Consider the following 57,671-nt stretch of genomic DNA (forward strand, 5'->3'; position numbering starts at 1 on the left):
CATATTCAACGGGCTTATTCAGAAAGCGAGAGAACCATAAAAAACGTTATCCTTTCAAGTATTTTACTGAAAGAATAACGTTTTTTTCATTTTGGGGTAGTTGCTTTTCTTAGCTTGATTGTGATGGGGTACCGCCAGCATTTTGGAAAAATACCACGCTAAGCAAAAAATACTATAAGCTGCCCATATGGACAGCTCATTTACATAATTATCGTTAGCGGAATTCATTTTAAAATTCTATTTGTGGACCTTTTCTTTGTTCTTGCGAATAAACCACCATACCAAAGCTAGAAGTAGTATGATAAGCGGTATTCCCTGAATAAAGAGAAATCCTTTCCAAAAATCAAGTCTAGTACTGTCTGGAGAAGCTGTTGCCATCACACCTATAAAAAGTGCCAATGGACTTGCAAGTATATTTATCCCTAAACCGACCATTACGAATGATAGATTTTTATCCCTAATTTTTCGTGACCCAGCCATAATAAACATAAATATTGCAATACCTAGTATAAGAAACAGTATCCCATAATAAAACACCATATATAACATATTATCCCTCCATGATTTTAATTGTACCATCAGCAAGGACAATTTTATGCAAATTTGGATGAATAGGATATTCATGTAAATTTAACATAACGTTCCATTATAGGTAGTATCTAAAAAAATCTCACTTCTTATCTTTTTTCAGATAAGAAGTGAGATTTTTTGTTTTGGGAGTGTTTACTTTTCTTAAGTTGATGGGCATGGTGCTACCCTATAAAAGAATAATTCAGTAGAATATATGTAGAGCGTATTTTGATCAAACTTTTTTTCAAAGCAACATTTACTACTACAAGCAAATACATTGTAGTAGTAAATGAGGTCATTTGTAGTACAACAAAAGGATAGAACAAGCAGAATTCCTCTGTTTGTATCTATCCTCTTCTTTTTGTCTATATAATGTTGCACATTATATAATTATTCTTAGTATACCTATCCCAAGCACCTATCTCTTGATTCTAAATAAAATAATATGCCAAGTTCTTTTTTTGTACATGAATTAGATTTATAACATTTGCTGTGCTAACTCAATTAGTTGTTTTCTTGACTTGATGATCTTTTCCCCATTCACACATTTCATTCATAATTTGTATTAAAGATTTTCCGTATTCACTTATTGTGTACTCGACCCTTGGTGGAACTTCTTGATATACAGTTCGATGGATAATCCCATCAGCTTCAAGCTGCCGTAATTGTTGCGTCAACACTTTTTGTGTAATGTCAGGGATGGCACGTTTCAGTTCGTGAGTCCGTTTCTTATCCTCCATAAGAATGCATAAAATACTACTCTTCCATTTTCCACCGATGACTTCAAGGGTAGTAGTGATAGGGAAGTTATGATTCTGATTCATCTTCATATTACACCTCCATAGGTACTTTGAGGTTCCTATAGTACCTGAAAGTACGTACTTTTCAATTATATGTAACTAATACATACTAATACTAAAGGATTTCATTTTTTATAAGGGGGAAAAAATTTATGAAAACACTTGTAATTGTAGCACATCCAAATATTGACGAGTCACGGATTAATAAAAGATGGAAAGAAGAATTAGAGAAATATTCGAATGAGATAACAGTACATGAATTGTATAAAGTAGCTCCTAATTGGGAGTTCGATGTTGAGCATGAACAAAGGCTATTATTAGAACACGATCGTTACATATTTCAATTTCCGTTCTATTGGTATAGTTCACCACCATTATTAAAAAAGTGGTTTGATGATGTGTTAACGTACGGTTTTGCGTATGGTTCTACAGGAGATAAAGTACGTAATAAAGAATTTGGTTTGGCGATTTCTATAGGTGGATTAGAAACTCAGTATAAAGATGGGTTTACAATGAAAGAATTAACAAAGCCATTCCAAGCGACTTGTCTATATACGGGGATGAAATTCATACAAACATTTATGTTGTATGGAGCAGAGTACGAACTAAAAGATGAAGATATCGAAAGAAGTGCAGCTGATTATGTTAAATATATTATGAATAAAAGTAATCTTTATATATGATTTAAAAATATCCCGATCTTAATTCAATAAAGTTTCTATTTTGGGGTCAATGCGGATTTAAAAAGTTAAGAAAATAAGCATAGAAAAAACCTAATTTCACGCTACAATGACGGGAAATTAGGTTTTTTTGTTGGGATTATATTGATTTACTAAATTTTGTAATTCTATTAAAATGATAAAGAAAATTCTAGTGATACATAATATTTCTTCGGAAATAGAATGTAGAGAATTGAATATAAAGGAAGAGATAAAAAATGACATGCCCATTGTTACAAGTAGAGACGGAAAGACTTATCGTACGTCCTTTTCAGGAAGCCGATTATGCAAGTTGGTATGAAGGATTTAATAATCGCTTACCATCTCAGTATAAATACGATGATGGTTATCAAGATATAGCGTATTCAACAAAAGAATGGTTTGCTAAATGGATACGTGGCTTTGATGAATCAGCAAAACGGGATGAAATGTATGTGTTAGGAGTGTTTCGTAAAGAAGATGGTGCGAATGTTGGTAAAGTTGAGCTTATTACAATTTTACGCATGGACTATCAATGGGCGATGATGGGATATTCGATTCATAATCAGTATTGGAAAATGGGCTATGGCGTAGAAAGTGTACGGGCCACTATGGATTTATTCTTTGAGCGTCTTAATTTCCACCGCATTGAGCTGCATATAAATGTTGATAATGAGCCATCGATTCGTCTCGCTGAAAGAGTAGGGTTTGATTTTGAATGCACGAGAAAAGCATTTTCTTTTGAAAATGATGAGTGGACTGATTTTCTTATTTATTATAAAAATCAGATGGGTGAATAAAGGAATTTGTAAAGTCATATAGAATGGAGGGATAAATTTGGAAGAACAATTTATAGAGACAAGTGGGGGCCACTTATGGACAGCGAAGCAAGGACAAGGAATTCCTGTCTTACTCGTAAGTGGTGGGCCAGGCTGTTCTGATTATTTAGAACCAGTCGCAAGTTTAATAGACGACATATGCGAAGTGATTCGATTCGACCCTAGAGGATGTGGGCGTTCTGAATTTGGTGGTATAGGATACGGTGTGAAAAAATGTATAGAAGATATGGAAAGAATACGAGAACATTACAAAATTGAGAAGTGGATCGTTATGGGGCATTCGTGGGGAGCTGATTTAGCTCTTGCGTATGCAATATTACAGCCCAATTCATTGTTAGGACTTGTCTCCATTTCAGGAACCGGTATTCAAAATGATCGAGATTGGAAACGTGCATATGAAGAGGGGGTGAAAGGAAAACGGGAGACTTGTCCAGATTCGGTGTATTCTTACAATAAGGAAGTGCACCGTTCTTTAATGAGTTCTTGGCGACATTTTATTAAACAACCAAATGTATTAAAAGAGATTTCACAAATTCACATACCAACTCTATTTATATATGGGCAGAAGGATATACGACCATCTTGGCCTATTTTACAAATAGCATCTCTTATAAATGGAGCTAAAGCTACTGAAATAGTAGAAGCTGAACACTATATTTGGATGCAAAATGAAAGTAGACTTAGAGAAGAGTTGCGAAAGTATGTAAGCGAATCCTTTTAGGAGTGAATGAAATGTACAATCTTACAACTGTTCAAAACATATTTGGTCCTTCGAAAAAAATATTAAATGGTTTACCACATGCAATGACGATTGAAGAAACGGAAGAAGATTCGCTGTATGATCCTCAAAATTATAAAGAACAGATAAAAAGATTTGTAGAGGTTTGTTTAAGTTGGAATGTAAAGAGAGCGAGCATTTTACTAGATAAAAGTTTCAACAGTTATACTACCAGTGCAAAAGTGTTATGTGAATTTAACTTTCAACTTTACGCAGCAAAAATCGAGGTATTTCGTAACCTTTCGGACACCGTAACGCCAGAAAAACAGTATAGTTTTCGCTCTATAGACGAAGGGGGATTGTCTGAAGATGAATTTAAATCACTTTGGGAGCGATGTATGTCAGGTTCAGATAATCAATCATCCATTCTTAATATAAATGAACATTTTTACGCGATACAAGCAGAATTAGGCGAGGGATGGGAAAAATCATGTATTGCTTTTTATGAAAGAAATCAACCAGTCGGAATATCCATTCCTCATATTGAACCAGGTACGAAGGAGGAAGGACGATTATTTTATTTCGGCCTCTTGCCGAAGGAACGCGGGAAAGGAATGAGTACTCATATTCACCGTCAATCTTTACATATATTAAGGGGAATGGGAGCTACTTATTATATAGGAAGTACCCATGCAGCAAATAAAAAAATGCAAAAAGTGTTTTTGAAAAATGGTTGTTCTATAAGGACTGAAACGGAATTATATTGTAAAATTTTTGAATGAATGTAGGGGATGGGAAAATGAAGGGAATAAAGGTTTTTCATTATGATGCATTTAGTAATAAACCGGATATGGGAAATCCAGCTGGACTTGTAATAGATGCAGAAGGATTGACAGATTATGAAATGCAGCTTATTGCAGAAAAAGTAGGGTTTAACGAAACTTCTTTTGTGCTTCCTTCTACTGTAGCTGATGTAAGGATTCGTTATTTTACACCAGGGCAAGAAATGAATCTTTGTGGACATGCGACAGTGGGGACTATATTTGCACTTCATGAAAAGGGGTTATTAAAGGGGAAAGAAAATCTTACAATAGAAACGAAAGTAGGGGGTTTACCAGTACATATCGATATGGATGAAAATGGAGAAGTGTTTATTAGAATGAGACAAACAGCTCCACAGTTTCAAAAGTTTGATGGTTCTACTGAAGAATTAGCTCATAGCATTGGACTTCATGAAAATGATTTAGATGAAACGTTGCCAATTGTGTATGGGAGTACGGGGATTTGGACTCTACTTGTTCCAGTTAAAACATTGGATGCTTGTCAACGAATGAAATCAAATAATAAAGAGTTTCCATCTATTCTAAAAGAGATACCAAAGGCGTCTATCCATCCTCTTTGTTTAGAAACGTATGATGAAGCAGCGCATATGCATGGTCGACATTTTTCATCACCTTATTCTGGAACAATTGAAGATCCAGTGACGGGAACAGCTTCTGGTGTAATGGGGGCGTATTATGCTAAGTTTTTGAGGAAAGATTTTGATAGTGAAATGAAATTAATTGTTGAACAAGGACAAGAAATGAATAGGGATGGTCGTGTGGCTGTTTCTGTAACAAAGAATCAGGAAGAACATTCACTGCAAATTGAGGTTTCGGGAACTGCGGTGTATGTAAAAGAGTTTCAAATTTCGATTTGAAAAAAGTTCGGTATATAACCGAACTTTTTATCTATTTACAACTTCAATAAAAGATGTATCTCCATTTTGCCTCATTACGGAATGGAAATTGTGATTTTCTAACGTTTCTGCAACATGCTTCAATTGCTGGGCATCATCATGATGAATTAGCAGACTATCTGCACCACTTTCTTCAATGTGGATATGTGCAACATTACCGATAGCTTGGTTTATAGCTTGTAAAAAATCGGGTTTCATATATGTCCTCCTAATATGTATAAGTATTTTTTCTAGCATGCCCAGTATTTAGCAAAATTACAAGTTAGACTTCATGTTTCATACTTTTAATTTGCAGTAGGTTTTCATGAACTGCAAATAAAATATGTATAAGAAAAAGGATATTAAAGGTTTTTTTCTGTAGTTGTCAAATAATAATAAAGTTGCTACATATATAGAATAAGGGGAATAAAAATGGATATTGCCAAAGTGATTGAGCAATTAGTTGTAAATAAAGTGATTGCCGATTCTCCTACAACATACAAGAAATTAACGGGCGGTACGATGAGTAAGTTATATTTGATAGAAGGTAATGAACCGTATGTTATAAAGTTGAATGAACCAAAAGTTATCGAAGAAGAAGCATATTTTCTCGCCTTTTATGAACATGAAAGTATATTTCCTAAGCTTTTGTATGTTGACCCATTATATAGATAGATGGTGTATTCATTTATTCCTGGTTCCATAAGTTGTGATGCGGGGAATAAGACGGATATTCTTTTTACACTTGTCCAAAAAGTGATTCATACATATAAACCAGCTATGAAAATGGATCAGTGGGGATGGAAAGAAGAACCGGTAGCCTCTTGGCAGGACTTTCTTTTAGAAAGGATAATGGAGACCTGCGAGAATGTGAGGGCTTATATAGCAGAAGCCGATTTTCAAACGGTTCTTAAATTAGTACGTAGTTCAAATAGAACGAGATATTGTAATCAACCATTTCTATTACACGGTGATTGTGGATTTCATAATTTTATATGTAAAGAAAATAAGTTATATGGCGTAATCGACCCTTTTCCAGTGCTGGGAGATCCAATATAGGATTTAATTTATGCATTTTGTTCGACGCCAGAAGAGTTAACGACGGAAATGGTAGACGAGATAGTAGAAAAGAGTATATTCCGTAATAGAGCGAGGGAAGTTTTATATGAAGAAGTCGCAATTGTTTTATATTGCAGGCTAGATGCTTGTTTGAGACATCATCCAGAGGATTTAGATGCTTACTTAAAAGCTTGGTGTTATTGGATGGATCAAATTCGTTACCAATGAAAGTTCACTAGAAAATAAAATGGGGATAGGAGAAATGTTATGAAAAATTTTGTTTGTACAACATGTGGCGTACAATATGCAGCAAGTGTAGAGGAACCAACGAATTGTATGATTTGTAATGAAGAGCGACAATATGTAAATCCGAAGGGGCAATCTTGGACAACGCTTGATGATTTACAAGCGAGCAACAAATATCAAAATGAAATGATTGAAGAAGAGGCAGGGCTATATAGTTTTACAACAAAACCAGAATTTGCGATTGGTCAAACAGCTTATTTGGTAAAAACAGAATCGTATCATTTGTTATGGGATTGCATTACGTATTTCGACGAAACTACAATTGAGAGAGTAAAAGAATTAGGGGGATTAGATGCAATTGCATTATCCCATCCGCACTATTATTCTACTCAAGTTGAATGGGCGGAAAGATTTGATGTACCACTTTATATACATGAAGATGATCAACAGTGGGTGGCACGTCCAAGTAACCATATTGTTTTTTGGTCAGGGGAATCATTGCAATTATCTGATGGAATTACAGTGCATCGTCTAGGTGGACATTTTAAAGGTGGGTCTGTGTTACATTGGTCAGAAGGGAATGATGGGAAAGGGATTTTATTGACAGGCGACATTATTCAAGTAGTAGCAGATCAAGAGTGGGTTAGTTTCATGTACAGTTATCCAAACTTAATTCCGTTACCAGCAAATAAAGTAGAAGAGATGGCGAGAAGGGTCAAACCTTTATCCTTTAATCGCTTGTACAATGCTTTTCACCGAGTAGTGAAAGAGGATGCGAATGAAGCGGTAGAACGCTCTGCGCAGCGTTATATTTCAGCGATAGAAGGTAAATTGTTTCATACATAAAGAGGAGATGTAGAAATGAATATATTAGTATGCTTTGGTGATAGCATTACAGCTGATGAAACATTTTGGAATGAAACACCGAGATTAACGCCACGTTTACAAGAGCAGTTTCCGAATTGGAAAATAGAAAATGCAGGTGTTTCTGGTGATAATACGTTCGATGCTTTGAGAAGAATAGAAGAAGATGTGCTATCTTATGAGCCGACATTTGTAACGGTCTTTTTTGGCGCAAATGATGCGGCATGTCATAAACAAGTACCACTACAAGAATATAAATCAAATTTAATGGAAATTGTAAAAAGAATTTCACCAGAAAAGGTGTTGCTAATTAGCCCAGCATCAGTGGACGAGGAAAGGCAGCACGCAAGAACAAACGAAGTATTATCGCAGTATGCAAAAGTGGTGGAAGAAGTAGCAAAACAAACTGGAAGTCACTTTCTTGATTTACATTCTCATATGATTAGAGAATTAGATTATAAGAAGTTTGTAGAAAATGAAGAGCGTGATGGGCTGCATTTTAGTGCCGTTGGCTATGAATATTTATCTGAGTTAATTGGGAGTAAATTAAAAGAGATTTTCAAATAGATGTTGCAAGGGAAAAGCAAAGCTGAGATTAGCTTTGCTTTTATAATTTCTTTTTCGGTCTACGCACTAATTCACCACCGCAGTTTGGACAAACATGATGCGTTTTCTCTGTGCACGGTGCACAAAATGTACATTCGTACGTACAAATATAAACTTCCGAATCTGTTTGCAGTGAAGTGCTACAAGTTTGACAGTTTGTTTTCATTTCTAATGCCATCGGATTGCCTCCTATTCATATGAATTTTTATAATTTAATGATAATATAGATTGGAGAATATGTCCTTTTCAAATGAAAGTATATTTGGAAGTTAGTGTAGCGTTTGAAATGAAATATGATATTTGATTTATGGCTCGATTATGCATTAAAAATGAACGGGATAAATTATTCACTTTATATGCCTATTTATATAAAATTAAACAAGCAATACAGCAACAGGGGGTACATGTTTTGTTAGAAAATAATTATGATTTAGATTCAAAAAATAGTGTAAGTTTTAACAGTTTACGAGCTGACTGTGAGAACTGCTTCGGTTTGTGCTGCGTTGCATTACCTTTCGCAGCTTCAGCTGATTTTGCAGTTAATAAAGATGCTGGTAAGCCGTGTTCCAATCTGCAATCAGACTTTCGTTGTAGCATTCATAAAAATCTTAGGAAGAGCGGATTTAAAGGGTGCACCGTTTTTGAATGTTTCGGTGCAGGGCAAAAGGTTTCGCAGGTGACTTTCAAAGGTGTTGACTGGAGAGAAGGTCCGGGACATGCGAAAAAGATGTATGAAGTTTTTCCGATTATGCACCAGCTTCATGAAATGCTTTGGTATTTAAATGAGGCTGTAGCGTTAAGAGCAACACGGTCGATTCATAAAGAGATTCGTGCTGCGATTGAAGAGACGGAGCGACTTTCTTATCTTAGCCCAGATTTGCTGATTGATGTAAATGTTCCATCACAGCGAGCGTATGTAAATGAACTTCTTTTAAAGACAAGCGAACTAGTATGGACGGAATCACGTCACAAGTATAAGAGTTCGAAAAAAAATAAAAGGATAAATCACCGAGGAGCAAACCTTATGGGGGCAAAGCTGAGAAGGGCAGACTTTAAGGGGGCGAATTTACGAGGAGCATACCTCATTGCAGCTGATCTTCGAGAAGCTGATTTAAGAATGGCTGACTTTATTGGTGCTGATTTACGGGATGCTGATCTTAGAGGAGCGAACCTTACGGAGAGCATTTTTCTGACTCAAGTTCAGGTTAATGCAGCGAAAGGGGATGTAAACACGAAATTACCAAGTTTACTTTCTCGTCCTGCGCATTGGTCTGCGTGAGAAAAATATAAATTTTATCTTAATAGGTAATATAAAAAAACAGGCTATATTTTTATAGCCTGTTTTTTATTATTGCTACTTTTTCTTTTCAAGTGTAGTTATCACGACACTAAATATAATAAGGATACCACCAATGAAAAAGTTATGATTCAACGTTTCATTTAAAAGTAACCACCCTAGTAATGAACCGACAATAGGCTGGAAAAAGAAAAATAGGGAACCGATGCTAGCATCCATTAACTCTAATCCTTTATTCCAAAGAAAGAAGGCACCAGCAGTGGAGATGATTCCTAAATAGAGAATACCTAAAATGATATTGACGTTTAAGTTTTCAATTGGACTTGATTGTAACTCCCAAATCATGCAAGGTGTAATGAAAAATAAAGAAAAGAATATTGCGTACGTTGTAATGACCAAGGACGAAAAGCGCGTAGATGCGATTTTTACATAAATAGATAGTAAAGCCCACGTAATAGCGGCCCCAACTAAAATGATTGTGCCAATAAAGTAAGAACCAACTTCTATATCCCATCCAATGACAATTATGACGCCTATTGTAGCTAAGATAGTAGAGAGTATTCTACGAGTTGTTAATTTTTCTTTCAAAATCAATGAAGCGAATACGACCATAAATGCTGGCGTAGCTGCTGTAACTAAAGAGCCTGTGTGAGCATCAGATAGTTTCGTTCCAATGAATTGACATGTAATTGAAACAAAGTAGCCGATGAAACCAATCCAAGCGAAAAGGAACCAGTCTCGTTTATGAATATGGATTTTCTTTTTATTTTTTCGTTCTGTTATTTTCAAAATCATATATAGGACGAAAAAAGCAATAATAAAGCGAAGCCAGACAAGTGTGAGAGGGGGAATAAAGTCTAGTACATATTTACTAATAACGTACATACCGCCCCAAATACTTGCTGCAAGTGATAAACATATAGCGCCTAAAATGGTTTGTTTCATTGTGAAATACCTCCGTCTATTTGTAGGATAATATGAGATCCCTAAGACGAGGCATAGTTTATTTGTTAGACAAATGCCCGCCTTAGTTTATAGACGGATTACAGGTTGATCATTTTCGAATAGGTTGTTGTAGTACATTAGAGATTCTCCTCTCAATATGTGTATTTATTTATGATAAATTAATTTTATTATAACTTAATTTTCAGATTATCGAAGGGACATCCATTAATCCTTTTATTTTCATGCTGCAATTTTAAATTCAAATCATAGAAATTCAAATAGGAGAAATAATAGTAAAATAACACTTGTATTTCACCAAATAAAATATGGCATAATCATTCTGTCGCAATATATATATAAATAAGGGTATATAAAAGGAGTACATGAATGAGTTTTGCTATTGAAGTATTGATTGAAGCACCAATTGAAGTTGTTTTTGATTATGTAAAAGATGATGAAAAAGTAAAAGAATGGAATGCATTTTTAGTCGAAAATCATTATCCGTTAGAGCGAGTGAAAGAAAATCCACGTGTGGGAGATACGTTTATTTCGGTACAGAAACTAGGAAAGAAAGTATATGAATCAGAGGTGGAATTTCTAGAGTATGAACCTCCGTATATCATTACTCTCGGTGGCGAGACGAAGCAAGGGTATTCTACGACAACATATGTATTAGAAGAAGAGGAAGAAGGGACACTTCTTACATTAATTTTGGAGTATGCACCTAGTAATCTATTTTATCGCATTTTATACAAGTTAACAGGTTGGATGTCACGTGCGGTATATGTAGAACAACTTGAGCATTTAGCAGAATGCGTAGAATCTACATACAATAATGAAAAATCAATATAAATAATAAGAGGATCTGTTATAGCAGGTCTTTTTTTCATATTATGCTACTAATAAACTGTCACGTTTGACTGTACAGTTTATGTATTGTATGATGTTCTTAACATAAATGGGGAGGGAAAAATCGTTGGGAAGGTGTATCGAATCGGACAGTTGGCTCACTTGGCTCACGTATCGAAACGAACGATTGATTATTATACGAATCTAGGTATCTTAAAAGCGGAGCGATCTCAATCTAATTATCGCTACTACGATGAAACAGCATTTGAGACATTACAATTTATTGAGAAATGCAAGGAAATGCATATGCCGCTTTGTGAGATTAAAGAGAGGATCGAGGAGAGAAAGAAGCTGCTCGGTATCAATGAACACGTTTCGAAACAAGTGAATGAAGTGACAAACCATATCCATCAATTAGAAGTAGAACTAACACAGTTGAAATCTCTTTTAGATGGGTTAACAGATTCACAACGTGAAAAAATATCGAAATCTTTATCTGGTCAAACGACAACTTTACTACAAACTCTAGTACTACTGTTATAGTTAAAGTTGGATCCGACTCTTTTAATTTCTGTATAGCGCTATGTTTTCTAGAGAAACAGAGAATAAGAAAACATTATAAGTATACAGGAGGTGAACACCTTAGTTTTTTTAACTAAGGGGATTCATTGGAAATATTTAATTTAGTCATGGTTGCGGTTTTAATCGCATTTACTGGATTTTTCGTTGCAGCAGAGTTTGCGATTGTTAAAGTACGTTCAAGTCGCATAGATCAGCTTGTTTCGGAAGGAAAACGCGGTGCGTTAGCAGCAAAAAAGGTAACAACAAACTTAGATGAGTATTTATCTGCTTGTCAGTTAGGAATTACAGTTACAGCAATGGGATTAGGTTGGTTAGGTGAACCGACAATAGAAAAGCTATTGCATCCATTATTTGAGAAGTGGAACTTAAATCCGTCTATTTCACAAGTATTGACTTTTGGTCTTGCATTTATGACAATGACGTATTTGCACGTTGTAGTAGGAGAATTGGCTCCAAAAACAATGGCAATTCAAAAGGCTGAAAAAGTAACTTTATTATTTGCTGGACCTTTAATGATGTTCTATAAAGTGATGTATCCGTTTATTTGGGTACTAAATGGTTCAGCACGTGTCGTAACTGGCTTATTCGGTTTGAAACCAGCTTCTGAACATGAAGTAGCTCACTCTGAAGAAGAATTACGTCTCATTCTTTCAGAGAGCTATGAAAGTGGAGAAATTAACCAAGCAGAATATAAGTATGTAAATAATATCTTTGAATTTGATAACCGCATTGCGAAAGAGATTATGGTACCGCGAACAGAAATCGTTGGTTTTTATCTCGAAGATTCAGTAGAAGAACACATGAAAATTATCCAAAGTGAACGATATACACGTTATCCGATTTTTGGAGAAGATAAAGATGATATTATCGGTATGGTCAATGTAAAAGACTTCTTTATTCGATACATGAAAGGCGATACAAAAGATTTATCATCTATTCGTACGTATATGCGTCCAATTATTGAAGTGATGGAAACAACTCCAATTCATGATTTACTCCTACAAATGCAGAAAAAGCGAATTCCAATGGCTGTTTTATATGATGAGTACGGAGGCACAGCCGGAATTGTAACGCTTGAAGATATATTAGAAGAAATCGTTGGCGAGATTCGTGATGAATACGATGAAGATGAACATCCGCCAATTCAACATGTGAATGAACATCACAAAATTGTTGATGGGAAAGTGTTGATTACAGAAGTAAAAGATTTATTTGGTCTACACATCGAGGAAGAAGATGTGGATACAATTGGCGGTTGGATTATGATGCAGAATCATGAAATTGAAGAAGGACAATGTGTGGAAGCCGAGGGATATGAATTTAAAGTTCTTGAAAAAGATGCATATCAAATTAAACGCGTTGAAATTCGGAAAATTGATCATCAACAAGAGAAAGCAGCAACTGTGTAAGTTGCTGCTTTCTTTTTAGCTATAGGAAAACTTGAAATAAGGAGCGGATATTTTGATTGAAGTTGCGTTACGAGTATACAAACTACAGCTGTATATGATTTTTAGTGGTTTACTACTTTTATGGACGATAACGCCTTTTTCAAAGCAAGTTACTGGATTTGGGATTGGATTAGCAGTCAGTGCATACTGCCTATGGTTGTTAGCGAGAAGAGTTGAAAAAATTGGTAGAATTATTGTGTTAAAGCAACGCGCGCCGGGACTCGGGATTTTAAATCGTTTTGCTACTGCTATATTGGGGGCAATCATCATGTATGAAATTGAACATGAAATGGAAATGTGGGCATTTGGTACAGGTATTTTAGGTGGTCACTTTTTAATGATTGCGAATTTAGCTTATGCAAATATACAGTTAGCAAGAGAAGAAGAGGAAAACCGAAAAAAGATGCTATAGGACTCAAAATAAGAAGATAAAAGGAAACCGAAAACGGTTCTTTTTTACCTTCTTATTTTTTATTTTTCATGAAAAAATAAAAAAATTTAGAAAACCCATCGCTTTCTCAAGGTTATATATGTTATTATGACAAAAGACTTTTTGAAAGAGGTGGATGCAAATGTTACAAGCGCTACTTATTTTTGTACTTCAAATTATTTATGTTCCAGTTTTAACAATCCGGACGATTTTGCTTGTAAAGAACCAAACAAGATCCGCTGCTGGTGTCGGATTATTAGAAGGTGCAATTTATATTGTAAGTTTAGGAATTGTGTTTCAAGATTTATCAAATTGGATGAATATTGTAGCCTATGTCATTGGCTTTAGTGCTGGACTTTTATTAGGTGGTTATATAGAAAATAAATTGGCAATTGGGTATATTACATACCAAGTTAGTTTACTAGACCGTTGTAATGAGTTAGTAGATGAGTTAAGACACTCTGGTTTTGGCGTAACTGTATTTGAAGGAGAAGGGATTAATTCGATTCGTTACCGTTTAGATATTGTTGCAAAACGTTCACGTGAGAAAGAGCTTTTAGAAATTATTAATCGCATTGCACCAAAAGCATTTATGTCTTCTTATGAAATTCGTTCTTTCAAAGGTGGTTACTTAACGAAAGCGATGAAAAAACGAGCGTTAATGAAAAAGAAAGATCATGCATCGTAAGAAAGAATCAAATTTCTTCTTATTTTGAGAATAATATCTAAGTCATGTTATACATTTTATAGAAAAGAAAAGGAAAGGATAGATGCAAGCAGAGAAAATCTGAGTGATCTATCCTTTTTTTGTTATAAATGCAATATCGTGTAGTATGAGAAGGTAATTTGTAGATATAATGGGATAAATATGATAGTTGTTTCACATTATTGCAGAAATAGCTGGAAATTGCATATACAGAAGTATACAAAAGAATATGATAAGTGAATGAGGGAGTATTTCTGAAATATATAAATTATTTTATTTGTACATAATAATATACTTTGGATGTGAGGAGGAAAAACGTGTATAAATTACCGTTAGGCATACAAATACCAGATCAAATTGATTACCCAAAGGGGTATGATTACGATACCATACAACAAAATCGTGCGCAGGCGAACATTGTAGAAGGCTACAAGATGAGAGAGGTTGAAGGCGAAAAATTTCAGTATTTTACAGAAATTAATATTGATGCTGATAAAGTTTGGCGCTTATTTGAAACATTAGTTAATATAATGTTTAAAGAAGGGATAGCCTATGGATTTGTAGGAATGAAAGGTGAAGAGCCATTTTTCAGTTCTTTTACTGAATTTGACCGAATCATGAATCTCTTTAAGGAATATAAATTTGAACTTATAAATGATGGATTTCTGCAATTTGGAATCGCAACTGAAGATAGTACATCCTATAATGAGATTTTTGTGACTAACTTTAAAACCTTTCAAGTATGGAGTGAAAACAAAAATGACGTTTTAGCTGCATTAAATCGAATGGATTTAAAGGAGTATAAAGTCTTGAAATTTATTTGCGATTTTCCGGTAACGTCAAAAGCACTTTCTCCGCAACGATATCCAGAAATCCGACATTACACAGAGGTACTGGAAGAATTAGAAAAAGCTTTTTCTCTCATAGTATGATAAAAATGTTTCCCCCTGTTAAGTGCAGAGAAACATATTATAAGTAACGGCTAAAAGTTGAGCTTAAGAACTGAATGATTGTGTGTTCCTAGAGCTTTGTAAAGGGGTTTTTTACTATTTTATTATCATAAATAGTTTAAAGTTATCAGATAATACTAGATATTTTAGTCTATTAATTATTATAATAGACTATGAGATGGGTTATAATTGAGACAGAAAAGATGTATTCTTAGGTGGGACCTAGGTGGCGCAGTTTTTTTTGTGGCATAGAAGCCAAAAGTGCCTAGTCTTTTTTGCCAATATGGGGGATGGAGAGATTATCATGAGCAACATGCAGAAGAAAACAGACGTTATCTTAATTGGTGCCGGAGTTATGAGTGCGACTTTGGGGTCATTATTGAAAGAGTTAGCACCTGAATGGGAAATCAAGGTGTTTGAGAAATTAGCAGATGCAGGAGAAGAAAGCTCTAACGAATGGAATAATGCGGGTACTGGTCATGCTGCACTGTGCGAGCTTAACTATACATCTGAAAAACCTGACGGATCTATAGATGTTAGCAAAGCTATAAAAATTAATGAACAGTTCCAGCTTTCAAGACAATTTTGGTCTTATCTTGTAAACAGCAATTTGATTCGTAATCCACAAGACTTTATTATGCCAATACCTCATATGAGTATGGTACAAGGGGAAAATAATGTTACGTTTTTGAAAAAACGTTTTGAAGCGCTTTCAAAAAATCCGCTGTTTCAAGGAATGGAATTTTCCGATGATCCTGAAAAGCTGAAAGAATGGATTCCGCTTATCATGGAAGGCCGCACACAAAATGAGCCAATAGCGGCAACGAAAATCGATTCTGGGACGGATGTCAACTTTGGAGCTTTAACACGCATGTTGTTTGATCACTTACAGAACAAAAACGTTGAGTTAAACTACAAGCATAGTGTTCAGGATATTAAACGTGCTAGCGACGGATCATGGGAAGTAAAAGTACATGATATCAGTAGTGGGAAAATCGAATACCATACTGCAAAATTCGTCTTTATCGGCGGCGGAGGTGGAAGTCTGCCTTTACTACAAAAAACCGGTATTCCTGAGTCGAAACATATTGGTGGGTTCCCGGTAAGCGGATTATTTATGGTATGTAACAATCAGGAAGTTGCAGAGCAGCATCATGCAAAAGTATACGGTAAAGCTAAAGTTGGTGCTCCTCCAATGTCTGTTCCACATCTTGATACAAGATATATGGACAACAAAAAAACATTGCTGTTTGGGCCGTTTGCTGGCTTCTCACCGAAGTTCTTAAAAACTGGTTCGAATTTGGATTTGATAGGTTCCGTAAAACCAAATAATGTCCTCACTATGTTGGCGGCAGGCGTAAAAGAGATGGCATTGACAAAATACTTAATCCAGCAAGTTATGTTATCAAATGAAAAGCGTATGGAAGAATTACGTGAATTTATTCCGAATGCTAAAAGCGAGGATTGGGATATAGTAGTAGCAGGCCAACGTGTACAGGTGATTAAAGATACTGATGCCGGTGGTAAAGGAACACTTCAATTTGGTACGGAAGTTGTTAGTGCTGCTGATGGCTCGATAGCTGCATTACTTGGTGCTTCTCCAGGTGCTTCTACTGCTGTTCATGTTATGCTTGAAGTATTAGAAAAATGCTTCCCAGAACATATGAATGCGTGGGAACCGAAAATAAAAGAAATGATCCCTTCTTATGGCGTGTCACTAGCGGAAAACCCAGGGTTTTTCCAAGAAATTCATGATTCAACAGAGGAAACGCTTTGTTTAAGTAAAAAAGAACTGGCTTATAGTTAAATTCTTGGAGTATAGAAACAAAGCTATGTAAGACCATTACACAGTTCAATAAAAAAGAAAATCAACTATGCAAAAGAGGCTGTCTCCAAAAGATCGTTTTTAGCGATCTTTTGGGGCAGCCTCTTCATATGATTCTAAATAATATTTAAAAAGCTAAATCCATACATCGCAGCAACTGTAAAAATGATTGTCCATACTGCTAGACTAATAGTCATCCAACTTATGACGTGTGTCCGGTTCGATCCAAATGTTAAGGCTAATACGGCTGCAATATCAGTTCCTACAAGAATTGGAGCTAACAGAGCCAACCCTGGAATACCATATCGTTCCCATATTCGCCTTGATCGAGTTTCTTTTTTAGAAGGTGTTGTTATCCCTTTTTTTAATTTTCTGGCTGCTTGCCATTTTGCGTACTGCTTAAAGAAGAAGCCAAGTAATAAAACCAAGATAAGATTCCCTGCAAAAGCTGTCACTCCTACTGCAAATGGCTGTAATCCCCATGCAATACCGAGTGGTACAACGATTGATACATCCATCCATGGAGCAAAGGCTAGTAAAAATAAGACTACATATTGCCATAATTCACCTGCATTTTGAGCCCATTCTAACATATTGTTCCCCCTGTTTTTGTTCAGATTAAATACGATGGAAAATTAGAATAGTAGTTAACCAATAGACAATGTATTGACCTAATCATAGTAAACCTATGCATATTAGCGGAATGAGAATGTTATGAGAAAAGAGGAAGCAAACTCCTGCTGTTATTGGAAGTGCAAAGCTATAGTAAATATACACATTCCTACAAGCCTTATAGGTCACCCATTGTTGACCTTCATCTATTTCACGAAATTCGGATGGGATAAATCCAAATAATTTAATTTTATCATCAGGATTCTTCCGATTATAATGCTTTGTAAGAACGAACCACAAAAAAGTAAACATTACCAAAATCCCAAAACACAATCTAGCTATAACGACTTGTGTATCCATAAGAGAAAATAGTAAAAATGCAATGATCAATACAAATAAGCTCGTACCTATAAGTGGAGACCTCAAAATATGTTTCATCAAAAATATTCATTCCTTTCCTGTTAAATAAAAAATATCTTCTACAGTAACTTGAAACGCAGTAGCTATTTTTAACGCCATCGTAACAGATGGGGAATAATCACCTTTTTCAATTAACCCAATTGTCTGTCTTGTCACTCCAACGGCATCGGCTAAATCTTGCTGAGTCCACCTAAATCGTGCCCGTAATTCTCTAACTCTGTTTTCAAGCATCATAATTTCCCTTCCCTCATTTCCAATTACTAACATTGTAAATGATTGCTTACAAAATGTAAATAATCATTTGCATTTTGTAATAAATAATTGCTTGAGAAACATAAAACAACACCATCTATAACTAAAATGGTGTTGTTTCGTTTATCTAGCTTTTAAAATTGAATAGTTTTATCCATTAAGAAGATAGAGGATTAAAAAATACGATGAAGAATTAGAGTAGATAATGCAAAAAATAGAAAGAGGGGAAAAGATGAATTTAAAATTAGTAGATGTAACGGAAGAAAATTTCTTTGAAATTATTAATTTAAAATCAGATGAAATCCAAGAAAAACACATTCAAATATATGAAAGATGGGTTGGTTCAAATGCTTTCTTTCTTGCAGCTTGCCAAACGTTTGGGTTTACTCCGAAAGCTATATATGATAATGACGTTTTAATAGGTTTTGCTTCGTATGGGTCTAGAAATGAAACGAAGCAATATGAGTTAATTAGTATGATGCTTGGCCATCAATATCAAGGATTAGGATATGGGGTTCCTGCTTTAAAAGCAGTAATAGATAGTATGGTTCAAACGTACAAATGTGAAGAAATATTCTTATCGGTTATTCACGATAATGAACGCGCGAAGCGGATTTATGAAAAAGTGGGTTTTAGGCCAACAGGAGAGATTGAAGAAGGACACCATCCAGAATTTGTTTACTGTTTAAAACTAAAAAACTATGTAAATGTATAAATTTATATTATTGAATTCAAAGCACCGTTCTATAAACTGGACGGTGCTTTTCATCGTACTATATATGCTTATAATCCTGTATGAATCATTTCATTTTCTTGTTTTTGCTCCATATTCTTTAACATATGAAGCAAAATAAAGCCTGTAACACCCATTGCACCCAAAATTAACCAAGGTGTATATGTCTCTTGCAGCTTTGATGTAAACCATGTTCCTGTGTAGTTACCAATTGTAAATCCAATAGCGAGTGAAAGCTGATAAGCTCCAAAATATGTGGCCGTGTAAGAGGCATGACTATAATTTGCAATTGCGATATCAGCATTAGGTAATACTAGTGTTTCTCCAATTGTAAATAGAATGACGCAGCTAAACAGCCAATATGGATGTGGAAACAAAGGAATAAGTAAAAAAGAAAGTCCCATAAGTAGCACGCCGTATTTTACAATCGAGAGTGTACTATATTTGTGAAATATTTTTCGGAATATAATCATAAATAACACACCCGTAATTGCATTCACTGTAACAACAAGTCCACCTAGCTTTGGGCTATGACTGATATTGGTCATATGAAGTGGAAGAGCGACAGTAAGTTGAGTAAACATAATGTAAAAGAAAATCATAATACATGAGAATGAGAGAAAACGCTTGTTTGCAAAAACAACTTTTAATCCAGATAAGAGTTGTACATTTTCAGTAGAAACTTGGAAGTGGGATCTAAGAAGATAAAAAATGATTGCAAAGAATAGCATAAGAAATCCAGTAAAAATAAAGGGGTACAAAGGATTCCATACGAGGAATAGACTACCCGCAATTGGACCAATAATTGCACCGCTGTTAAAAGCGAGATTTAAGTATGTAAATAAATCTTTTCGGATGCAAGCAGGTTGCGAACCGAATACAGCACGAGCAGCAGGTTCGTAAAATGCAGTTCCAAACCCAATCAATGAAGCAGAAATTGAAATCGTATGAAACTCTGAAAATATTCCTAAACAAATAAAGCCAATGCCTCTTAAGAGTAATCCGGATATCATCATAATCATGTATCCAAATTTATCAGCAATAATGCCAGAAAATAAAGGGATAATTCGTGAAGTAATTATCATAATTGTTAAGATAGTTCCAACTTGCAAAGTAGAGAAGTGTAGAAAACTCGATAAATAGATGGCAAGAAAAGCGTACACAGCAAAGTAACCAAATGCCATGAAAAATGATGAAAAAAGTATAACGCGTATCGGTGTTGAAAAGTTTTTCATAGAGTCTCCTTTCTATAATGTAACCGGTAAAAGTTTTTAATGGTTAACTCTTTTATATTATAATTATACATAAAGTCAGAAAAAAGTAAATTTTAGAAAGATGGTGAATGGATTTGAGTCAGAGTCAAGAGACACCGGGACAATTAGAAATCGTAAGAGAGTTTTTAAATACATGGAGAATTCCAAATGACACAAGAAAGCAGGTAGATGAGCTTAATACAATAGATGATGTACTTCGATTTATGAGAAACCATTTTAGTGAGGAATTTTCTTTTGGCACGTTGGATGAGCTGAAGCAATTTAGAGATGACGTTCGTTTCGCGATTGAGGAGAAAGGGACATTACAAAAATGGTTTGAAAAATATCCATTTGGCGTATGTGTGACGAAAAATATGAAATTTATTACATATGAACCAATTGGGGGACGGAATTTCTATACGATGATGTTACAAATTATTTTGACTGCGATTGAACAAAAGAGGTGGAATCGGTTGAAAGCATGTCCAGATTGTCGCTGGGTCTTTTATGATCATTCTCGTAACGGAAGTAAGCGCTGGTGTGGGATGTATGCAGGGAGTAAAGAGGGAAGAGCTTGTGGTACGATTGCGAAAGTGAAAAATTATCGGGAGAAGAGAAAAGGGAAATCTAGTTATAATGTTTAAATATATAGATAGTATGTATCTAATGAGATTTCATGTGTAGAAATGATTGTGTTTATCTGATGGCACCGTGGCTGTAAAGGAGGGGAATTAGAAATGGAACAAACAAAAATGTTAGAAATAAATAAAAAGTGCTGGGATATAGTGGCACCTTACTTTTTTTAGAGAGATTCTTTACCGAAGTACGGGCCGTATACTGCTTCTGAAGATGAAATTCAATTGTTTGATACGATTAAGAATAAAAAGGTTCTTGGTATAGGTTGCGGTAGTGGACATTCTTTAGCGTATATGGCGAAGCATGGAGTGAAAGAGTTGTGGGGTGTTGATCTTTCTACTACACAAATTATTGCGGCGAAGTAGACATTGAAAGGCTGGAATCCATACTTGATATGTGCAGCGATAGAGGATGAAATAGATATTCCAAAAGAACATTTTGATATTGTATATTCTATTTATAGGGGGCACCATACATGCCCATCAAGCTAAGAAAACAAGTTACCCCCAAAACGAAAAAATGAGCTAAATTTTATTTTTGAAGACTTCAAAGTATTAGCTTGGTACAAATTGGTGAGATTTCAATAAGGGATGTGCTCATTTTCTTACTACTGATAATGAAATTTATGTAAATTACCAAAGAAACACCTTTATTTAATGAGAGGTTTAATGTTTTTTGAAAGTTCACTTCAAGGCTTGAACCTCTATTAATTATACGTTTCCATAGTAATTCAGTTTGATTTATCATATCTTTTCTTCTCTAATTATATACTCAAAAAATCCAATTTAACACACACACAATTACTATTAATCTAAGGTTTTGAATTGTCCCCTTAATGAAAACTTAATTAATTGGTATATACTTCTTGAATCCCTTACTTATAGTGCCATTATAACCATTTTTAGAAAAGAATTTATGTGCTTCTATTCTATTTATACTACTTAATAGGATAATTCTTGTGGATCCCCTTGCAATTGATAGCCGTTCTACATGTTTTAATAACTTTTCACCTATCCCATTACCTCGAAAATCTTCATTTACAATTACATACTCTAGGACGGTATATGGTCTAAATTGATATCCAGGATCAAGACAAAAAGTCATAAATATACTTCCTTTAACTTTACAATCTTCCTCATACACAAATAAAAAATTATTAGAATCATTCCTTATCTGCTCAATTCTTTCTGGTAAAACCTTAATGTTTTTACTATGTGGTGCTAATTTTTTATATAGATTTTCAATTACATGACTGTCCTTTGGGTCAGCTTCACGAATCATATAATTCCCCCTCTATTAATATTGATATATCCATGGTTCGGTCTATTCTAATACCGCACCTTTTGACTCTATTGTATCCTAAAGCAATGCTTTTTGAGTACAATTCAGATAATAAGATGGTAAAAAAAGAGAATAGAAGGGATGGCGTTTTTTGTTTTGGGGTATTTGCTTTTCTTAACTTGATGGCAATGGGGTGATTCCCATACATGCTTTTATTAAGAACTCTTATTTATACTAAGGATTGGAATCTTATTGGTGCCTTAAAATATAAAAAGAGGAAAATACTGTAAAAAACTACTGTATGTTTAAATCATTTATGTTACATTTGTATTATGATGAGGTTACAAAATGTAACTTTTGTTGCGTTTTGTTTTCTGTTGTTTTTGATGTGTTACGAATCATGGTCCGTATTTCCAATCAACTAAGAATATTTAAAATTAAAGAAATAGCAAACTATAAACTGAAAATGATTTTTGTATGTGTATAAGAGTGTGTGTAGTAAAGAGTCTGAGTTAGAGCTTTAGCGCATTATTAAAATTTCTTTCTGTCTTGAAAGAAGAAGAATACTAACTATTTAGGGGTTTTTAAGTAATGATAGTGAATGAAATGTACTTCCTTTCCCGCACACAATTTAGTACATATTTTACTTTCAGTCTAATTACTACACAGACTTTTATACATATGAAGTTATTGTTTTAGGAATATATAGGAGGAGAGAGAAAATGAGAAAGTTATTAACACTAATTGGACTTACATTTTTAATGCTAGCTGGATGTAGTAATGGAGATTTTGAAAAAGCAATGGAAGAGGGGAAGACAGCGCTAACTAATAAAGAATATAAAACAGCCTTAGCATCATTTGAACGAGCACTAGATGAGAAAAAAGATGATTCAGATGCAAAAGTGTTTGTAGAACAATCGAAAGCAATGATTGAAGCAGTGAAACTAAAAGAAGAAACAAAGGTAGAAGAATCAATCAAGTCATTTGAAAAAGTAGAGAACATGAAGAATGGAAGTAATACGCTTATAAAACAAGCAAAAGAAGAACGAACAGCATTACTAGCCATCTTAGAACAAAAAAAGAAGTATAGTGAGCAACTGGTGAAAAGTGAAGAGTTAATAAGTAAGAAAAATTATTCCGAAGCGAAAGAGATATTAAATAAGCTAGTTTCAGAAACAAAAGATAACAAGAACCTTGAAGAATATAATAAAAAAGCCTCAGGATTAATCACTAAAATTGGTGAAGAAGAAAAAAATACAAAGAGTGAAACAGTAGCAGCAGTGAAGGAACAAAAAACAGATGCAGTAACGAGTCAAAAGGTGGAGACAGAGAAGAATCAAAAGGTAGAGGCAGAGAAGAATCAAAAGGTGGAGACAGGAAAGAATCATGATGAATTTACTTTTGAGAAAGCTATAGGATATATCAAAAAAGAATATAATGAAGAATACACTTACACTCTTGAGGATACTCAAGTAGAAAATGGAAAGAAATGTTATAAAATTAGAGTGCGTACGACATATAAAATAGAAGGCGCAGCTGGGTCAGGATTTACTGGAGTATTCAAGGTATTTGAAGATGGCACAATTGTTGAAATGCACTAAATCGATGAAAAGGATACGATGAATCTTTATATTTCTAGTAAGAATTATGGATATTTTAGGAGTGAAAACTGCCATTTAAGTATGTGCGGTGAACCGTATCATGAGTAAATGAAGTTTAATAATAAATACCTGATCCCTATTGCAGCGAAGCAGTACGATGTAAAGGGGAATATGGAACAGAAAAGTAACCCTACAAAAATGTAAGGTTACTTTTTTGGATCTACTATTAATCTGTAACTTCAATAGTTATAAATTTCAAATTTTTTCGTTTGGGGATAATTTTGAATCCTTAAGTTGATGGGCATGTATGGTGACCCCTTATACACTAGGGGGGACATCTGATTTACCAAAAACATTGCAGCTTGTTTATTCATATTTAAAAAAGGGTGGAAGTTTTGTTTTTAGCTGGGAGCATCCGATTTATTCAAACCTGTAGTATGGAACGCCAGAAATGGTTTTGGAATCTTCATATCATGAAGAGGCAAACATTTAAAGGGGAAGCTGCACAAGCAGTATTATATAAAAGAAAATTGAGTACATACATAAATGAACTTATTAAGGCAGGGTTTACAATTGAAAGAATAGTAGAGGATAAACCTTCTAGTGATTTTGATGAACAAGCAGCTGCACCTTCTAAAAAATATTATTCTTTGCATAAGGCGAGAATGTTACCGACAACGTTAATAGTTAAGGTTCGAAAATAGGTTATTGTATAAAAGGAAAGATACAATATGAAAAAAGCTTTGCAACAATAGCAAAGCTTTTTTCAAGTTTCGTCATACTGCACATATAAATGATCTTACATGCGCAAGAAATTCACTTCATCTTTTTGGCTGAAAAATATGTTGAAAAAAGTATTTGTGATGTAAACTATCTACAATTTTGTTAGCTTGATACGTACGTTGTTGTTCCAACCTAAGACGTTGCTCCATCATTTTCATTTCATGATCTGATAAACGTAACATTGTACGAGTCTCCTTTTCTATAAATATAGGTTTCTAATGATAACGATTCCACATGCTTTATAGTTAAGGAGGGATACTGTGTATCATAGGTAAAAAGCACCTTCCCTCTCCCATTACGCTTACGAGGTTAGCTGTCGGACTCGGGAAGTGAGAGTTCCCTACTTAAAAAAGATTCGCCCCAAGTAGCATAAACTACATGAATGGTTCCCCCGTTCCAAAATTTGGATTCAGCAAAAGGTTTTATAAAAAATAAGATAACATAACTCGCAAAATAAGTCAAATTATTTTGTATTTTCTGCCTTTTCCAACTGTGTAAGAACAAGTCCGTCAGGTAAAATAATATCTGTTACTTCAATGAATCCGTGTTTTTTATATAGAGAAAGTGCAGGGATGTTTGCTTTCCCTGTTTGTACAATATATTTCTTTGTATCAGGGGATATGCTAAATAAATGAAGGAGTAACTTTGTTGCAATTCCTCTATGAAAATAGTCAGGAGATATAACTAGGCGATGAATATCAATAATTGTCCCTTCATTTACAAAAGAGATAAAACCTATTAGTTTATTTTCAAAGATGTAGCCATAAAAGGTCTCATTACAATTTTGAATGTCTTCCACAGTATCGTATAAACGTGGGATTGCTGTGCTGTTAATGTACTTTGCTTCAATTTTATAAGCAGGAATTTGGATCGCTAAAATAGCTGATGCTACTTTAATAGAAGTAGGTGGAATTTTACGAATCATTAGCTAATCTCCTTTTTGTATGTTAAATTTTATCTTGAGATAAGAAAAAATATGTGTTAAACATTGATATAATTATTGTTTAAAGTGTGATAAAAATATATTTATATAACATTAATCGCTATGAAATTTGACAAATTTTAGCTCTCTTGGATACAATGTATGTACATGAATTTCGTGATATGATAGTAACTCTCCTGTTATGAATGGCTGTCATTCAATGAGAAATGATAAGGTGCAAGTAATGAACTAAGGGTGTGTATAACTTTTCTATTGGATCACAAATGAATAGAAATATATTACTGATTGTTTCATAAAGCCCTTTTCAAGGGCTTTTCATACTTAGAGAGGTGGTATATTTGGAGAAAGTCAATTTACGAAAAAGAGATAAACTGAAAAAGTTTTTTAAAGAACAAAATTATTTAGCGGTGCTACTTGGATTTGCTTTACTGTTTGTGAATATATTACTACTAACAAAAATTTCGTTTGTATTTACACCCTTCATTGTCTTTTTAAAAACAATCTTTTTTCCAGTGTTGTTAGCTGGGGTACTATTTTATATTTTACATCCATTGGTTTCGCTTTTAGAAAGAAAAGGTGTTTCTAGAATTATTTCCATTGCCTCTATATACATACTTGTAATCGGGTTGTTTGTTTTTCTTGTTGTGACAGTGATTCCGATTATTAAAGATCAAGTAAATGCGTTAATAGATAACTTGCCATATTTCGGTCATGAAATTGAGAGGGCAGCACGTAGATTCGGAGAAAGTAATATAATTGGAAAGATTCAAGATAGCTTAAATATTGATGTAGGTAGTATCGTAAAAGATTCTACAATGAACTTTACAAATTCGCTATCATCAGTGACTGGGAATGTAACTGGATTCTTAAGTACACTTACAGAAGTCGTGCTTACATTTGTAATGGTACCTTTTATATTATTCTATCTTTTAAAAGATGGAGAGAAATTACCAAAGTACTTTTTAAGGATTATTTCAGAACAAAGACAACCTGCTGCTAAGCTTATATTAGATGATATGCATTACGCCATTAGCTCATATATTAGAGGGCAAATTATTGTTAGTTTGTTTATTGGGATTATGTTATTAATCGGTTATTTTATTATTGGGATTAAATATGCGGTCTTACTTGCTGTTTTAGCGATGATTGTAAACGTAGTACCTTATGTAGGACCGATTATTGCGATTACACCGGCTTTAATTATTGCTTTTATTGATTCACCAGCAATGATTCTAAAAGTTATTATTGTGATGATGATTGTACAATTAGCAGAAGGGAAGTTTATTTCACCACAAGTCATGGGTAAAAAATTAGACATTCACCCAATTACGATTATCTTTATTATTTTAACAGCAGGTAATCTATTTGGAATTATGGGGATTATTTTAGCGATTCCAGGTTATGCGATTTTAAAAGTGCTTGTTACACATGGGTATAGATTTATTAAACTGAACACTTAAAAAGAGGAGCTAAAACAGAAATTTTCTGCTTTAGTTCTTTTTTTCATTTTCTCATTTGTAAGCCTTTGAATAAATAGAAAATTTACGTTTATCAGAAAAATAAATGTGATAAAATGTAAAAAATGAACAAAAAGCGATGATAGAGAAGAGTACATATTCAGAACTTCGCAGAGAGCTGATGGTTGGTGGGAATCAGTAAGGGATGAACATGGAATGGACTCTGGAGCTTCTAGCTGAAATGAGTAGGCTAAGACGATTTGCTTCGCGTTAAAGAGGCATCAAGTGAGCTATAATTGTAGCTAATAAAGGTGGTACCGCGGGAGTCTCTCGTCCTTTTCTAGGATGAGAGGCTCTTTTATTTGTAGAAAGAAGGAGTTAGTATGAGTGAGAAAATAATGTTAACAGGGATTAAGCCAACTGGCCATCCGCATTTAGGGAATTATATTGGGGCGATTAAACCTGCGTTAAACATGTCTAAAAAGAAAGACGGAAAAGCACTGTATTTTATAGCAGATTACCATGCATTAAACGCCATGCAAGATCCTAAGCTGTTTTGTGATTATACAAAAGAGGTCGCTGCAACATGGCTAGCATTAGGACTTGGAGAAGATGTTATCTTTTATCGACAAACGGAAGTTCCAGAAATTTTAGAACTAGCATGGATTTTAGCTTGTCTGACTCCAAAAGGCCTTATGAATCGAGCTCATGCTTATAAAGCAAAGATAGAACAAAATAAGGAGACAGGTGTTGATATTGATACAGGTGTCAATATGGGATTATATACGTATCCAATATTAATGGCTGCAGATATATTGTTATTTCAGTCTAGCCATGTACCTGTTGGAAAAGATCAAATTCAACATATTGAAATTGCTCGGGATATTGCGACGTATTTTAATCATACTTTCGGAGAGACGTTTACACTTCCTGAGTATGTAGTGCAAGAAGAGGGGGCTATTTTGCCAGGACTTGATGGACGAAAGATGAGCAAAAGTTATGGGAATGTGATACCGCTATTTGCAGAATCCGAAAAGCTTAAAAAGTTAATTTTTAAAATTAAAACTGATTCTTCCCTGCCTTATGAATCGAAAGAACCTGAGACGTTATTTATGATATATAAGGAATTTGCCACAGAGGAAGAAACAAAAAGCTTGCGAGAGCAGTACAAAACAGGCATTGGTTGGGGAGATGTAAAGAAAGAACTATTTCGCGTTGTAAACAGAGAATTAGAAGAACCAAGGGAAAAGTATGAGGGATATATGAATGAGCCACACTTATTGTATGAGGCTTTAGAAAAAGGTGCGGAGCGAGCGAGAGAAATCGCGAAGGTGAATTTAGCTGAAATCAAAAAGAGGATTGGATATGAGAGGGAACGATAAGCGTTCCCTTATTTTTCTGTATTCATTGTAACGGATTGCTGAAATTGATCAATAATCATTTTAGGTACAGCACCAATATTATGTGGGAGTGCATGCAATGGGAAAAAAAGCAATTCTTTTGATTCATTACGGTCACATTGCAACTCACCTTCATAATTTCGGCAAATATAAACTACCATGACACCATATACTTGATCGCCGTTTGGATATATTTGAAACAAGTTTGGTCCTGAAAAGGTGTGAAATAGTTCTAAATCTTTTACGATAAGTCCTGTTTCTTCAAATGTTTCTCGTTTTGCAGCTTCTTCTAATGTTTCTCCATATTCAAGAGCACCACCAATAATGCCCCACATATTGAAATCAGTGCGAAGCTGAAGTAATATTTCATTTTGTTTATTTAAAACGATTACGTGTGAACCAGTTATGATAAGCGGATGGTTCCCTACAAGTTTTCGCATGTCTTCGAGATATCCCATTTTTTTCTCCTTTATTATTAACAATACTTCGGTAATTCCCTCAACATTTTTTCAGCTCGATTTGCTACAGAAGTAAGGTTAGGGTCTATTTTTGCTCTGAAAAACAAGGTGCGTAAAAATGTTTTTACATTTGCACATAATATAAAGTATTCATGACAAGAAAGTCTAATTTTTAACTGTGTTAAACGTTTTATTTTTTTATAAATAATCGAAAAAAGTTGATCCCTTGGAAAGTCATAATAAAGCATAGATAAGAGGGGAGTTGCAATTCGTTCATCTTCATTATTATGATATACGGTAGAGTAAATGAAGATTTTGTTTAATAAGCAATGAGCAATCTCTTCATAACAGGAACAGGTAATATGTGCACTGTGTACCAGTTCGTTAAAGGCATCGGATGCATGGGCAACGCTATGAGCCCAGCCTTTATCTTGTACATATCCACGATAATCTATTTCAAGATTCATATATGTAATAAGCTTTTCTTTTATGTTTTGCACAGTTTCTTGTAATAAGAAAGAGTGAGAATTATCGAACTGTATAATGAGTCCTATTAATAAAGTGGTATAAGAACGAGTGAAAACTCCATCTGTATTGGGAGAGGAGATTTCTTGATATAAGTAATCGTCACTTAGACAGGTCGTTAACAGAGTTTCTAAGTTATCATGGGATAGAAATTCATTTTGAATAAAATGTGCAAAACATTTATATATTAGTTGGTCACGTACATAGCTATCGGTCGTTCCAATATGCCCAATCATATGGGAACTTAACGCATTAAGATCGATGTTCTGCATCTGTGTATAGTCATTTTGCTGAATGAGCTCCAATTGTTGTTGCAATGCAATGATATCCAAAGTTGCGCCTCCTCTATGCTTTCGTAATGCATTGTTTCCTAGTATTCTATATATTCGAAGACAATCCTGCTCATGCAAGGATAAATAATAAGCTCTTCCGAAGTAGTTAACAGGGAGGGGGCTTAATATGCTAAAACAAAGGCTTAAACATATGATTGCATTATACCCAGCTATATTATTTGATGGATGGCATGTTGAAAATGTATCGGAGCGCACGGAAGGGGAGAGATGGGAGACACTTTGGTTTCAAGTTTTTACAACAACGGGAATGTTTCGGGTAAAAGAATTTTTTCTTGATATAATGGAGCCGACATTTCCTGATAGCTGCATTTATCAAGCGCAAGGTGAATGTTTTCAGTATAATCATCTTGTATATTGGAGGGGATTAAATTATAAAGGGAAAGTCAGTTATGTCATCTCTAAATGGAAAGCACAAGTTGAAATTTCGATTGATGAAGGATTCGTGCAGCAACAAGAAATGGAACAGTTTTTAGAAGGTTTGCAGCCATTAGATCTAGAAAAAGCAAAAAAACAAGTAAATAAGCCGTTTCATCAATTAAGTTTTCAAGCAAGAGTACAAATTGATGGTGAAATAAGCAGGTGCAGTAAATGGTATTCACCAAATGAAGTGCAATTTGAATTGTTACCAATTACAACACCAGATGATTGGCGGCTTGAATCGGTTGGTTTTGGAGATGACGAAGTACAATATGTGTACTGGGATAAAAAGAACCAACTATATGCACTTTGGGCGTGTCTTCATTCAAAGTGTAGTTATTATCCAGTATCGCCCTGGACTGGAAATTATAGCCTAGTGCAAGTGCTAAATGGATTAGAGTTTTATACTCATCCTCAGCGTGGTACAGTCGTATACCAAGATTTAGGTGACAAGCAGATCGCCTATGTATTTCGCGGTATTCCGTGTACAACACTTGCAAAAGTACAAGAAATTTTTTCTTAATTTCAAAGAATAGACAAAAGAATGTCATAAATATAGTCACGACAGAACCAGTATATTTATAATACAATAAAATAGAGTATCGCTTCATTTATGGGAATATATAAAGAAAGTATTGGTGAAATTATGACAAAACAAAAAAGCTGGTTACAAGCAAGTATAGAACGAGATCAAGATAATAAGTTACATATAGTATGGGAAGATGGAGTAGGAGAAGTTTCGATTTATTGGAGTACTACATCAGAACAAATTGAGGAGAATGGAGAGTTTTTATTAAAAGTATCAGGTCAATCATCGTGTACGATAGAAGATCCAAATTCAAAAGCGCGTCCATATTTCCGATTAATAGCAAGTAATGGACAAGCTGTGACTGTAGCAGAACGCAGGTTGCCATTACAAGGAGCGTTTAATTTCCGCGATTTAGGTGGTTATGAAACAAGTGATGGCCATAAAGTAAAGTGGGGGAAATTATATCGCTCAGAAGAATTAGCAGGATTAACAGAATGGGATATTGCTTATTTAGAGCAATCTGGTTTAAAACTAATTTGTGATTATCGAACAGATTTTGAAGTGACACATAAACCGAATCCAAGCATTGCTAGTGCCCGGCAAGTGTGTTTACCAGTCATGCAAGATATAGCAAAAGATCTAAATATTAATGAGTTTTTCCAAGTCGGGGATTTATCAATGCTTGGAAAACCAGGTGAGTATTTAGTGAAAATGAATAAAGGCTTTGTAGAGGGAAATGAAGCATTTGTACGTTTTCTACAGCTCGCTCAAGAACCGGAAAATTTACCGCTAGTTAATCATTGTACAGCTGGGAAGGATCGAACAGGATTTGGTTCAGCGCTATTATTACTTCTTCTTGGTGTTCCAGAAGAAACAGTGATGCAAGACTATTTATTAAGTAATGGATTTCGTGAAAAGTTAAATCAAAAAATGATGGCCTTTTTAGGTGCGAAGCTGCAAAATGAGGAAAGTAAAGAAATATTAGGAGCTATGTTTGAAGCTCGTGCGGAGTATTTACAAGCTGCAATTGACGAAATAAAACGTGCATTCGGCAGTATTGAAAACTATGCTGAAACAGGGCTTGGTTTTACAAAATACCAATTAGAAAATATGAAAGCATTGTTATTAGAAGAGAAGTAATCAAACAATCCTGTATTATGCCAGTAATACAGGATTGTTTTTATCATTTTAACCGATTCATCCCCCTCCCCTAAACGAAGTGAAGGTGGGGGTAGTTCAATAATTAGCAGATGAGTAATGGAGGAAACTATGAAATACAAAGTTATATTCTTCGATGTGGATGATACATTATTGGACTTTAGTATGTCAGAAAAAAATGCATTACATAAAGTTTTTGAAGAGTTTGGATTACCTACGGGGGAAGTGGATTATAGAAACAGCTATAAAGAGATTAGTAAAGTATTATGGAGAGACTTAGAACAGGGAACTACCACTTTATCAGAATTGGGAGTAGAGAGGTTTAGAAGGTTGTTTTTTGAACATAATTTAGAGATTGACGCGGCTACATTTAACCGTGCATATCTTACATACTTGGGAAAAGAAGTACATCTTGTACCGGGAGCTGTAGACTTGTTCAACCGTCTTACGGGGTGCAGGCTAGCTATTATAACAAATGGATTTACTGATGTGCAAAAAAACAGAATAGAGGAATCTCCTCTTCGTAATACTTTTGAGCATCTTATCATTTCAGAAGAAGCTGGGTTTCAGAAGCCGGACCGAGGTGTTTTCGAATATGCATTTTCTAAGTTGAAGATTACTGATAAAACGGAAGTGTTAATTGTAGGAGATTCTTTAACTTCTGATATCCAAGGAGGAATAAATTACGGGATTGATACTTGTTGGTTTAATCCAAATGGTAAAGAGAATCATATAAGTATTCAACCAACATATGAAATTCGTAAGTTAACTGAGATTATAGGGATTGTAAGAAAGGCTGTGGGAACTGAGGGATTTTGAATAAGTGCTTTCTCTATCTTTTTGATTACATAGGAGTTACTCTTAACAATCCATATAAATCTTACAAAAAATCCCTCTCTATAATAAGAGGAGGGATTTTTTGTAGACTATTTTTCATTAAAAATAAATATCTCATCAATGGAAGTATTCAATGTTTTCGCAATGTCATGGGCCAGTTGTAAAGAAGGATTATACCTTCCTTTCTCTATGAATGAATTTTAATTATATATTTAATTAAAATTCAGAAAAATGATAATATTCTTAGGTTATCAACAGTAAAAATATCGTAAAATGGTTGCAAGAGGAAGGGAGGGGGGAACGTATGATCAAGTGGATGTTAATTATGTTAATGATTGTGGCGGTAATAGTTGTTGGAACAATAGTAGTTGGGAAAAATGGAGATGAAAATTATAGTAAAGCAACGAAAAGTAATATTACAAGGCTTACAATGATTTATCTTTTATTAGCAGTGGTTTTAATTGTTGGACTAGGTTTATATATCTATTTTAATGGTTAAAGATATGTACAGATTGAAACACTGATATAAAACGAGAGCGTTTGTTTTTACGTAGAAGCGGTTTTAGCCAAATATTATGTGAAATGATTGGAAAATCAAAATGAATATGGACAATAACCTTTCTCAATAAACTGATACATTTTGTTGATCTGTTTAATCTGAAAAATACAAAAATCTAAAAATAGAAGTATGCTATAATAGAGATATAGTTTATTGGTAATTGAGGAAAGGATTGGATAAAATGATTGAAATTGTGAATGTATCAAAGAGTTATAATGGTTCGTCATATGCAGTAAAAGATTTAAGTTTAACAGTACCAAGCGGAGAGATTTTTGGATTCTTAGGTCCAAATGGTGCTGGGAAATCGACAACGATTAAAATGGCAACAGGTATTCATGCGATAGATAAAGGAACAATTTCGATCAATGGAAAAGATGTGACAAAGGAACCTTTAGAAGCAAAGAAAACATTTGGGTATGTACCAGATAGTCCAGATATGTTTTTAAGATTAAAAGGAATCGAGTATTTAAACTTTATGGCGGATATGTACGAGGTTCCCAATGAAATTAGACAGGATCAAATTCAATCGTTGACTAAGAGATTTGATCTTTATAATGCTTTGTCGGATCAAATTCAAAGTTATTCACACGGAATGAGACAGAAGATTATTATTATTGGTGTACTGCTGCATGATCCAGACGTATGGATTTTAGATGAACCAATGACAGGGCTTGATCCAAAGTCAGCGTTTATTTTAAAACAGATGATGAGAGAGCATGCAGATAAAGGGAAAACAGTATTTTTCTCAACACACGTGCTTGAAGTAGCAGAGAAATTATGTGATCGAGTTGCGATTATTAATAAGGGGAATTTACAGTTCCAAGGAAATTTAAATGAAATGAGAGATCATTTTAAATCCAATGAATCACTTGAGAAAATGTTCTTGGAGATGACTGGAAATGAATAAAATTTGGACATTAACAAAAGTATTATTGAAATTAAATTATGCCGATATCATAACGGATAAAAAGAAACGGTGGGCGTATGCATTTTCGTTTTTAGCATTATTATTTGCTGGCTTTATATTTATCGGTCCAATTACATATGGAATGTATGCTGGAATGGAATCAATCGGACAAGAAACATCGATAATTGGAATGGGATTAGCTGTTGCGAGCATATGGGTATTTGTAATTAGTATTACGAACATTTTAACGGTATTTTATTATAATAATGATGTTGAAACTTTATTACCTTTACCACTGCAACCATCACAGATCATTACGGCAAAATTTATTACGGTATTAATTACACAATATGTAATGGGATCTTTTATTTTATTGCCAATCTTTATTGTATACGGTATGCAAAGCGGTGCATTCATTACATACTATTTATATGTAGTATTCATTTACATATTTTTCCCGATTATCCCGCTAGTACTTGCATCACTTTTAATGACAGTTATTATGCGTTATACAAATATAGCTAAAAATAAAGATCGTAGTAATATATTTATTGGAATATTAACCTTATTGTTTATCGTAGGTATTAATGTATTTATTCAGTGGCGAAACAAAAGTGCAGTATCAGGGGATATGATGGCAAATTACTTTGCTGATAATCAATCGTCCCTCTTCGTTCAGATGACAAATTATTTTCCGACAACATACTTTGGAGCAATGGGATTAATAGAACATGCTTCTTGGAAAGGGATTATATATGTTCTAATTTTTGCAGCGATTTCCTTAGCGTTTTTCGGATTGTTTTTTTATGTTGCACAGCGTACGTATTTAAAAGGAGTTATCGGACTTTCAACGAGTACTGCAAAAAAAGAGGCCATCTCAACAGAAAACTTAAAAAAATCAACTGTACAAAGTTCACACATAAAAGCTTATGTCAAAAAAGAATTCAAAATTTTATTCCGAACACCACAATTTTTTATAAATTGTATCGTGCAAACTTTTGTGATGCCAATTATGTTATTCTTTATACTTTTCGTACAAGAGGGGAACTTAAAGTGGTTAACTAGGTTTATAAAAGAGCCAGAATGGTCTGGTTTAGCTCTTGGCATAGGTTTCTGTGCAGGTTTATTCTTAATGGGAAGTAATGTCATTGCCACAACGTCTTTTTCTAGGGATGGGAGTTCGTGGTTTGTCAATTGTTATTTACCAGTAAAGGCATCAGATATATTTTTTGCAAAAGTTTTCACAGCATGGCTTATTAATATAACAATTTTAGCTGTGTTTGGTCTTATCATGACAATTGTTGCTGGTGTCTCACCACTCTTTATGTTGCTATGGTTTTTACTAAGTGCAAATGGCCTTTGGTTAACAAACTTAATTGGTACACGTTGGGACGCTCAAACGGCAGATATACATTGGGATTCGGAGCAAAAGTTGTTTAAAAGCAGGTACACAACTTTATGGAATTTCCTTGCAAATATTGCGATGGATTTAGTAATCGTAGCCGGGGTTTGCGGATTATACTTTTTCTTTGAAATTGGTATGTGGGGTATGTTTAGTATTCTATTAATCGCATTTATTATTATAAATGTAATAGTAACACGCAGTTTACAGTTAGGAGCAGAGCGCATTTTAGTGAATATTAAATAACATGATAAATCCTCTGCACGCATGCAGGGGATTTATTTTACTGAATAGGAGGAATAAACCAGTGGCGAAAATAGCAATTGTTACAGGTGCGACACGTTTAAATGGAATTGGGGCAGCGATTTGTAAGGCGCTTGCTCAAAAAGGCATCGATATTTTTTTCACCTACTGGCCTCGGTATGATAAGGCAATGCCATGGAGTATGAATGAGGAAGAACCATTTTTATTGAAAAGAGAAATTGAAAATTATGGCGTGCGTTGTGAAATGGCTGAGGTGAACTTATCGCAATCATATGCACCAAACCGGTTATTATATATGGCATCAGAACGATTAGGAGAGCCGTCTATTCTCATTAACAATGCTGCATATTCCACTGATACAACTGTTGAAGAACTTGATGTAGAGCAACTAGATAAGCATTATACGGTAAATATGCGTGCTACGATGTTATTAAGTACGCTATTTATTAATTATTATTCACTTGAAACAAGTGGAAGTATTGTAAACCTTACATCTGGCCAATCATTAGGCCCAATGCCAAATGAACTTGCTTATATCGCAACGAAAGGGGCAATTGAAGCCTTTACTAAGTCAGTAGCACCTGTTGCTATGGAAAAAGGGATTACTGTAAATGCTGTTGACCCAGGTCCGACCAATACAGGGTGGATGACAGAGGAAATTCAATCGTATTTAATAACCAAATTTCCAGCGGGAAGAATAGGAGAGCCTGTGGATATAGCACGTCTCATACAATTTTTAGTAAGTGAGGAAGCAAAATGGGTGACGGGACAAGTCATTCATTCGAATGGTGGGTTTTATTAGTATTTTATAATTTTATTATGTAAACAAAATGTTGAGAAATAATATGAATTGAAAAATATTTATCCAATTGATTTTTATATAAAATTAATAGATTGTCAGTAAATAGCGTTTTTTGATAGGAGAATATATTGTCATATAAAGCATACGGTACTTTATATGACAATATATTCTCCTTCCCTTATGTTAAGGAAGGTTGATCAGGTAGAATAAACTCGAATATTAAATGTTAACAATTGGACAAATAGCATATGAATATGAAGATTTCTGTCGGAAAGATGATAATTAGAACAAAAAGGGATTTTTATGGAGAAATAGAATCGTAAAGGGGAGGATAAAATTGTAAATATAGGAGGCTTTTTATGAAAATGAAAAAAATCACGATTGCATCACTAGCAATTGGTACAATGCTCTCCGTTACAGCTTGTAGTCCTTCTGCAGAAAAAGATCAAGCGAAAAAGGAACAAACGAACGCGCAGGAAGAAGCAAAAACAACGAATGCTGATGAAACATCTGCAACAAAAAACGGTGAGAAAGAAACAAGTACATCTACTAATGAAAAAACAGAGAAAGATCAAAAAAATTCTAAAGAATCGTCTGGAACGGAGAGCAATGCTAAATCTACAGAAAAAGAAACAAATGCTAAAACTAACGAGCAAACGACAAGTGGAAAAGCCTCCGAAAAAGAGACGAATACAAAAACGACAGAACAATCTACGAATGGAAAAACTACAACGAAAGATACAAATAAAAGCGTGGCTGTGAAAACAAATGTGAAAGCAGTTGCGCAGCTTATTGACAGTTTAGATAAACAATTAGCTGCAAATCCTAAGCTAGATACCGTGAATAAGCTAGGAAAGCAAATTAATGAAAAATGGGATGTAATCGAAAAAGAATTAGAAGCGACTCATCCAACTGATTATAAAACGATTGGACAAAGTATGTACCCTTTAATTGTCGCAGCTGAAAAAGAAAAAATAGATATGAAACGAATAAAATCGTTAACGACGAAAACGAAGCAAGATTTAAATCAATTATTAAACAAACTTTGAGGACAAAATAGAATGTTTTATGGAAAAGGAGAAACAATATAGGTTTCTTCTTTTATTTGTGTCTATTTAAGCTCGAATACTCACTTTACGAGAGTTGTAGAAAGTGTACTAGATGTTGTTCATTTAATTTTTGTTCATAAGAATACAATTGGGAAAGGCACGAACCCTGAGTTAGAAGAATTGCAAATTGAAGGTGATTTAGATGCTTTTTCCTTGAAAAATGGTGAGGCCTATTTATGTTATAAGTTTCCTCAGCGATGGCTGTTAAAGTCGTTAGAGGGGGTGAACAAGAAGTTTATTAATTTTGTTACTTTTACATCGATAGATGAAGAAGTAACAATGATTTTTGGCTTAGCAGGAAGAAACTTTGCGAAAAAAATGCCGTTCCTACATACAATTTTTAGTCGGTACAGTTTGAAAGTGTTAAAAGAAGATCAGTTGGTAGTAGAAAGTCAGCCCCCAAGACCCATTCCGGAAGCTTTAAAAATGGAGGCACATGTATACGCAGATGCAGCCCAAATTAAGTTTAGGCAGAGGTGGTTTCAGTTTTTAACAAGTGAAGAAAGAACTTGCTATTTAGATAAATAAGTAAATCATAATTGCGTTATGTAAACTTAGCTTGCGATTATAGGCAAAAAACTGTGTATAAAAAAGTGACCCACCTTTTTAGCAAGCCACTCTCTTTTGAGGTACTCGCATTGCAAAAAGTATATATAAAAACAAGTATAAAGGCAGTGGATTTCGCAAGTACAATCACACTGCTTTTAGTATTTTGTTGAAGAGTGAACCATTGTTCTATTTATTCGTGTTATTCGTATGATATTAATAAATAGAACAAATTGGAGGAAGATGAATGAAAGCAATTGTGTATACAAAGTACGGTTCCCCCGACGTTCTTCAACTGAAAGAGATAGAGAAACCTGTTCCTAAGAACAATGAAATACTGGTCAAAATAAAAGCGACAACTGTAACAGCAGGAGATATTCGGTTACGGAGTTTTACGGTTCCTCGTTCTGTTTGGCTACCTGCTCGAATCACACTTGGTTTAAGTCAACCTAAAAAACAAATATTAGGAATGGAGTTAGCTGGAGAAGTTGAGTCAGTAGGGAAAGAGGTCAAGCGGTTTAAGGAAGGGGACCAGGTTTTTGCGGCTACCCAAGTGGGTTTTGGTTCTTATGCCGAGTATATTTGTCTGCCTGAAGATGGAGCAGTCTCTATTAAGCCCTCTAATATAACCTATGAGGAAGCTGCCGCTATTCCAATTGGGGCATGTACAGCCCTGTTTTTTCTTAGAAAAGCTAACGTTCAGAGCGGTCAAAATATTCTTGTATATGGAGCTTCTGGAAGTGTAGGGAGTTATGCAGTACAGATTTCCAAGTATTTTGGAGCAAAAGTTACAGGGGTTTGCAGTAACGCAAATGTAGAATTGGTAAAATCTCTGGGAGCCGACAAGGTAATCGATTACACTACAAAAGATTTTTCTACTACAGATGAGACTTATGATGTTATTTTTGAAGCGGTAAACAAGAGCTCGTTTTCAGACTGTATCAAGTTGTTAAAGAAGAATGGTACCTATATAAATGTCGTTGAACCGTTGCCAAGTGTGCGAATGCTATGGACTAAAGTGACAAGCAGCAAGAAGCTAATATTAGGTCAAAATTCATCTGAAACTTCCGAAGCATTAGACTTCCTTAAAGAACTTGTTGAGACAGGGAAGGTAAAAGCGGCCATTGACAGGTGCTATGCATTGGGGGAGATTGTGGAAGCCCATAGATATGTTGAGAAAGGACACAAGAAGGGAAATGTCGTTATAAATGTAGAATCTCACAACAAATCATAATATATGAAGAATGCTCCGGGGTGAATAACAATTTTTTGTATAAGAAAAAGTCATAAATTGATAGAGTTAAAAAAAGATGTAAGCAGAGGGAGAGGCTTGCATCTTTTTTTTATTTTTTATCAAACCAATCAAACCTTTCTATCGTTACCTTAAATATAAATAGAAAATTGAAGGAGGAGTCAGTATGAAAGCATGGCAATGTATTGTGTCCATATTAGCGAGCCTTTTTTTATTAACAGCGTGTAATAGCGATAAGAAAGAAGATGCTCAAAGTAAGAAAACGAGTGGAGAAAACGTGAGTGAAGTTATTAGTGATAAAAACGAATCTCCTAGTTTACAATTATTAGAGAACGATAAGATTGGAAAATACTTAGCAGATTCAAACGGAAAGACACTTTATTATTTTGCAAAAGACACATCTAAGGTAAGTAATTGTAGTGGTGACTGTGTAAAACTTTGGCCGCCATTTGTTGCGAAAGATTTTGAAGTGCCAAAAGGATTTGATATAAAAGATTTCGCTACGATAACACGAGAAGATACGAAAGAACAACAAGTAACGTATAAAGGCTATCCCCTTTACTATTTTGCTAATGATAAATCAAAAGGAGATATAAATGGACAAGGGGTTAAAGATATATGGTTTGTACTGAATAGTGAAACTACATTTAAACAGTGATGGGAAGCATGCTGAATAGGGCGCATGCCGGCAGTTATCCACCACCTATCTTCTTCGCTTTTCTCTGAACCTTGAGGTGAGGGTCTTACTGCCCGCGAATAGTGTGGTGAATATTCTGTTAAAAGGAGCGATCAACGTTGTTGGTGGTTCCTATTTTTCTATTTGAATTATATAATTAAATTAATTCGAAATTATCAGAAATAAATGAAAAACACTAGGGAGTGCAGGTGAGAATGAAAGAAAAAAATGATTATGAGTTAATGCAATTAGTAAAAGGAAACTATCGTCCTGCATTAGAAGAACTCTATGAACGATATATTAAGTTGATATATAGCTTCACTTTTAAATTTTTCCAAGGAAATGAAGACAGAACAAAAGAAGTTGTTCAATTAATTTTCTTGAAACTTTGGACAACTAAAAGTATGTATAATCCTTCAAAAGGTGATTTTGTAAATTGGCTACTTACTATTACGAGAAATATATGTATTGATTATGTCCGAAAAGAAAATAAAGAACTTACGTATAGAAACTTTCATAATGTTTATGATTCTGAAAAACATATGCATATAGCAGATTCAGAAAATCAAATCGAGAAAAGACTGCACAGTGTTGAAATTCAAAAGGCAAAGCAAAATTTGTCTACGTCTCAAAAAAGATTAATCGACTTGCTATATTGGAAAGGTTATTCCCTTAGTGAGATTGCTAAAATGGAAGATGAACCATTGGGAACCACTAAAAGTCGTCTTCATCAATCTTTAAAGCGATTAAAAAAATATCTAGAATAGAGGGGGATAGTATGGAGAGAGAATGTGAGCATTTATTATCTTACGTTACGAATACATTTGATGATAGAGAACAAAGAAAGTTTCAAGAACATTTAAAGATATGCCCCAAATGTCAAACTGAGTATTCATCAATGCAGGCAGCTTGGGAAGCACTACATTTCGATTTTGAGGAGAAAGAAGTACCAGCAACATTAAAAGCTGAAGTGTTTGATTTTATATTTGTTCAAGAACAAACGAATAGAGATAACATAGTAACAGCGAAATTGAAAGAATGGACGGTTTTACTAAAAAAACAATTTACACCGTTGGCAACGGTATTACTAGGAACAATGTTAGTGATTACAGTAGCATTAACAATCGAAAATTCACAATTAAAAATACAATCTTTAGCTAAGCATGAATTAAGCAGTGATCCAATTAAAGTAATTTCTACTCATCCATTAGTATCAATCGATCAAAACCATGAAAATACAAAGGGTTATGTATTTGTTATGCAACAAGGAGATAAGAAAAAATTAGTTGTACAAGCTGATCATTTGCCACAAGTAAAAAATTCAGAAGTGTATCAAGTTTGGTTATTAAAAGATGGAGAAAGAAAAAACGCTGGAATATTTAAACCTGATGAAACTGGTTCAGGACTTCTGACATATGAAATTTCACAAAAACAGTCCTTTGATAACATTGGTATTACACTTGAACCAGATTCGAATAGTACGAAACCTCTTGGTAAAAAAGTACTAGGGACTTAAAACAGATGTTACGGTGAATTCGATTTTCTTATTTCAGCAGGGGGAGTTACTCTTAGAAAATAAATGAATTAACATCGTATGGTAAATACTATGTTTTTAAATGTTTATTAATCAGTGGTTTACTTCTCGTATGATGGATGATTATACATTTGTTCCCCATATACCTTTTGATTCTGATAAAAGACTTATTTTTGGCGTTTAGTCTATGTCAAACATTAAAAGTTATTGAACTACCCCCACCTTCACTTCGTTTAGAGGAGGGGGTCTTCTCGGTTAAAATGATAAAGTTTCTCGAACCGACTTTTTTAGAATTAAGGTTTTTCGGCAGCTGCTAAACAGTATGGCATTTATACATGTGATTAAACTCTCTGATAACACAAAAAACATTGATATAACAATAAAAAGGCAGAGCGAATTCATGTGCGAATTGCTCTGCTATTATGCTTACTTTTATATGTGTTTTTATAGTTGCGGGTACTTCAAAAGAGAACGGCTTACCCTTTTAATAGGCAACTTATTTTAAATAGTCCTTTAAAGTCCTATCTTCAATGCAAGATAGAGGGAGTTTTATTTCAGTACCTTCCTTCATATTACGTAAAACAATGGTTCCCGTAGAGATTTCATTTTCGCCAATTATAAGCACGTAAGGAATGTTCTCTTTATTTGCGTAATTAAGAGCTCGCTTTAATTTACGGCCGGCAAGTTCAAGTTCAATCCTCATTGCGCTATTAGAACGTAATTGCTCTGCTATTTGTAAACATTTCGTTTCTGTTCCAATCGGAATAATGAAAATATCGGCAAAAGTAGATTTCGTTTCTTTTTGCGCAAGAGCTGTATAAATAACATCTAAGCCAAAGGATATACCTACTGTTGGATAGGTGGTATTATCCTTACGAAAGGCTCCAATTATATTATCATAACGTCCACCACTGCCAATACTTGAAGTGATACTTCCATCTGCTAAAAAGATTTCATAGACTGTACCTGTATACATGGTAAGCCCTCTTGCTAAGAATGGATTGAAAGTGGTATTGTTTTGAATACCAAGTGCAAGAAGGTATTGCTGTAATTGCCTTAGTTCATTGATTCCATCCATAACAAGTGAATTTGAGAAAGTTTGACTAAATGCATCTAGTTCTAATGCGATACAAGATTCAACGGTATTACAAATAATCTCTACAGTGTCATTTATGATTCCGCGGCTTTGTAAATCCTTTCGTATACCATCAATCCCAATCTTTTCAAGTTTATCTAATGATAAAATAACATCGTGTGTTTGTTCATTTGGAATTTCAATAGATTTAAGAATACCTGTTAATAACTTACGATTATTATATTGAATGGTAACATCTAAGTTTAAAGTTTTGAAAAGATCAAAGGCCATAGCCATTAATTCAGCTTCAGCAATAACAGATTCTACACCGACGATATCAACATCGCATTGAATAAATTCACGGAACCTTCCTTGTTTTATTGGTCCACCACGAAAGACTTTTCCGATTTCATAGCGTTTAAAAGGAAGGCGAATTTCCGGATTCATTGCTACTACTTTTGCAAATGGGATTGTTAAATCATACCGAAGTGCGAGTTCGCGATTTCCTTGATCACGTAGTGTATACATTTCTTTTAAAATTTCAGCACCGCCGCCATATTTGTAGGCCATAAGTTCATACATATTTAAAGTAGTGGTTTCAAGTGGTTTACAGCCATATCGTTCAAAAGTTTCTTCACAAGCACGTTTAATTTTATTGCGTAACAACTGTTCCTCTGGTAAATAATCTTTCGTTCCTTTTACATTTCTTACATCCATTTGAGTCACTCCTTTTTAAAATAAAAAAAGCTATGCAGGTATAAAAATACCCACATAGCTATATGAATGCTTCGTGGGTAACAGGAAAAGCCCTGTACCCACGAAGAAAAAATTCTTCGGATACACGGCGTTATGTATGATGATGAAGTTGGAAAGAAGTATTAAAATTAAACATGAATGATCTCTCCTTAAGTTTTTCAAAATTATAACAAATGATTTTTGAAATATCAATGTTTTTCGAAAATAAAAATATAATTAACGGATGAATGAAGCATAACGTGTATAAATAGTGTGAGCGAAAGGATATGTTTGTCATTCCTTGTGAAAAAATACGAAAGTAAGATACAATATTTATGTATTTGAAATTATACTTTTAACATCTTCGTCTCAATTCCTATATGAAATTGTACATATAAATTTATTGCAGGAGGATTTATCACAATGGAGTACAAAACGAATGTCATGCGGTTATTAGATAAGAAAAAAATCAATTATAAGCACTATAGTTATGTAGACACTGATGCGATTAGTGGAATAGATGTTGCGTTAGTATTGGGACAATCTCCCGATCAAGTATTTAAAACATTAGTAACCATGGGGAAATCAGGACAGCACTATGTTTTTGTTGTACCTGTAAACAAAGAATTAGATTTGAAAAAAGCAGCTGCTAGCGTTCGGGAAAAATCGGTAAGTATGCTGAAATCTAAAGATTTACTCGCGCTCACTGGCTATATTCATGGTGGCTGTTCACCGATTGGGATGAAAAAATCTTTTCAAACTGTCATTGATAAAAGTGCTAATGATTTTGAAGCAATCATATTTAGTGCAGGAAAGATAGGATATCAAGTTGAGTTGGGATTAGAAGACTTGAAAAAGATTATTCGTTTTGACGTACAGGATATTGTAGTAGAGTAGAATACTATTTTAAAGATAAGAATGAGAAAAAAGAGCCATTTGGCTCTTTTTTCTCATTCTGTTGTTCTTCTGTTCGCTGTCAATGCAAATCATTCATTGTATCCAATGGGGTATTTCTATGACGTTCAACTGCTATTTTTAAGAGAAAATCAGTTGAAGTTTTATTTTTTTACAGCATGAATGTAATGAATGGTTTCAAAAGCAGATAAGTAATCGTTTCGATTCTGAAAATACAGTTCATGAATTTGAGCAGGTGATAGGTGTTCGTAAATCAATAAACCGGATTTCTCTAACATCTTCTCGATTTCCAAGTAAGAAAAACATGATTTCATTGGTTCTCCGCTTAGTGAAGCCATTTTTACCATGTTTTCAACTCTATTAGAGATTCCTTTCTCCTCAAAGAGTTTTTCGTCTGCATAATCAAAAACGATGGAACTACCTGTTGGTACCTTAGAAAATAAAAAATCTATCAAGCTTGAAATTTCCTCTTTTGTTAAATAATAAGAAACACCTAAAAAACTAAAGAACGTTTTTTTGTTATCAAATCCTTTATCTATTAGATCTTGATAGGAAAACGTTTTGGTGAAGTCCATAGAAACGAAATGAAGATTACTTGGGATTTTTAAATTAGCCTCATCCAATCTTTTCTTTTTAAATTCCTGTGTAGCAGGGTGATCAATTTCGAATATTTCTAAGCTGTTTTCCAATTCTGGATGTCGGAAACTAAAAGTGTCTAATCCAGCGCCAAGTACGACATATTGTTGTAATCCTAATGTTATCTCATTAAGTAATACTTTCTCGCAATACGCAGCACGTGATAAGGCAATTGGAGAAAGTTGGACTTGTGTAATCCATTTTAAAATTTCTTCTGTATTTCCCTCGAATTTTTGTGCGATATCTTTGTTGAAGAAATGTATGCCTTGAACCATATTCTCTTTGATGTCATTGAATTCTTTATCTGAAATTAAGTCTTTAGCAATATAATCATTAAAGATTTTAGGGGTATCAAATTGACTATGATAGGATCTGCCGAAAGCTGATATTAACGAAGTTACACTTGACTCACCTTTCTTCATACAAACACACTCCTTCACTTTAAAACAAAAAAATAGGATTCCCCTGGCCAGGAGAATCCTATTATATAACTTAAATTAATAAAAGTAAATTATATCACAAATAAATTTATTTGTCAAGTAAATAGAAAACTATTTATTGCATTCTTTTGTTAGATATCTAAAATCGATATAAACATTTAACAGTACTCCGACAGAAGTCCCCTTCCTCAAGCACGTGCAGGATATAGTCCAGTGGTAGGGAGGGGATGAATGTTGGTCGTGCACAGCACGAATTTTCTATTTCCTTTTTATGTAACTTCATGTATGCTAGTGGTAGAAAAAGAACGTACATTCGTACATTTGTTTTTATGAATTTGAAACACAAGTAATGAAAAAGAGGAAGGTGATGACCATATTGCTAAGCCAAAAATATGAAATATTCCTAACAAAAGGACAGAGGGAAATGTTAGAACGATGGCTACAATATTGTCGTCAAACCTATAACTCTGCTCTTATAGATAAACAGAGAAAATATAAAGAAAAGAAGCAATTGTATACTCGTTCTGACATGCAAAAGCAACAAGTCATCGATAAGAAGAGATATCCTTTTTTGAAAGAAGTGCCATCACAGCCCTTACAAGAAGTATTTTTACGACTCGAAAAGGCATATGATGGCTTTTTTCGTGGGGATGCAAATTATCCAAAGTTGAAAAAATATAAAGACTATAATAGTCTCACTTTCCCTCAGTTTGGATTCAAACCAAATGGAAAACACCGTTTTGCGATGTCATTTGCAGCGAACGGAAAATTATATAATAAGCGATTAGGAGAAATAGATATCCTTTTTCACAGGCCGATAGAAGGAACCATTAAGCAAGTGATTATCAAACGACAATCTAAGAGATGGTACGCTATTTTCAGTGTCGAAAGACAAGTTGTATCATCCACTATTGTGAGAGAACATGCGATTGGTATAGATGTAGGATTGAATCAATACGCTGTCCTTTCGGATGGAACTGTATTTGAAAATCCGAGATTTCTTCTGCAAAAAGAAAAACAACTACGGAAAGCACAACATAACCTTTCGAAGAAAAAAAGGGCTCTGCGAACTATAAGAAGCAAGTGGAGCGCATCCAGATTCTTCATGGAAAGGTGGCGAATCAAAGGAAAGATTTCTTACACAAATTAAGTTATCATCTCACGCAAATGTATTCGGTCATTTGTATTGAAAACCTTGCTATTCGAAAGATGATTCGGAATCGAAAAATTCCGAAGGCGATTTCTGATGCGGGCTGGGGAGCTTTTCGCAGGTTTCTTTTGTATAAGTGTGAGAAATTCGGAGGCCTACTTGTAAAAGTAGATCCGGCGTATACATCACAAGATTGTTCTAACTGTGGAAATCGTGTGAAAAAATCACTTTCGATTCGGACACATATTTGTACAAAGTGCGGGACGGTGTTAGACAGAGATTATAATGCAAGTCTCAACATTTTGCGGAAAGGACTTGAACAATTACTTGTGAGAACGACTGAAGAATGAAACTGTAGGGCAAGGTTGTGTCCAAACAGTATAAACGACGCCTGTGAAGAGTATGTAAGACTGCTTGGATTCCCAAACAGCAACGCTCTATGAAACAGGAAGCCCCTTCTTCAAACGACTCGTAAGAGTGTTAAGGAGGGGTCATTCACAGTGAAATCCAAGTCGCCTAGAGTCATTGTATAGTAACTCGTATCATTAACAATCTGATAATGATTGTACTTCAGTTGAATATCTTTTATAGTCTGGATATTCCGTGAGAGTTCGGCGCTCTGGCTTAAGTAATTGATTAATGAAAGATATATTTTTTATTTCTTTGTTGTAACGTGAAAAAAATGAAACTTTAACTTTTGAATTAGGAGGAACAGTGAAGACTAAAGGTCTTTTTGGCATGCAAAACAACTCCTAAAATATATTATTTGGCAATTATATATTTTATCCCGCTATTTGCGGGCAGTAAGATCCCTACATCAAGATTCAAAGATTGGTGGGGGATGAAGAAAATTTCCACTGATAGAAGTTTCACTTTATATTAAAAGTGTATCCATTCATACAATATTCAATTTTTATAAAGTTGGTTATGTATTAGCCCTTATGTAAACAAATGCAATACAAAAGAGCAGCTAGCAAACGCTAACTGCTCAGCCCCAGGGAAAGGGAGAAAAGATTGTAGGTACTACAAAATTTGATTAAAGCTGTTCACCAGCCTTTATATAGTATGTACAGAATTTGAAATATTATACAGGAGGGGAAGGAGCTATTGTTGCTTTAAAATAAAGTTTAATCAAATTGATACTAATAACCCTCATAAACGATTATAGAAAAGATTGATCAAAACACGCTCTTAATATTTTAGTTAGTTCATTCTTTTATAAAAAAAATTGATCATTTCCTATCTATGCCGCTCCACAATCGCGCCTCATGAACTGACTTAGGATCTCCAATTAGCTAGTTTTCTTTACCTACTTGGTGAAAGCTGTCTTCAGGAATCTCCTGTAATTTTTCAGTATGAACGAACATGTTCGCTGTTGGCATTTGTACTTGATTCTTATGGAATATAGACATTAGTTCAAACCTTACTTGCCTGGAAGTTTCAAAATACTCTTCAGGTTTAACCAAGCCTACAATACAAAATTCGTACCCAACATATTTAAGGTTTGGATTTAAGTCTGTAATACCAATATATTGAAATGGTTCAACAGCCTCGTTCTCTACCCTATATAGGCTTTGATCAAATTTTTCATTGCAGATAACACTTACTTTTTCTAACAATTCCTTTATTCTTGTAGGATCTTCTTGATAACTTACCGTAATTCGTTCAATAACTCGCATCCTGCCTTTATTAAAATTTTGTATCGCTCTAATCTCTCCATGTGGGATGGTAAGGAGTTTTCCCGACCATTCACGAATTTGCATAAAGCGAATACTGATTTCCTCAATGGTACCTGAACTTGTTCCGTTGAAAGTAACAAAATCGCCGACACGAAACTCTTTGTCCGTTAATCTTGCGAACCCTAATATAACATCTTTTAGTAGCTGTTGTGCAGCAAAACCGATGACAACTCCGGCAATCCCTGCACCTGCAAGAATACCTTTTATATCTACAAATTGACTGATTAGATAAATAACAAGGCTAATCATAATTCCATACCTGAAAATTGATCGAATTACACTTTGAATCGTCTGTTCTACTTCTTCATCAAAAAAACTTGACTTCCTAAAGAACCAATCAATAATACGGTTTATGACAAAGGAACAGGTCATGAGAACCAAAGCAAATAGTGTAAATCTTAAAAGTAAAAACTTCCTTATATAATTAAAAAATTCCTCAGTAAAAGTTAAAAAATCCATCCATCCACTTCCTTAAAAATGAAAATTTCATGCAAAGCTGATTTATTATAAATACTTTTTAAAAATCTTGAAATTTATTCCAGGATCATCTGTTACCTTGACCTTACATATTGTTTCCTTAACTATGTATTTTGATTTTTATTCCCAGTTCATCTTCAACAATATGGCCCTTTAACGGAACAACGTATCGTCACTCAACAGTTCCTTAATCGATCTTTCCATTCCAGATGTTCTTTTCCTTTTCAATATAAATACACCCCTTTAGATAATGATAATCTAAAGGGGTAAAGTGGTGCAATTTTTTTATAAACGGTATAACTTTATTCAAAACGATACGACTTTATCATTTTAACTGAGAAGACCCCTTCCCCTAAACGAAGTGAAGGTGGGGGTAGTTCAATTCAAATCTACAGCTATAGTATATAGAATTTCGCAATATTAGACAGGTAAAACATAAAATGACAAGAATATGTAACATATATTGAAAAACGAAAAGAGGGAGAAAAATGTGGAAAACAACAGATCTTTGTGATGCTTTTGAAAAGGAGGTACAAGTATGTCAGCCACTGTTTCAGTCGTACGGTATGAAAGAACAATTTTATGGGAAGATTGCGACGGTTAAAGTGAAAGATGATAATGTATTAGTAAAGGAAGCGCTGCAAACTTTACCGGAAGGAACTGTATTAGTAGTTGATGGAGAGGCTTCGACAAACTGTGCGTTACTCGGAGATAACTTAGCAAATATAGCAAAAGAACGGAATTTAGCAGGTATTATTATACATGGATATGTTCGTGATTCTAAGGAACTACGAAACATAGATATTGGTATTTTCGCATTAGGTACACTGCCGAAGAGAAGTATAAAGGAAGGAAAAGGAGAAACGGCAATTCCATTACAATTTGGAGGAATTGAGTGGGTTCCAAATCATTACGTGTACGCTGATGAAGATGGCATTATTGTATGTGAAAAGTGTATTCATGACTAACATACTTATATAGCATATAATAATCTATTATTCTTAGAAAATAAATCCGATAAAGCATAGACAAAATCTCGTGTCAATAGTAAAATAATACAGAAATTTATAATTTGATGAATGTATAGGTATGTCGTTTATACGATAACTTTAAAAGGAAATTGGTGGAAATGAAATGGATTCGCCGCTCATAGTGAATGTTATCACAATAATACATTCATACGCTACATGATCTTTCCTATACAAATACAACCGCTATCTAAGCGGATAGGAGGTGTTGTGCATTTTGGTTCGCACTCACAGTAGAGTGCTATTGCACGCCCTTGAAGGGCCTTTTTTTATGTATATGTAAGCAAAGGGAGGAATAAGTGAGAATGGCAATGATAAAAAAATGGCTGCTTACGTCGATAATGGCAGTTGCATTAGTATTTGTTTCATTCACAAATACTGTACATATTACGTTTGCTGAAGGGAAAACAGCAACACTTGCGGTCATTGGGGAATCGCAAAAAGGAGTTATTTTATGTCCGAAAGAAGTGTCAATTGAAGATGGGGAAACAGCCTATAGTTTGTTACAAAAAGTTATGGGGACGAAAGTAACAGCTGAGAATACGAAATATGGTATCTATGTTAAAGGTATTGATGGTTTAATGGCTGGTGATACAAGTGGATGGACATATGATGTAAATGATAAAGCTGCCATGGTAGGCGCAGATAGTTATAAATTAGAATCTGGAGATGTTGTTGCATTTCGTTTTGTTGTAGATTGGAACAACATGAGTACAGAAACATTGCAACAGGTGCTCGATAAGATTGGAACTTGCAAAAAAGATCCAGATACAACTAACCCAGAAGAACAAAAACCAGAAGAGCAAAAGCCTGAGGAACAAAAGCCAGATGGCCAAAAGCCTGAGGAGCAAAAACCAGAAGAGCAAAAGCCTGAGGAACAAAAACCAGAAGAGCAAAAGCCAGATGGTCAAAAGCCTGAGGAACAAAAACCAGAAGAGCAAAAGCCTGAAGAACAAAAACCAGAAGAGCAAAAGCTGGATGGCCAAAAGCCTAATGAGTTGAAAGAACCAATCAAAAATGAATTATTAATGAAACAATTAGATCAAGCGATTGCTAAAACATCACAAAAGATGATGGGAAATGGAATCGATAGTGATTGGATAGCCATTGCACTTGCTCGTTCAGGATATAATATTCCAACGGAAACAAAGATTAGTTATTTACAATCTTTAACACAAACAGTGGAAAAGCGTGTGAATCGATTTACTGCGACAGATATAGCAAGAACAATTTTAGCAGTGTCAGCAGTGAATGGGAATCCAACGAATGTTGCAGGGAAAAATTTAGTACAAGAATTGTACCAATCTGAAAAACTAAATTCTGTTACTGGTTATACATTTGCTTTACTTGCACTTGATACGAAAAAATACGAAGTGCCAGCTGGAGCGAGATGGAATCGTGCTGCTTTAGTAAAAGAGATTTTAAATGCGCAGCATACAGATGGTGGTTGGACGTATAGTGTTGGAAGCGGTAAAGAAGAAGCAAGTAATATTGATGTAACAGGTATGGTGTTATCAGCATTAGCGCCATATCAAAAACAACCAGGGGTAAAACAAGCTTTAGACAAAGCAGTGCAGTATCTAGCAAATCAACAATTAAGCACTGGCGGATTTGAAGCTGATGGTCAAGAAAATGCTAACAGTGTTGCGCAAGCGATTATTGGACTTGCTATTACAGGAATCGATCCAACTGGTGAAGCGTTCACTAAAAATCATGTAAATACAGTTCACAATTTACTGTCATATCAACTTCCAAATGGCGAATTTAAATGGTTACCAAGCGATGAAGAGGGTAATGGTATGGCTACTGAACAAGCATTTTTAGCGCTTGTTCAATATAAGGCATTTGTAGATGGAAAAGGCTCTATATATGATTGGACAAATCCATTGACTGGAAATGATAAAACTTCAGTTGAAGAGCCGAAAAAACCTGTAGTAAATGAACCAAAGGTGATTGAAAAGCAAGAAGTGATTCAAAAACCGCAGGAACAAACACATGATGAGAACTCTCGTGATGTTACGAAAAATAAAACAGTAAATAATGAAAAAACTGCAATGAATCGTCAGTTACCAAAAACAGGAGCGTCTGCTTCGGACAATGCTATGCCAGTAGGAATGGGCGTATTATGCATCGTTTCAGCATATGTTTTATGGAGACGAAAAGCAGCTTAACGAAAATTAGGAGCAATGATTTGCTCCTAATTTTATTAGGAAGGTGAGGAAAACATGAGTATGATGAAGTGGTTACTCTCATTTGTTCTCTCATTTGGATTGCTTGTTGGATGTAGTCAAAATGAATCAAAACCTGAGCAACAAGTGGTATCAAAGCAAACAGAACAAAAAGATAAGGAAAAACAAGAAGAAATAAAAGAAGAAAGTAAACAGGAAGAATCGCAAGAACCAGTTGCTAAGCAAAAGCAACCAGAAGAGCAAGAGCAGCCAAAAGATGATCAAGAACAAAAACAGCAAGAACAACCTGAAGTAAAACAAGAAGAGAAAAAAGACCAAGAACCACCTGCTCAGCAAAAAGCGCCGGAACAACCAAAAACACAGCAAGAAAACGCTGAGGTAAAGAAAGCGCCAGAAGCAAAGACAGAAGAAAAACCAGAAGTAAAAGAAGAGGCTAAAGTTGTTAATCAGCCGAAAGAAACGCCAAAGCAAGAATATCCGAAAGATCCAGAGCCTAAAAAGTCTGATACACAACCTAAACCGAACCCGGTACCGCCGCCAGATCCAGTGCCACCAGTACCACCAAAACCAGAGGAAAAACAAGTTACTATTTCTGTACGTGGTGATCAAGGGTATTTATCTAGTGCAAAGAAAGTTGATGTGAAAGATGGAGATACAGTGTTTGATATATTAACAAGTACAGGTTTAGAGGTTGATTCAACTGGATCCGGAAATAGTAAATATGTAAAAGGAATCAATGACTTATATGAATTTGACAAAGGGCCAAAAAGCGGATGGAAATACCGTGTAAATGGTGCTTTTCCAAACCGAAGTGCAGGTACATATAAAGTCAAGCCAGGAGATACTATTGAATGGGTATATGTATCAAATTAGGGAAGGACTTTAGGTAAAGGTTATGAAAATTATCTTTTCTTCTTTACATCCTTTTGTGAATTTTTTCTATTATATTGGGGTGATGATACTCTGTATGGTGTGTCTTCACCCTCTTTTTTTAATTGGTGCTATTATTATGATGGTGCTATTGAACGTTATACAAGGAAATTGCGAGAGAATAAGAAGAATGTTGCCAAGTATGTTCATTTTCTTTTTGATGGTTATCGTGCTAAATCCTTTGCTAACACATAGGGGAGCCACTACATTATTTCGCTTAGGAGATAATCGAATCACATTAGAAGCGTGCATGTATGGACTCATCATGGGGTTATCGTTACTTGCTATTATGTTCACATTTACTTCTTACAATGATATTATTTCAAGTCATAAATTTTTGTATTTGTTTTCACGGGTTTCACCGAAAGTTGCGCTATTGACAATGATCACGGTGCGTTTTGTTCCTTTATTTATCCGGCGTTTAAGACAAATTACACTTGTTCAAAAAACAAAAGGCGTTCAATTAGATTCAGGCTCATTCATCGGGAGAATCAAAAATGGAATGAAACTTTTGCAGGTGTTACTTGTTTGTTCTTTAGAAGATGCATTACAAACGGCAGATTCCATGCAAGCGCGTGGGTTTGGGGTGACAAAGCGTAGTACGTATATACGGTATCGCATGGGGAGACAAGATTGGTATATACTTGCGTCTTTAGTGGTTTTATTACTAAGCAGTTTTGTGCTCAATTATTACGGCGCTGGCAAATTATCAATCTATCCAAGAGTGGAATCACTTGTATTTCAGCAATATGATGGAATACTATTCGTTTTATTTTTACTATTTATTAGTTTACCAATCCTAATGGAAGGGAGGGAATGGTTATGGTGGCGCATGCAGAAATAAAAGACTTAGCTTTTACGTATGCAGATGAAAATGTACAAGCATTAACAGATGTTTCGTTAACGGTTTCTCAAGGTGAATTTATTGTGCTAGCTGGACGTTCAGGATGTGGTAAGACAACGCTTTTGAAACATTTTAAGAAAGAGTTACTTCCGATTGGAAAGCGCACAGGTAGTATGTATTATAATGGAGCTTCTTTACTCGAGATGCCTAATTTATTATCAGCGCAAGAAGTCGGAATGGTATTTCAAAATCCAGAAAATCAACTTGTTATGGATACGGTTATTCAAGAATTGGCATTTTCTCTTGAGAATGTTGGTCTAGAAACAAAAGTCATCCAAAAGAGAATTGCTGAGTTAATTAGCTTTTTAGGATTTCAAGATTTATTACACCAGTCTGTTCACACATTATCAGGGGGACAAAAACAACTCGTTAATTTAGCGGCGGTTCTTGTGCTGCAGCCTAAATTGTTACTTCTTGATGAACCGACAGCGCAACTTGATCCAATTGCCGCAAAAGATTTTTTAGGATTATTAAAACGGATTAACGAAGAACTTGGAATTACAATTATCATGAGCGAACATCGTTTAGATGAAGTCATTTCATTAGCAACTCGAGTTGTGTTTATGGATGCAGGGAGAATTATGTATGATGGAATCCCGCAACATGTTATATCGAAAATGTGGGCATTAGAAGAATCTCGATCGTTTATCCCTCAAATTTCAAGGTTGTTTTTAGAATGGGGTATAGAGAAAATTCCATTTACGGTAAGGGAGGCGCAAACACAAATTCATTCCGAGTTACCAATCGAACATGAAGTACCGGCTATATCACAGGTAGAAACAAAAGAAGTGATTTTACAAGCAAAACATATATCTTTTCAATATGAAAAAAATAGTCCGTTTATTTTGCAAGATTTAACGCTAGCAATTGAACAAGGCAAGTGGACTGCGCTTGTTGGAAAAAATGGTACAGGAAAATCAACACTTTTAACTATATTAGCAGGACTAAACAAAGCTAGAAGAGGAAAGGTGCGGTGGAACGGAACGGAAATTCATAAAATGAAGTCCAAGGAACGATTTGAAAAAATCGGATTTGTATCACAACATCCCTATTATCATTTTACATTTGAGACGGTGTGGGATGAAGTGTTTGAAAGAGCAAATGAATTATATGGTGATAGAGGGAAAGAAATTGCAGAAGAGATGTTAAACCGATTTTGGCTGTATTCCATTCGCAATCGTCATCCACATGATTGTAGCGGGGGAGAACAACAGTTAATCGCACTATGCACAGCCTTGTTATCTAAGCCCCAATTATTATTATTAGATGAACCAACAAAAGGGCTGGATCCAGAGAAAAAGGAAAGATTAGGCGAACTGTTTCAAGCGTTACAAAAGGAAGGAACAACAATTGTGATGGCCACACATGACATTGAATTTGCAGCGAAATATGTGGATCATTGTATGATGTTATTTGATGGGAAAGTCATTATGGATGATGCACCAAAGAAATTCTTTAGTGATAATTTCTTTTATACAACATCTATTAATCGTTTTATTCGCAAGCAATTACCTTATGCATTAACGTGGGAGGATGTGTATCAAGCGTGTCCAAACGATATGTTGCTCTCATAACGCTTATTTTTATTCTTGTAATAAGTACACTTCTGTTTACTTCCTTTGTAACAGATGAATATTTTATTTGGTGTAGTTTATTTCTATTGTTCATTATTATGTTACCTTTTTATATACGATTTGAACGGAAAGCATTTGTTTCACGTGAAATCGTTATTGTAGCTGTTTTAGCAGCCATAGCAGCAGTTAGTCGTGTACCATTTTCTCTTATGCCGAGTGTACAACCAACTTCTTTTATTATTATTGTATCTGCAATTGTTTTTGGAAGTGAGACAGGTTTTATGATTGGTGCAACGGCAGCACTTGTATCTAATATTTTTTTAGGACAAGGACCTTGGACACCTTGGCAAATGTTTTCTTGGGGAATGATAGGTTTTACAGCTGGTTTACTACGAAATACATTTATTATGAGAAAGTTATGGGGAAGAGTCATCTATGGGTTCATAGCCGGTTTTGTTTTTGGCTGGATTATGAATTTGTGGGGGATACTTGGCTTTTTAGAAGGATTAACATGGAAAGACTTTATGGCATACTACGCTGCAAGTTTTTACTTTGATTTCGCTCATGCGCTTTCAAATGTAATTTTTCTTGTTTTGTTTAGTTCATCATGGATTAGAATTATTACGAGATTTAAAAAGAAATATGGGATTTTAGATGATAACGAGCGATTATATCAAGGAAACAAAGCATAAGCATATATCATAAAGCATAAGAATATAACGTAGGATCGCGACTTACATATTCGTTTGCCTCTTTCATGCTTCTTGCCATTGGTGAGAAGCATTTTTTTATAATACTTAGGTTTAGAAAATGTCAAAGAATTGTTTTAATATATTCAACTTTCGTATGGAACTTTTTTTATAATAGGAAATGAGAAAGATTTTCAAAGAGGAGATGTAATATTCATGAAGCTAGTTGTTCCAAAGCAGCATGGCGCGTGGGGGATGCTGCTGATTCCGTTTTTACTTAGTGTGCTACTTGGTAAACCTACATACTACCATATTCCACTCTTTATCGCTTGGTTATTTATCTATTTAGCAACGTATCCATTTTTAATGTACATGAAGCAAACACGAAAGAAAGAATTTTTACATGCGGCAATTATTTATTTTGTTATTGCATGTGTTTTCGGCATCGTATCTTTACTATATGAATGGGAAATTCTTTTATTCGCGGTTACGATGATTCCACTCTTTATCGTAAATATATACTTTGCCCGTCAAAAAAAGGAACGAGCATTAGTAAATGATATTTGTGCCATACTTGTTTTCTGCATTGGTGGTTTGATTAGTTATTATTTTTCGATGAAGACAATTGATGGGACAGCATGGTGGATTGCGGCTGTTTCTTTCCTTTATTTCTTAGGTAGTACATTTTATGTGAAAACAATGATACGTGAAAAGAATACTCCTACTTACCGCTATGTTTCATGGGGATACCATATTTTCTTAATCATTGCTTCTTTCGTAGTAAATCCATGGCTGTCTCTTATATTTATACCGAGCCTAGTTCGTGCAATCGTATTGTATGGTAAAAAGATATCTATATTAAAAGTTGGAGTTTTAGAAATCGTTAATTCTGTATATTTTTTAATTGTGACGGCAATACTGTTGCAGTATGCCATTTGAGATATCGCCCATCTAGTAAAGAGATGGGCGATATTTATTTTTGTTCTAAAATATCAACCGTTTGATTACATTTTTGTAATGCGTTTTCCACAGCTTGTAGGGATTGTTCGATTCGCTCCCGATTATCGCTCTTTTCGACTGTTTGTAATGCATGTTCTAAACAATTCTTTGCTTCTTGCAACGAATGGAATGAATCTTGAACGTATCCGCGGGCATTTTTATCCATCATAAATTCCTCCTTTTTTACATACAATTTTAGTATGAGCGTTAGGAAAGAAAATATAACTTATTGTATGTTGTTTGACAATTATAATAAAAATAGCTATAGTAAGATATAAAGTGAATATTTTCTTATCCAGAGAGGTGGAGGGACTGGCCCGATGAAACCCAGCAACCGCGATGC

The 57,671-nt window shown here is 34.6% G+C and carries 59 protein-coding genes, 6 pseudogenes, 2 riboswitches and 1 other annotated feature (1 of these 68 running past the window's edge); of the genes and pseudogenes, 45 read left to right on the top strand and 20 right to left on the bottom strand.

Annotation, left to right across the window (positions count from 1 at the left end; genetic code table 11):
- Positions 1 to 246: 246 nt before the first annotated feature.
- Positions 247 to 549: pseudogene (locus HRG09_RS18950) on the bottom strand (hypothetical protein); the annotation flags it as partial.
- A 521-nt stretch (positions 550 to 1,070) separates the two neighbouring features.
- Positions 1,071 to 1,394, bottom strand: coding sequence for a winged helix-turn-helix transcriptional regulator (locus HRG09_RS18955; protein WP_174102498.1), 324 nt, complete (start codon positions 1,392 to 1,394; stop codon positions 1,071 to 1,073).
- A 128-nt stretch (positions 1,395 to 1,522) separates the two neighbouring features.
- Between HRG09_RS18955 and HRG09_RS18960 the strand changes: the two genes are divergently transcribed.
- From HRG09_RS18960 to HRG09_RS18980, 5 genes are all read left to right on the top strand, one after another.
- Entirely contained in the window at positions 1,523 to 2,053 is a 531-nt protein-coding gene (locus HRG09_RS18960; RefSeq protein ID WP_174102428.1) for an NAD(P)H-dependent oxidoreductase, read from the top strand.
- A gap of 254 nt (positions 2,054 to 2,307) precedes the next feature.
- Complete coding sequence (locus tag HRG09_RS18965; protein WP_174102429.1) at positions 2,308 to 2,868, top strand: GNAT family N-acetyltransferase; 561 nt, start codon at positions 2,308 to 2,310, stop codon at positions 2,866 to 2,868.
- Between the two features lie 37 nt (positions 2,869 to 2,905).
- Positions 2,906 to 3,628, top strand: coding sequence for an alpha/beta fold hydrolase (locus HRG09_RS18970; RefSeq protein ID WP_174102430.1), 723 nt, complete (start codon positions 2,906 to 2,908; stop codon positions 3,626 to 3,628).
- A gap of 11 nt (positions 3,629 to 3,639) precedes the next feature.
- Positions 3,640 to 4,407: a GNAT family N-acetyltransferase gene (locus HRG09_RS18975; protein ID WP_174102431.1), complete on the top strand. Its 768-nt coding sequence runs from the start codon at positions 3,640 to 3,642 to the stop codon at positions 4,405 to 4,407.
- A 17-nt stretch (positions 4,408 to 4,424) separates the two neighbouring features.
- Complete coding sequence (locus HRG09_RS18980) at positions 4,425 to 5,324, top strand: PhzF family phenazine biosynthesis protein (RefSeq protein WP_174102432.1); 900 nt, start codon at positions 4,425 to 4,427, stop codon at positions 5,322 to 5,324.
- A gap of 27 nt (positions 5,325 to 5,351) precedes the next feature.
- Here the strand turns inward: HRG09_RS18980 and HRG09_RS18985 are convergent, their stop codons facing one another.
- On the bottom strand, positions 5,352 to 5,561 hold the full coding sequence (locus tag HRG09_RS18985; RefSeq protein ID WP_174102433.1) for a hypothetical protein: 210 nt from the start codon (positions 5,559 to 5,561) through the stop codon (positions 5,352 to 5,354).
- A 213-nt stretch (positions 5,562 to 5,774) separates the two neighbouring features.
- Here HRG09_RS18985 and HRG09_RS18990 point away from each other — a divergent pair.
- The 3 genes and pseudogenes from HRG09_RS18990 (at position 5,775) to HRG09_RS19000 (ending at position 8,078) form a co-directional block, all read left to right on the top strand.
- Positions 5,775 to 6,629 (top strand): annotated as a pseudogene (locus HRG09_RS18990) (aminoglycoside phosphotransferase family protein).
- 39 nt (positions 6,630 to 6,668) lie between these two features.
- Entirely contained in the window at positions 6,669 to 7,493 is an 825-nt protein-coding gene (locus HRG09_RS18995) for an MBL fold metallo-hydrolase (protein WP_174102434.1), read from the top strand.
- A gap of 15 nt (positions 7,494 to 7,508) precedes the next feature.
- Positions 7,509 to 8,078, top strand: coding sequence for an SGNH/GDSL hydrolase family protein (locus tag HRG09_RS19000; RefSeq protein ID WP_174102435.1), 570 nt, complete (start codon positions 7,509 to 7,511; stop codon positions 8,076 to 8,078).
- A gap of 40 nt (positions 8,079 to 8,118) precedes the next feature.
- Here HRG09_RS19000 and HRG09_RS19005 read toward each other — a convergent pair whose 3' ends face one another.
- On the bottom strand, positions 8,119 to 8,295 hold the full coding sequence (locus HRG09_RS19005) for a DUF1272 domain-containing protein (RefSeq protein WP_174102436.1): 177 nt from the start codon (positions 8,293 to 8,295) through the stop codon (positions 8,119 to 8,121).
- Positions 8,296 to 8,526: 231 nt separating this feature from the next.
- On the opposite strand from HRG09_RS19005, the gene HRG09_RS19010 reads away from it, so the two are divergent.
- Complete coding sequence (locus tag HRG09_RS19010; RefSeq protein WP_254610127.1) at positions 8,527 to 9,396, top strand: pentapeptide repeat-containing protein; 870 nt, start codon at positions 8,527 to 8,529, stop codon at positions 9,394 to 9,396.
- Positions 9,397 to 9,471: 75 nt separating this feature from the next.
- On the opposite strand, the gene HRG09_RS19015 is transcribed toward HRG09_RS19010, so the two are convergent.
- Positions 9,472 to 10,359 carry a DMT family transporter gene (locus HRG09_RS19015; protein WP_174102438.1) on the bottom strand — a complete coding sequence of 296 codons (888 nt, stop codon included), beginning with the start codon at positions 10,357 to 10,359 and terminating at the stop codon, positions 9,472 to 9,474.
- A gap of 387 nt (positions 10,360 to 10,746) precedes the next feature.
- On the opposite strand from HRG09_RS19015, the gene HRG09_RS19020 reads away from it, so the two are divergent.
- The 7 genes from HRG09_RS19020 to HRG09_RS19050 all read left to right on the top strand — a co-directional run bounded on the left by HRG09_RS19020 (position 10,747) and on the right by HRG09_RS19050 (position 17,131).
- A complete protein-coding gene (locus tag HRG09_RS19020; protein ID WP_174102439.1) occupies positions 10,747 to 11,211 on the top strand; it encodes an SRPBCC domain-containing protein in 465 nt (154 codons plus the stop codon).
- Between the two features lie 132 nt (positions 11,212 to 11,343).
- A complete protein-coding gene (locus HRG09_RS19025; protein WP_174102440.1) occupies positions 11,344 to 11,751 on the top strand; it encodes a MerR family transcriptional regulator in 408 nt (135 codons plus the stop codon).
- Between the two features lie 125 nt (positions 11,752 to 11,876).
- Positions 11,877 to 13,199: a hemolysin family protein gene (locus tag HRG09_RS19030; RefSeq protein WP_174102441.1), complete on the top strand. Its 1,323-nt coding sequence runs from the start codon at positions 11,877 to 11,879 to the stop codon at positions 13,197 to 13,199.
- A gap of 52 nt (positions 13,200 to 13,251) precedes the next feature.
- A complete protein-coding gene (locus HRG09_RS19035; protein ID WP_174102442.1) occupies positions 13,252 to 13,650 on the top strand; it encodes an ATP synthase subunit I in 399 nt (132 codons plus the stop codon).
- 160 nt (positions 13,651 to 13,810) lie between these two features.
- On the top strand, positions 13,811 to 14,356 hold the full coding sequence (locus tag HRG09_RS19040) for a DUF2179 domain-containing protein (protein WP_000938450.1): 546 nt from the start codon (positions 13,811 to 13,813) through the stop codon (positions 14,354 to 14,356).
- A gap of 335 nt (positions 14,357 to 14,691) precedes the next feature.
- Entirely contained in the window at positions 14,692 to 15,306 is a 615-nt protein-coding gene (locus tag HRG09_RS19045) for a hypothetical protein (RefSeq protein WP_174102443.1), read from the top strand.
- Positions 15,307 to 15,628: 322 nt separating this feature from the next.
- Positions 15,629 to 17,131: a malate:quinone oxidoreductase gene (locus HRG09_RS19050; RefSeq protein WP_174102444.1), complete on the top strand. Its 1,503-nt coding sequence runs from the start codon at positions 15,629 to 15,631 to the stop codon at positions 17,129 to 17,131.
- A 134-nt stretch (positions 17,132 to 17,265) separates the two neighbouring features.
- On the opposite strand, the gene HRG09_RS19055 is transcribed toward HRG09_RS19050, so the two are convergent.
- The 3 genes from HRG09_RS19055 to HRG09_RS19060 all read right to left on the bottom strand — a co-directional run bounded on the left by HRG09_RS19055 (position 17,266) and on the right by HRG09_RS19060 (position 18,415).
- Complete coding sequence (locus HRG09_RS19055) at positions 17,266 to 17,742, bottom strand: small multi-drug export protein (protein ID WP_174102445.1); 477 nt, start codon at positions 17,740 to 17,742, stop codon at positions 17,266 to 17,268.
- 82 nt (positions 17,743 to 17,824) lie between these two features.
- Positions 17,825 to 18,202: a hypothetical protein gene (locus tag HRG09_RS29060; protein ID WP_254610128.1), complete on the bottom strand. Its 378-nt coding sequence runs from the start codon at positions 18,200 to 18,202 to the stop codon at positions 17,825 to 17,827.
- Positions 18,203 to 18,208: 6 nt separating this feature from the next.
- Positions 18,209 to 18,415, bottom strand: a complete 207-nt coding sequence (locus tag HRG09_RS19060) for a helix-turn-helix transcriptional regulator (RefSeq protein WP_174102446.1) — start codon at positions 18,413 to 18,415, stop codon at positions 18,209 to 18,211.
- 250 nt (positions 18,416 to 18,665) lie between these two features.
- Here HRG09_RS19060 and HRG09_RS19065 point away from each other — a divergent pair, with 250 nt between their 5' ends.
- The gene (locus HRG09_RS19065) at positions 18,666 to 19,148 is read left to right on the top strand and encodes a GNAT family N-acetyltransferase (RefSeq protein WP_174102447.1); all 483 of its coding nucleotides are present in this window, start codon (positions 18,666 to 18,668) and stop codon (positions 19,146 to 19,148) included.
- Positions 19,149 to 19,216: 68 nt separating this feature from the next.
- Here the strand turns inward: HRG09_RS19065 and HRG09_RS19070 are convergent, their stop codons facing one another.
- Positions 19,217 to 20,401: an MDR family MFS transporter gene (locus tag HRG09_RS19070; protein ID WP_174102448.1), complete on the bottom strand. Its 1,185-nt coding sequence runs from the start codon at positions 20,399 to 20,401 to the stop codon at positions 19,217 to 19,219.
- 107 nt (positions 20,402 to 20,508) lie between these two features.
- Here HRG09_RS19070 and HRG09_RS19075 point away from each other — a divergent pair, with 107 nt between their 5' ends.
- Positions 20,509 to 21,063 (top strand): CGNR zinc finger domain-containing protein, encoded by a 555-nt coding sequence (locus tag HRG09_RS19075; RefSeq protein ID WP_174102449.1) that lies wholly within the window; start codon positions 20,509 to 20,511, stop codon positions 21,061 to 21,063.
- A gap of 93 nt (positions 21,064 to 21,156) precedes the next feature.
- Positions 21,157 to 21,516 (top strand): annotated as a pseudogene (locus tag HRG09_RS19080) (class I SAM-dependent methyltransferase); the annotation flags it as partial.
- Positions 21,517 to 21,898: 382 nt separating this feature from the next.
- Here the strand turns inward: HRG09_RS19080 and HRG09_RS19085 are convergent.
- The gene (locus HRG09_RS19085; protein ID WP_174102450.1) at positions 21,899 to 22,336 is read right to left on the bottom strand and encodes a GNAT family N-acetyltransferase; all 438 of its coding nucleotides are present in this window, start codon (positions 22,334 to 22,336) and stop codon (positions 21,899 to 21,901) included.
- Positions 22,337 to 23,058: 722 nt separating this feature from the next.
- Between HRG09_RS19085 and HRG09_RS19090 the strand changes: the two genes are divergently transcribed.
- Positions 23,059 to 23,937 (top strand): hypothetical protein, encoded by an 879-nt coding sequence (locus tag HRG09_RS19090; RefSeq protein ID WP_174102451.1) that lies wholly within the window; start codon positions 23,059 to 23,061, stop codon positions 23,935 to 23,937.
- 319 nt (positions 23,938 to 24,256) lie between these two features.
- Positions 24,257 to 24,641 (top strand): annotated as a pseudogene (locus HRG09_RS19095) (class I SAM-dependent methyltransferase); the annotation flags it as partial.
- A gap of 117 nt (positions 24,642 to 24,758) precedes the next feature.
- On the opposite strand, the gene HRG09_RS19100 reads toward HRG09_RS19095, so the two are convergent.
- The gene (locus HRG09_RS19100) at positions 24,759 to 24,902 is read right to left on the bottom strand and encodes a hypothetical protein (RefSeq protein ID WP_174102452.1); all 144 of its coding nucleotides are present in this window, start codon (positions 24,900 to 24,902) and stop codon (positions 24,759 to 24,761) included.
- A 100-nt stretch (positions 24,903 to 25,002) separates the two neighbouring features.
- Positions 25,003 to 25,145, bottom strand: a riboswitch (cyclic di-AMP (ydaO/yuaA leader).
- A gap of 38 nt (positions 25,146 to 25,183) precedes the next feature.
- Complete coding sequence (locus tag HRG09_RS19105) at positions 25,184 to 25,645, bottom strand: GNAT family N-acetyltransferase (protein WP_174102453.1); 462 nt, start codon at positions 25,643 to 25,645, stop codon at positions 25,184 to 25,186.
- Between the two features lie 356 nt (positions 25,646 to 26,001).
- Here HRG09_RS19105 and HRG09_RS19110 point away from each other — a divergent pair, with 356 nt between their 5' ends.
- Together HRG09_RS19110 and HRG09_RS19115 are read left to right on the top strand one after the other, a co-directional pair.
- On the top strand, positions 26,002 to 27,123 hold the full coding sequence (locus tag HRG09_RS19110; protein WP_174102454.1) for an AI-2E family transporter: 1,122 nt from the start codon (positions 26,002 to 26,004) through the stop codon (positions 27,121 to 27,123).
- Between the two features lie 127 nt (positions 27,124 to 27,250).
- Positions 27,251 to 27,461, top strand: a binding site (T-box leader).
- Between the two features lie 42 nt (positions 27,462 to 27,503).
- Complete coding sequence (locus HRG09_RS19115) at positions 27,504 to 28,502, top strand: tryptophan--tRNA ligase (RefSeq protein ID WP_174102455.1); 999 nt, start codon at positions 27,504 to 27,506, stop codon at positions 28,500 to 28,502.
- Between the two features lie 8 nt (positions 28,503 to 28,510).
- On the opposite strand, the gene HRG09_RS19120 is transcribed toward HRG09_RS19115, so the two are convergent.
- On the bottom strand, positions 28,511 to 28,978 hold the full coding sequence (locus HRG09_RS19120) for an NUDIX hydrolase (RefSeq protein ID WP_174102456.1): 468 nt from the start codon (positions 28,976 to 28,978) through the stop codon (positions 28,511 to 28,513).
- A gap of 17 nt (positions 28,979 to 28,995) precedes the next feature.
- Positions 28,996 to 29,835: a DUF2785 domain-containing protein gene (locus tag HRG09_RS19125; RefSeq protein ID WP_174102457.1), complete on the bottom strand. Its 840-nt coding sequence runs from the start codon at positions 29,833 to 29,835 to the stop codon at positions 28,996 to 28,998.
- Between the two features lie 127 nt (positions 29,836 to 29,962).
- Here HRG09_RS19125 and HRG09_RS19130 point away from each other — a divergent pair, with 127 nt between their 5' ends.
- The 3 genes from HRG09_RS19130 (at position 29,963) to HRG09_RS19140 (ending at position 32,779) form a co-directional block, all read left to right on the top strand.
- The gene (locus HRG09_RS19130) at positions 29,963 to 30,796 is read left to right on the top strand and encodes a hypothetical protein (RefSeq protein WP_174102458.1); all 834 of its coding nucleotides are present in this window, start codon (positions 29,963 to 29,965) and stop codon (positions 30,794 to 30,796) included.
- 123 nt (positions 30,797 to 30,919) lie between these two features.
- Positions 30,920 to 31,942, top strand: a complete 1,023-nt coding sequence (locus HRG09_RS19135; protein ID WP_174102459.1) for a tyrosine-protein phosphatase — start codon at positions 30,920 to 30,922, stop codon at positions 31,940 to 31,942.
- 129 nt (positions 31,943 to 32,071) lie between these two features.
- On the top strand, positions 32,072 to 32,779 hold the full coding sequence (locus HRG09_RS19140; RefSeq protein WP_174102460.1) for a YjjG family noncanonical pyrimidine nucleotidase: 708 nt from the start codon (positions 32,072 to 32,074) through the stop codon (positions 32,777 to 32,779).
- A gap of 107 nt (positions 32,780 to 32,886) precedes the next feature.
- Here the strand turns inward: HRG09_RS19140 and HRG09_RS29065 are convergent.
- A pseudogene (locus tag HRG09_RS29065) lies at positions 32,887 to 32,994 on the bottom strand (helix-turn-helix transcriptional regulator); the annotation flags it as partial.
- 107 nt (positions 32,995 to 33,101) lie between these two features.
- On the opposite strand from HRG09_RS29065, the gene HRG09_RS19150 reads away from it, so the two are divergent.
- From HRG09_RS19150 to HRG09_RS19195, 10 genes are all read left to right on the top strand, one after another.
- A complete protein-coding gene (locus HRG09_RS19150) occupies positions 33,102 to 33,296 on the top strand; it encodes a hypothetical protein (RefSeq protein WP_174102461.1) in 195 nt (64 codons plus the stop codon).
- A 241-nt stretch (positions 33,297 to 33,537) separates the two neighbouring features.
- Positions 33,538 to 34,263 (top strand): ABC transporter ATP-binding protein, encoded by a 726-nt coding sequence (locus HRG09_RS19155; RefSeq protein WP_174102462.1) that lies wholly within the window; start codon positions 33,538 to 33,540, stop codon positions 34,261 to 34,263.
- On the top strand, positions 34,256 to 35,911 hold the full coding sequence (locus HRG09_RS19160) for a putative ABC transporter permease subunit (protein WP_174102463.1): 1,656 nt from the start codon (positions 34,256 to 34,258) through the stop codon (positions 35,909 to 35,911). The genes HRG09_RS19155 and HRG09_RS19160 overlap by 8 nt, the downstream gene beginning before the upstream one ends.
- 61 nt (positions 35,912 to 35,972) lie before the next feature.
- Positions 35,973 to 36,731, top strand: coding sequence for an SDR family oxidoreductase (locus HRG09_RS19165; protein WP_174102464.1), 759 nt, complete (start codon positions 35,973 to 35,975; stop codon positions 36,729 to 36,731).
- A 359-nt stretch (positions 36,732 to 37,090) separates the two neighbouring features.
- Positions 37,091 to 37,780 carry a hypothetical protein gene (locus tag HRG09_RS19170; protein WP_174102465.1) on the top strand — a complete coding sequence of 230 codons (690 nt, stop codon included), beginning with the start codon at positions 37,091 to 37,093 and terminating at the stop codon, positions 37,778 to 37,780.
- A 180-nt stretch (positions 37,781 to 37,960) separates the two neighbouring features.
- Positions 37,961 to 38,368 carry a hypothetical protein gene (locus tag HRG09_RS19175; RefSeq protein WP_174102426.1) on the top strand — a complete coding sequence of 136 codons (408 nt, stop codon included), beginning with the start codon at positions 37,961 to 37,963 and terminating at the stop codon, positions 38,366 to 38,368.
- 265 nt (positions 38,369 to 38,633) lie between these two features.
- On the top strand, positions 38,634 to 39,620 hold the full coding sequence (locus HRG09_RS19180; protein ID WP_174102466.1) for an NAD(P)-dependent alcohol dehydrogenase: 987 nt from the start codon (positions 38,634 to 38,636) through the stop codon (positions 39,618 to 39,620).
- 184 nt (positions 39,621 to 39,804) lie between these two features.
- Positions 39,805 to 40,296, top strand: coding sequence for a COG4315 family predicted lipoprotein (locus HRG09_RS19185; protein WP_174102467.1), 492 nt, complete (start codon positions 39,805 to 39,807; stop codon positions 40,294 to 40,296).
- A 233-nt stretch (positions 40,297 to 40,529) separates the two neighbouring features.
- A complete protein-coding gene (locus tag HRG09_RS19190; RefSeq protein ID WP_174102468.1) occupies positions 40,530 to 41,081 on the top strand; it encodes an RNA polymerase sigma factor in 552 nt (183 codons plus the stop codon).
- Between the two features lie 11 nt (positions 41,082 to 41,092).
- On the top strand, positions 41,093 to 41,830 hold the full coding sequence (locus HRG09_RS19195) for an anti-sigma factor (RefSeq protein WP_174102469.1): 738 nt from the start codon (positions 41,093 to 41,095) through the stop codon (positions 41,828 to 41,830).
- Positions 41,831 to 42,344: 514 nt separating this feature from the next.
- On the opposite strand, the gene HRG09_RS19200 is transcribed toward HRG09_RS19195, so the two are convergent.
- Positions 42,345 to 43,640: a histidine--tRNA ligase gene (locus HRG09_RS19200; RefSeq protein WP_174102470.1), complete on the bottom strand. Its 1,296-nt coding sequence runs from the start codon at positions 43,638 to 43,640 to the stop codon at positions 42,345 to 42,347.
- A 441-nt stretch (positions 43,641 to 44,081) separates the two neighbouring features.
- Here HRG09_RS19200 and ybaK point away from each other — a divergent pair, with 441 nt between their 5' ends.
- The gene (gene ybaK / locus HRG09_RS19205; RefSeq protein ID WP_174102471.1) at positions 44,082 to 44,555 is read left to right on the top strand and encodes a Cys-tRNA(Pro) deacylase; all 474 of its coding nucleotides are present in this window, start codon (positions 44,082 to 44,084) and stop codon (positions 44,553 to 44,555) included.
- Positions 44,556 to 44,716: 161 nt separating this feature from the next.
- Here ybaK and HRG09_RS19210 read toward each other — a convergent pair whose 3' ends face one another.
- Positions 44,717 to 45,631, bottom strand: coding sequence for a class I SAM-dependent methyltransferase (locus HRG09_RS19210; protein WP_174102472.1), 915 nt, complete (start codon positions 45,629 to 45,631; stop codon positions 44,717 to 44,719).
- A 385-nt stretch (positions 45,632 to 46,016) separates the two neighbouring features.
- Between HRG09_RS19210 and HRG09_RS19215 the strand changes: the two are divergent.
- Positions 46,017 to 47,149 (top strand): annotated as a pseudogene (locus HRG09_RS19215) (RNA-guided endonuclease InsQ/TnpB family protein).
- A 195-nt stretch (positions 47,150 to 47,344) separates the two neighbouring features.
- Here the strand turns inward: HRG09_RS19215 and HRG09_RS19220 are convergent.
- The gene (locus tag HRG09_RS19220) at positions 47,345 to 47,539 is read right to left on the bottom strand and encodes a hypothetical protein (RefSeq protein WP_174102473.1); all 195 of its coding nucleotides are present in this window, start codon (positions 47,537 to 47,539) and stop codon (positions 47,345 to 47,347) included.
- Positions 47,540 to 48,094: 555 nt separating this feature from the next.
- Positions 48,095 to 48,997: a mechanosensitive ion channel family protein gene (locus HRG09_RS19225; RefSeq protein WP_174102474.1), complete on the bottom strand. Its 903-nt coding sequence runs from the start codon at positions 48,995 to 48,997 to the stop codon at positions 48,095 to 48,097.
- A gap of 506 nt (positions 48,998 to 49,503) precedes the next feature.
- Between HRG09_RS19225 and rraA the strand changes: the two genes are divergently transcribed.
- From rraA to HRG09_RS19260, 7 genes are all read left to right on the top strand, one after another.
- Positions 49,504 to 49,983 (top strand): ribonuclease E activity regulator RraA, encoded by a 480-nt coding sequence (gene rraA, locus HRG09_RS19230; RefSeq protein ID WP_174102475.1) that lies wholly within the window; start codon positions 49,504 to 49,506, stop codon positions 49,981 to 49,983.
- 365 nt (positions 49,984 to 50,348) lie between these two features.
- On the top strand, positions 50,349 to 52,214 hold the full coding sequence (locus tag HRG09_RS19235; protein WP_174102476.1) for a DUF4430 domain-containing protein: 1,866 nt from the start codon (positions 50,349 to 50,351) through the stop codon (positions 52,212 to 52,214).
- 54 nt (positions 52,215 to 52,268) lie between these two features.
- Positions 52,269 to 53,105 (top strand): DUF4430 domain-containing protein, encoded by an 837-nt coding sequence (locus HRG09_RS19240; protein ID WP_174102477.1) that lies wholly within the window; start codon positions 52,269 to 52,271, stop codon positions 53,103 to 53,105.
- Between the two features lie 22 nt (positions 53,106 to 53,127).
- A complete protein-coding gene (locus tag HRG09_RS19245; RefSeq protein WP_174102478.1) occupies positions 53,128 to 54,006 on the top strand; it encodes an energy-coupling factor transporter transmembrane component T in 879 nt (292 codons plus the stop codon).
- Positions 53,979 to 55,640: an ABC transporter ATP-binding protein gene (locus HRG09_RS19250; protein ID WP_174102479.1), complete on the top strand. Its 1,662-nt coding sequence runs from the start codon at positions 53,979 to 53,981 to the stop codon at positions 55,638 to 55,640. Before HRG09_RS19245 ends, HRG09_RS19250 begins: the two co-directional genes overlap by 28 nt.
- Positions 55,613 to 56,332 carry an ECF transporter S component gene (locus HRG09_RS19255; RefSeq protein ID WP_174102480.1) on the top strand — a complete coding sequence of 240 codons (720 nt, stop codon included), beginning with the start codon at positions 55,613 to 55,615 and terminating at the stop codon, positions 56,330 to 56,332. Before HRG09_RS19250 ends, HRG09_RS19255 begins: the two co-directional genes overlap by 28 nt.
- A 213-nt stretch (positions 56,333 to 56,545) precedes the next feature.
- Complete coding sequence (locus HRG09_RS19260; RefSeq protein WP_174102481.1) at positions 56,546 to 57,268, top strand: YwiC-like family protein; 723 nt, start codon at positions 56,546 to 56,548, stop codon at positions 57,266 to 57,268.
- A gap of 34 nt (positions 57,269 to 57,302) precedes the next feature.
- Here the strand turns inward: HRG09_RS19260 and HRG09_RS19265 are convergent, their stop codons facing one another.
- Entirely contained in the window at positions 57,303 to 57,494 is a 192-nt protein-coding gene (locus HRG09_RS19265; protein WP_174102482.1) for a hypothetical protein, read from the bottom strand.
- Positions 57,495 to 57,616: 122 nt separating this feature from the next.
- A riboswitch (SAM riboswitch) is annotated at positions 57,617 to 57,671 on the top strand; it runs 44 nt beyond the window's last position.

This window comes from Bacillus sp. Xin1, from assembly GCF_013314535.1.
In the GTDB taxonomy this organism is placed as follows: Bacteria; Bacillota; Bacilli; order Bacillales; family Bacillaceae_G; genus Bacillus_A.

Coding starts and splice junctions, on each gene's coding strand:
- HRG09_RS18955 (WP_174102498.1), bottom strand. CDS start 1,394: ATGAATCAGAATCATAACTTCCCTATCACTACTACCCTTGAAGTCATC.
- HRG09_RS18960 (WP_174102428.1), top strand. CDS start 1,523: ATGAAAACACTTGTAATTGTAGCACATCCAAATATTGACGAGTCACGG.
- HRG09_RS18965 (WP_174102429.1), top strand. CDS start 2,308: ATGACATGCCCATTGTTACAAGTAGAGACGGAAAGACTTATCGTACGT.
- HRG09_RS18975 (WP_174102431.1), top strand. CDS start 3,640: ATGTACAATCTTACAACTGTTCAAAACATATTTGGTCCTTCGAAAAAA.
- HRG09_RS18980 (WP_174102432.1), top strand. CDS start 4,425: ATGAAGGGAATAAAGGTTTTTCATTATGATGCATTTAGTAATAAACCG.
- HRG09_RS18985 (WP_174102433.1), bottom strand. CDS start 5,561: ATGAAACCCGATTTTTTACAAGCTATAAACCAAGCTATCGGTAATGTT.
- HRG09_RS18995 (WP_174102434.1), top strand. CDS start 6,669: ATGAAAAATTTTGTTTGTACAACATGTGGCGTACAATATGCAGCAAGT.
- HRG09_RS19000 (WP_174102435.1), top strand. CDS start 7,509: ATGAATATATTAGTATGCTTTGGTGATAGCATTACAGCTGATGAAACA.
- HRG09_RS19005 (WP_174102436.1), bottom strand. CDS start 8,295: ATGGCATTAGAAATGAAAACAAACTGTCAAACTTGTAGCACTTCACTG.
- HRG09_RS19015 (WP_174102438.1), bottom strand. CDS start 10,359: ATGAAACAAACCATTTTAGGCGCTATATGTTTATCACTTGCAGCAAGT.
- HRG09_RS19020 (WP_174102439.1), top strand. CDS start 10,747: ATGAGTTTTGCTATTGAAGTATTGATTGAAGCACCAATTGAAGTTGTT.
- HRG09_RS19040 (WP_000938450.1), top strand. CDS start 13,811: ATGTTACAAGCGCTACTTATTTTTGTACTTCAAATTATTTATGTTCCA.
- HRG09_RS19050 (WP_174102444.1), top strand. CDS start 15,629: ATGAGCAACATGCAGAAGAAAACAGACGTTATCTTAATTGGTGCCGGA.
- HRG09_RS19055 (WP_174102445.1), bottom strand. CDS start 17,742: ATGTTAGAATGGGCTCAAAATGCAGGTGAATTATGGCAATATGTAGTC.
- HRG09_RS19060 (WP_174102446.1), bottom strand. CDS start 18,415: ATGATGCTTGAAAACAGAGTTAGAGAATTACGGGCACGATTTAGGTGG.
- HRG09_RS19065 (WP_174102447.1), top strand. CDS start 18,666: ATGAATTTAAAATTAGTAGATGTAACGGAAGAAAATTTCTTTGAAATT.
- HRG09_RS19070 (WP_174102448.1), bottom strand. CDS start 20,401: ATGAAAAACTTTTCAACACCGATACGCGTTATACTTTTTTCATCATTT.
- HRG09_RS19075 (WP_174102449.1), top strand. CDS start 20,509: ATGGATTTGAGTCAGAGTCAAGAGACACCGGGACAATTAGAAATCGTA.
- HRG09_RS19085 (WP_174102450.1), bottom strand. CDS start 22,336: ATGATTCGTGAAGCTGACCCAAAGGACAGTCATGTAATTGAAAATCTA.
- HRG09_RS19090 (WP_174102451.1), top strand. CDS start 23,059: ATGAGAAAGTTATTAACACTAATTGGACTTACATTTTTAATGCTAGCT.
- HRG09_RS19100 (WP_174102452.1), bottom strand. CDS start 24,902: ATGTTACGTTTATCAGATCATGAAATGAAAATGATGGAGCAACGTCTT.
- HRG09_RS19105 (WP_174102453.1), bottom strand. CDS start 25,645: ATGATTCGTAAAATTCCACCTACTTCTATTAAAGTAGCATCAGCTATT.
- HRG09_RS19115 (WP_174102455.1), top strand. CDS start 27,504: ATGAGTGAGAAAATAATGTTAACAGGGATTAAGCCAACTGGCCATCCG.
- HRG09_RS19120 (WP_174102456.1), bottom strand. CDS start 28,978: ATGGGATATCTCGAAGACATGCGAAAACTTGTAGGGAACCATCCGCTT.
- HRG09_RS19130 (WP_174102458.1), top strand. CDS start 29,963: ATGCTAAAACAAAGGCTTAAACATATGATTGCATTATACCCAGCTATA.
- HRG09_RS19135 (WP_174102459.1), top strand. CDS start 30,920: ATGACAAAACAAAAAAGCTGGTTACAAGCAAGTATAGAACGAGATCAA.
- HRG09_RS19140 (WP_174102460.1), top strand. CDS start 32,072: ATGAAATACAAAGTTATATTCTTCGATGTGGATGATACATTATTGGAC.
- HRG09_RS19150 (WP_174102461.1), top strand. CDS start 33,102: ATGATCAAGTGGATGTTAATTATGTTAATGATTGTGGCGGTAATAGTT.
- HRG09_RS19155 (WP_174102462.1), top strand. CDS start 33,538: ATGATTGAAATTGTGAATGTATCAAAGAGTTATAATGGTTCGTCATAT.
- HRG09_RS19160 (WP_174102463.1), top strand. CDS start 34,256: ATGAATAAAATTTGGACATTAACAAAAGTATTATTGAAATTAAATTAT.
- HRG09_RS19170 (WP_174102465.1), top strand. CDS start 37,091: ATGAAAATGAAAAAAATCACGATTGCATCACTAGCAATTGGTACAATG.
- HRG09_RS19180 (WP_174102466.1), top strand. CDS start 38,634: ATGAAAGCAATTGTGTATACAAAGTACGGTTCCCCCGACGTTCTTCAA.
- HRG09_RS19185 (WP_174102467.1), top strand. CDS start 39,805: ATGAAAGCATGGCAATGTATTGTGTCCATATTAGCGAGCCTTTTTTTA.
- HRG09_RS19190 (WP_174102468.1), top strand. CDS start 40,530: ATGAAAGAAAAAAATGATTATGAGTTAATGCAATTAGTAAAAGGAAAC.
- HRG09_RS19195 (WP_174102469.1), top strand. CDS start 41,093: ATGGAGAGAGAATGTGAGCATTTATTATCTTACGTTACGAATACATTT.
- HRG09_RS19200 (WP_174102470.1), bottom strand. CDS start 43,640: ATGGATGTAAGAAATGTAAAAGGAACGAAAGATTATTTACCAGAGGAA.
- ybaK (WP_174102471.1), top strand. CDS start 44,082: ATGGAGTACAAAACGAATGTCATGCGGTTATTAGATAAGAAAAAAATC.
- HRG09_RS19210 (WP_174102472.1), bottom strand. CDS start 45,631: ATGAAGAAAGGTGAGTCAAGTGTAACTTCGTTAATATCAGCTTTCGGC.
- HRG09_RS19220 (WP_174102473.1), bottom strand. CDS start 47,539: ATGCCAAAAAGACCTTTAGTCTTCACTGTTCCTCCTAATTCAAAAGTT.
- HRG09_RS19225 (WP_174102474.1), bottom strand. CDS start 48,997: ATGGATTTTTTAACTTTTACTGAGGAATTTTTTAATTATATAAGGAAG.
- rraA (WP_174102475.1), top strand. CDS start 49,504: ATGTGGAAAACAACAGATCTTTGTGATGCTTTTGAAAAGGAGGTACAA.
- HRG09_RS19235 (WP_174102476.1), top strand. CDS start 50,349: ATGGCAATGATAAAAAAATGGCTGCTTACGTCGATAATGGCAGTTGCA.
- HRG09_RS19240 (WP_174102477.1), top strand. CDS start 52,269: ATGAGTATGATGAAGTGGTTACTCTCATTTGTTCTCTCATTTGGATTG.
- HRG09_RS19245 (WP_174102478.1), top strand. CDS start 53,128: ATGAAAATTATCTTTTCTTCTTTACATCCTTTTGTGAATTTTTTCTAT.
- HRG09_RS19250 (WP_174102479.1), top strand. CDS start 53,979: ATGGTTATGGTGGCGCATGCAGAAATAAAAGACTTAGCTTTTACGTAT.
- HRG09_RS19260 (WP_174102481.1), top strand. CDS start 56,546: ATGAAGCTAGTTGTTCCAAAGCAGCATGGCGCGTGGGGGATGCTGCTG.
- HRG09_RS19265 (WP_174102482.1), bottom strand. CDS start 57,494: ATGGATAAAAATGCCCGCGGATACGTTCAAGATTCATTCCATTCGTTG.